Annotated in this window: 51 protein-coding genes; 31 read left to right on the top strand and 20 right to left on the bottom strand. The window is 46.5% G+C overall.

The features are described 5' to 3' along the window. Nucleotides 1-1,428 (top strand): DUF4157 domain-containing protein (locus NC994_RS23095; RefSeq protein WP_190431707.1); only part of this gene is annotated, 1,428 nt, incomplete at its 5' end. A 1,310-nt stretch (nucleotides 1,429-2,738) separates the two neighbouring features. Here the strand turns inward: NC994_RS23095 and NC994_RS23090 are convergent. From NC994_RS23090 to NC994_RS23080, 3 genes are all read right to left on the bottom strand, one after another. Beyond that, nucleotides 2,739-3,362, bottom strand: a complete 624-nt coding sequence (locus NC994_RS23090) for a hypothetical protein (protein WP_190431703.1) — start codon at nucleotides 3,360-3,362, stop codon at nucleotides 2,739-2,741. A gap of 122 nt (nucleotides 3,363-3,484) precedes the next feature. Beyond that, on the bottom strand, nucleotides 3,485-4,213 hold the full coding sequence (locus tag NC994_RS23085; RefSeq protein ID WP_190431702.1) for a cadmium resistance transporter: 729 nt from the start codon (nucleotides 4,211-4,213) through the stop codon (nucleotides 3,485-3,487). 233 nt (nucleotides 4,214-4,446) lie between these two features. Beyond that, a complete protein-coding gene (locus NC994_RS23080; RefSeq protein WP_190431700.1) occupies nucleotides 4,447-5,043 on the bottom strand; it encodes a DUF1003 domain-containing protein in 597 nt (198 codons plus the stop codon). 442 nt (nucleotides 5,044-5,485) lie between these two features. Between NC994_RS23080 and NC994_RS23075 the strand changes: the two genes are divergently transcribed. The 3 genes from NC994_RS23075 to NC994_RS23065 all read left to right on the top strand — a co-directional run bounded on the left by NC994_RS23075 (nucleotide 5,486) and on the right by NC994_RS23065 (nucleotide 8,870). Further along, on the top strand, nucleotides 5,486-6,097 hold the full coding sequence (locus NC994_RS23075) for a hypothetical protein (RefSeq protein ID WP_190431697.1): 612 nt from the start codon (nucleotides 5,486-5,488) through the stop codon (nucleotides 6,095-6,097). Between the two features lie 121 nt (nucleotides 6,098-6,218). Beyond that, the gene (locus NC994_RS23070) at nucleotides 6,219-6,491 is read left to right on the top strand and encodes a hypothetical protein (RefSeq protein ID WP_190410448.1); all 273 of its coding nucleotides are present in this window, start codon (nucleotides 6,219-6,221) and stop codon (nucleotides 6,489-6,491) included. Between the two features lie 618 nt (nucleotides 6,492-7,109). Then, the gene (locus tag NC994_RS23065; protein WP_190431694.1) at nucleotides 7,110-8,870 is read left to right on the top strand and encodes a phospholipid carrier-dependent glycosyltransferase; all 1,761 of its coding nucleotides are present in this window, start codon (nucleotides 7,110-7,112) and stop codon (nucleotides 8,868-8,870) included. Between the two features lie 3 nt (nucleotides 8,871-8,873). Here NC994_RS23065 and NC994_RS23060 read toward each other — a convergent pair whose 3' ends face one another. After that, nucleotides 8,874-9,485, bottom strand: coding sequence for a DUF3318 domain-containing protein (locus NC994_RS23060; RefSeq protein WP_190410450.1), 612 nt, complete (start codon nucleotides 9,483-9,485; stop codon nucleotides 8,874-8,876). A gap of 148 nt (nucleotides 9,486-9,633) precedes the next feature. Further along, on the bottom strand, nucleotides 9,634-11,361 hold the full coding sequence (locus NC994_RS23055) for a nucleoside transporter C-terminal domain-containing protein (RefSeq protein ID WP_190431713.1): 1,728 nt from the start codon (nucleotides 11,359-11,361) through the stop codon (nucleotides 9,634-9,636). A 284-nt stretch (nucleotides 11,362-11,645) separates the two neighbouring features. Between NC994_RS23055 and NC994_RS23050 the strand changes: the two genes are divergently transcribed. From NC994_RS23050 to NC994_RS23040, 3 genes are all read left to right on the top strand, one after another. Then, nucleotides 11,646-11,909 carry a hypothetical protein gene (locus NC994_RS23050; protein ID WP_190431685.1) on the top strand — a complete coding sequence of 88 codons (264 nt, stop codon included), beginning with the start codon at nucleotides 11,646-11,648 and terminating at the stop codon, nucleotides 11,907-11,909. A 258-nt stretch (nucleotides 11,910-12,167) separates the two neighbouring features. Next, nucleotides 12,168-12,689 carry a thermonuclease family protein gene (locus NC994_RS23045; RefSeq protein WP_206753509.1) on the top strand — a complete coding sequence of 174 codons (522 nt, stop codon included), beginning with the start codon at nucleotides 12,168-12,170 and terminating at the stop codon, nucleotides 12,687-12,689. Nucleotides 12,690-12,872: 183 nt separating this feature from the next. After that, nucleotides 12,873-13,649, top strand: coding sequence for a DUF1350 family protein (locus NC994_RS23040; RefSeq protein WP_190428694.1), 777 nt, complete (start codon nucleotides 12,873-12,875; stop codon nucleotides 13,647-13,649). Between the two features lie 267 nt (nucleotides 13,650-13,916). Here the strand turns inward: NC994_RS23040 and NC994_RS23035 are convergent, their stop codons facing one another. From NC994_RS23035 to NC994_RS23015, 5 genes are all read right to left on the bottom strand, one after another. Next, a complete protein-coding gene (locus NC994_RS23035; protein WP_190431681.1) occupies nucleotides 13,917-14,405 on the bottom strand; it encodes a hypothetical protein in 489 nt (162 codons plus the stop codon). Between the two features lie 60 nt (nucleotides 14,406-14,465). Further along, nucleotides 14,466-15,008, bottom strand: a complete 543-nt coding sequence (locus NC994_RS23030) for a Dps family protein (RefSeq protein WP_190410457.1) — start codon at nucleotides 15,006-15,008, stop codon at nucleotides 14,466-14,468. Between the two features lie 131 nt (nucleotides 15,009-15,139). Continuing rightward, nucleotides 15,140-15,808 (bottom strand): nucleotide exchange factor GrpE, encoded by a 669-nt coding sequence (grpE, locus tag NC994_RS23025; RefSeq protein WP_347276924.1) that lies wholly within the window; start codon nucleotides 15,806-15,808, stop codon nucleotides 15,140-15,142. Nucleotides 15,809-15,899: 91 nt separating this feature from the next. After that, on the bottom strand, nucleotides 15,900-16,451 hold the full coding sequence (gene dps / locus NC994_RS23020) for a DNA starvation/stationary phase protection protein Dps (RefSeq protein WP_190410458.1): 552 nt from the start codon (nucleotides 16,449-16,451) through the stop codon (nucleotides 15,900-15,902). A gap of 149 nt (nucleotides 16,452-16,600) precedes the next feature. Continuing rightward, nucleotides 16,601-16,864: a sulfiredoxin gene (locus NC994_RS23015; protein WP_190410890.1), complete on the bottom strand. Its 264-nt coding sequence runs from the start codon at nucleotides 16,862-16,864 to the stop codon at nucleotides 16,601-16,603. Nucleotides 16,865-17,163: 299 nt separating this feature from the next. On the opposite strand from NC994_RS23015, the gene NC994_RS23010 reads away from it, so the two are divergent. Continuing rightward, on the top strand, nucleotides 17,164-18,780 hold the full coding sequence (locus NC994_RS23010; RefSeq protein WP_242030491.1) for a SpoIID/LytB domain-containing protein: 1,617 nt from the start codon (nucleotides 17,164-17,166) through the stop codon (nucleotides 18,778-18,780). A 240-nt stretch (nucleotides 18,781-19,020) separates the two neighbouring features. Here the strand turns inward: NC994_RS23010 and NC994_RS23005 are convergent, their stop codons facing one another. Further along, entirely contained in the window at nucleotides 19,021-19,317 is a 297-nt protein-coding gene (locus NC994_RS23005; RefSeq protein ID WP_190410460.1) for a ferredoxin, read from the bottom strand. Nucleotides 19,318-19,750: 433 nt separating this feature from the next. Here NC994_RS23005 and NC994_RS23000 point away from each other — a divergent pair, with 433 nt between their 5' ends. Continuing rightward, the gene (locus NC994_RS23000) at nucleotides 19,751-20,740 is read left to right on the top strand and encodes a Gfo/Idh/MocA family oxidoreductase (protein ID WP_348225625.1); all 990 of its coding nucleotides are present in this window, start codon (nucleotides 19,751-19,753) and stop codon (nucleotides 20,738-20,740) included. Between the two features lie 126 nt (nucleotides 20,741-20,866). Here the strand turns inward: NC994_RS23000 and NC994_RS22995 are convergent, their stop codons facing one another. Beyond that, nucleotides 20,867-21,820, bottom strand: a complete 954-nt coding sequence (locus tag NC994_RS22995; protein ID WP_190431674.1) for a glycosyltransferase family 2 protein — start codon at nucleotides 21,818-21,820, stop codon at nucleotides 20,867-20,869. A 259-nt stretch (nucleotides 21,821-22,079) separates the two neighbouring features. Continuing rightward, complete coding sequence (locus NC994_RS22990; RefSeq protein WP_190410463.1) at nucleotides 22,080-23,393, bottom strand: pentapeptide repeat-containing protein; 1,314 nt, start codon at nucleotides 23,391-23,393, stop codon at nucleotides 22,080-22,082. Between the two features lie 209 nt (nucleotides 23,394-23,602). Here NC994_RS22990 and NC994_RS22985 point away from each other — a divergent pair, with 209 nt between their 5' ends. Both NC994_RS22985 and NC994_RS22980 read left to right on the top strand, forming a co-directional pair. Beyond that, nucleotides 23,603-23,809 (top strand): hypothetical protein, encoded by a 207-nt coding sequence (locus tag NC994_RS22985; protein WP_190410464.1) that lies wholly within the window; start codon nucleotides 23,603-23,605, stop codon nucleotides 23,807-23,809. After that, on the top strand, nucleotides 23,809-24,156 hold the full coding sequence (locus tag NC994_RS22980; RefSeq protein ID WP_190431672.1) for a type II toxin-antitoxin system PemK/MazF family toxin: 348 nt from the start codon (nucleotides 23,809-23,811) through the stop codon (nucleotides 24,154-24,156). Before NC994_RS22985 ends, NC994_RS22980 begins: the two co-directional genes overlap by 1 nt. Nucleotides 24,157-24,235: 79 nt before the next feature. Here NC994_RS22980 and crtH read toward each other — a convergent pair whose 3' ends face one another. Further along, nucleotides 24,236-25,759: a carotenoid isomerase gene (crtH, locus tag NC994_RS22975; protein ID WP_190431670.1), complete on the bottom strand. Its 1,524-nt coding sequence runs from the start codon at nucleotides 25,757-25,759 to the stop codon at nucleotides 24,236-24,238. A gap of 490 nt (nucleotides 25,760-26,249) precedes the next feature. On the opposite strand from crtH, the gene upp reads away from it, so the two are divergent. The 3 genes from upp to NC994_RS22960 all read left to right on the top strand — a co-directional run bounded on the left by upp (nucleotide 26,250) and on the right by NC994_RS22960 (nucleotide 27,851). Continuing rightward, nucleotides 26,250-26,900, top strand: coding sequence for a uracil phosphoribosyltransferase (gene upp, locus NC994_RS22970; protein ID WP_190431668.1), 651 nt, complete (start codon nucleotides 26,250-26,252; stop codon nucleotides 26,898-26,900). Nucleotides 26,901-27,092: 192 nt separating this feature from the next. Then, nucleotides 27,093-27,491: a hypothetical protein gene (locus NC994_RS22965; RefSeq protein ID WP_190431666.1), complete on the top strand. Its 399-nt coding sequence runs from the start codon at nucleotides 27,093-27,095 to the stop codon at nucleotides 27,489-27,491. A 78-nt stretch (nucleotides 27,492-27,569) separates the two neighbouring features. Continuing rightward, nucleotides 27,570-27,851, top strand: a complete 282-nt coding sequence (locus tag NC994_RS22960) for a YggT family protein (protein ID WP_190410467.1) — start codon at nucleotides 27,570-27,572, stop codon at nucleotides 27,849-27,851. 97 nt (nucleotides 27,852-27,948) lie between these two features. On the opposite strand, the gene NC994_RS22955 is transcribed toward NC994_RS22960, so the two are convergent. Then, nucleotides 27,949-28,383, bottom strand: coding sequence for a hypothetical protein (locus NC994_RS22955; RefSeq protein WP_190410892.1), 435 nt, complete (start codon nucleotides 28,381-28,383; stop codon nucleotides 27,949-27,951). A 206-nt stretch (nucleotides 28,384-28,589) separates the two neighbouring features. On the opposite strand from NC994_RS22955, the gene NC994_RS22950 reads away from it, so the two are divergent. Further along, nucleotides 28,590-29,228, top strand: coding sequence for a hypothetical protein (locus NC994_RS22950; RefSeq protein ID WP_190410468.1), 639 nt, complete (start codon nucleotides 28,590-28,592; stop codon nucleotides 29,226-29,228). Here NC994_RS22950 and NC994_RS22945 read toward each other — a convergent pair. After that, nucleotides 29,225-30,949 (bottom strand): glycosyltransferase family 39 protein, encoded by a 1,725-nt coding sequence (locus tag NC994_RS22945; protein ID WP_190431664.1) that lies wholly within the window; start codon nucleotides 30,947-30,949, stop codon nucleotides 29,225-29,227. The genes NC994_RS22950 and NC994_RS22945 overlap by 4 nt on opposite strands. Before the next feature lie 83 nt (nucleotides 30,950-31,032). Between NC994_RS22945 and NC994_RS22940 the strand changes: the two genes are divergently transcribed. From NC994_RS22940 to NC994_RS22930, 3 genes are all read left to right on the top strand, one after another. Then, nucleotides 31,033-32,025 (top strand): glycosyltransferase family 2 protein, encoded by a 993-nt coding sequence (locus tag NC994_RS22940; protein ID WP_190431662.1) that lies wholly within the window; start codon nucleotides 31,033-31,035, stop codon nucleotides 32,023-32,025. Nucleotides 32,026-32,183: 158 nt separating this feature from the next. Then, on the top strand, nucleotides 32,184-33,917 hold the full coding sequence (locus NC994_RS22935) for a 6-pyruvoyl-tetrahydropterin synthase-related protein (protein WP_190431660.1): 1,734 nt from the start codon (nucleotides 32,184-32,186) through the stop codon (nucleotides 33,915-33,917). A gap of 82 nt (nucleotides 33,918-33,999) precedes the next feature. Continuing rightward, nucleotides 34,000-34,710: a VTT domain-containing protein gene (locus tag NC994_RS22930; protein WP_190431658.1), complete on the top strand. Its 711-nt coding sequence runs from the start codon at nucleotides 34,000-34,002 to the stop codon at nucleotides 34,708-34,710. A gap of 134 nt (nucleotides 34,711-34,844) precedes the next feature. Here NC994_RS22930 and NC994_RS22925 read toward each other — a convergent pair whose 3' ends face one another. Both NC994_RS22925 and NC994_RS22920 read right to left on the bottom strand, forming a co-directional pair. Beyond that, the gene (locus NC994_RS22925; RefSeq protein ID WP_347276575.1) at nucleotides 34,845-36,413 is read right to left on the bottom strand and encodes an abortive infection protein; all 1,569 of its coding nucleotides are present in this window, start codon (nucleotides 36,411-36,413) and stop codon (nucleotides 34,845-34,847) included. A 533-nt stretch (nucleotides 36,414-36,946) separates the two neighbouring features. Next, nucleotides 36,947-37,636 carry a hypothetical protein gene (locus NC994_RS22920; protein WP_190410893.1) on the bottom strand — a complete coding sequence of 230 codons (690 nt, stop codon included), beginning with the start codon at nucleotides 37,634-37,636 and terminating at the stop codon, nucleotides 36,947-36,949. Nucleotides 37,637-38,294: 658 nt separating this feature from the next. Here NC994_RS22920 and NC994_RS22915 point away from each other — a divergent pair. Together NC994_RS22915 and fmt are read left to right on the top strand one after the other, a co-directional pair. Then, complete coding sequence (locus NC994_RS22915; RefSeq protein WP_190431656.1) at nucleotides 38,295-39,152, top strand: OmpA family protein; 858 nt, start codon at nucleotides 38,295-38,297, stop codon at nucleotides 39,150-39,152. Nucleotides 39,153-39,231: 79 nt separating this feature from the next. Beyond that, nucleotides 39,232-40,230 carry a methionyl-tRNA formyltransferase gene (fmt, locus tag NC994_RS22910; protein ID WP_190431654.1) on the top strand — a complete coding sequence of 333 codons (999 nt, stop codon included), beginning with the start codon at nucleotides 39,232-39,234 and terminating at the stop codon, nucleotides 40,228-40,230. A 189-nt stretch (nucleotides 40,231-40,419) separates the two neighbouring features. Here the strand turns inward: fmt and NC994_RS22905 are convergent, their stop codons facing one another. Next, nucleotides 40,420-40,995 (bottom strand): antibiotic biosynthesis monooxygenase, encoded by a 576-nt coding sequence (locus tag NC994_RS22905; RefSeq protein WP_190431708.1) that lies wholly within the window; start codon nucleotides 40,993-40,995, stop codon nucleotides 40,420-40,422. Between the two features lie 253 nt (nucleotides 40,996-41,248). Here NC994_RS22905 and NC994_RS22900 point away from each other — a divergent pair, with 253 nt between their 5' ends. From NC994_RS22900 to NC994_RS22890, 3 genes are all read left to right on the top strand, one after another. After that, nucleotides 41,249-41,512, top strand: coding sequence for a helix-turn-helix domain-containing protein (locus NC994_RS22900; RefSeq protein ID WP_190431652.1), 264 nt, complete (start codon nucleotides 41,249-41,251; stop codon nucleotides 41,510-41,512). Between the two features lie 313 nt (nucleotides 41,513-41,825). Further along, nucleotides 41,826-42,317, top strand: a complete 492-nt coding sequence (locus NC994_RS22895) for an IS630 family transposase (protein WP_190431650.1) — start codon at nucleotides 41,826-41,828, stop codon at nucleotides 42,315-42,317. Between the two features lie 78 nt (nucleotides 42,318-42,395). Further along, the gene (locus NC994_RS22890) at nucleotides 42,396-43,484 is read left to right on the top strand and encodes an IS701 family transposase (RefSeq protein ID WP_190431649.1); all 1,089 of its coding nucleotides are present in this window, start codon (nucleotides 42,396-42,398) and stop codon (nucleotides 43,482-43,484) included. Here NC994_RS22890 and NC994_RS22885 read toward each other — a convergent pair. After that, nucleotides 43,473-43,880 (bottom strand): hypothetical protein, encoded by a 408-nt coding sequence (locus NC994_RS22885; RefSeq protein WP_190431647.1) that lies wholly within the window; start codon nucleotides 43,878-43,880, stop codon nucleotides 43,473-43,475. The two genes, NC994_RS22890 and NC994_RS22885, sit on opposite strands and share 12 nt — an antisense overlap. 443 nt (nucleotides 43,881-44,323) lie before the next feature. Between NC994_RS22885 and NC994_RS22880 the strand changes: the two genes are divergently transcribed. The 8 genes from NC994_RS22880 (at nucleotide 44,324) to NC994_RS22845 (ending at nucleotide 50,836) form a co-directional block, all read left to right on the top strand. Next, on the top strand, nucleotides 44,324-44,455 hold the full coding sequence (locus NC994_RS22880) for a hypothetical protein (RefSeq protein ID WP_277878891.1): 132 nt from the start codon (nucleotides 44,324-44,326) through the stop codon (nucleotides 44,453-44,455). Beyond that, on the top strand, nucleotides 44,452-45,612 hold the full coding sequence (gene cofH / locus NC994_RS22875) for a 7,8-didemethyl-8-hydroxy-5-deazariboflavin synthase subunit CofH (protein WP_190431644.1): 1,161 nt from the start codon (nucleotides 44,452-44,454) through the stop codon (nucleotides 45,610-45,612). Before NC994_RS22880 ends, cofH begins: the two co-directional genes overlap by 4 nt. A gap of 132 nt (nucleotides 45,613-45,744) precedes the next feature. After that, on the top strand, nucleotides 45,745-47,439 hold the full coding sequence (locus NC994_RS22870) for a DUF3352 domain-containing protein (protein ID WP_190431641.1): 1,695 nt from the start codon (nucleotides 45,745-45,747) through the stop codon (nucleotides 47,437-47,439). Nucleotides 47,440-47,661: 222 nt separating this feature from the next. Then, nucleotides 47,662-48,735: a c-type cytochrome biogenesis protein CcsB gene (gene ccsB / locus NC994_RS22865; protein ID WP_190430387.1), complete on the top strand. Its 1,074-nt coding sequence runs from the start codon at nucleotides 47,662-47,664 to the stop codon at nucleotides 48,733-48,735. A 121-nt stretch (nucleotides 48,736-48,856) separates the two neighbouring features. Further along, a complete protein-coding gene (locus tag NC994_RS22860) occupies nucleotides 48,857-49,699 on the top strand; it encodes a KGK domain-containing protein (RefSeq protein ID WP_190431638.1) in 843 nt (280 codons plus the stop codon). Nucleotides 49,700-49,942: 243 nt separating this feature from the next. Continuing rightward, on the top strand, nucleotides 49,943-50,347 hold the full coding sequence (locus tag NC994_RS22855) for an IS630 transposase-related protein (protein ID WP_277881116.1): 405 nt from the start codon (nucleotides 49,943-49,945) through the stop codon (nucleotides 50,345-50,347). Nucleotides 50,348-50,487: 140 nt separating this feature from the next. After that, nucleotides 50,488-50,676 carry a hypothetical protein gene (locus NC994_RS22850; protein WP_347276922.1) on the top strand — a complete coding sequence of 63 codons (189 nt, stop codon included), beginning with the start codon at nucleotides 50,488-50,490 and terminating at the stop codon, nucleotides 50,674-50,676. After that, a complete protein-coding gene (locus tag NC994_RS22845; RefSeq protein ID WP_347276925.1) occupies nucleotides 50,630-50,836 on the top strand; it encodes a transposase in 207 nt (68 codons plus the stop codon). Before NC994_RS22850 ends, NC994_RS22845 begins: the two co-directional genes overlap by 47 nt. Nucleotides 50,837-50,887: the final 51 nt, after the last annotated feature.

The raw sequence follows: 50,887 nt of genomic DNA, 5'->3' as shown, positions 1-50,887 counted from the left end.
ATGTCTGCCTCACCGGATCTCGAAGCAACCATCCAACAGGCACGAGGAAGCGGACAGCCACTGGCGCAGAGTATTCGCGAACCGATGGAGCAGGCGTTTGGGGCTGACTTCAGTGGGGTGAAGATTCATACGGATGCTCAATCTAACCAGATGAATCGCTCAATCCAGGCAAAGGCATTTACGACTGGGCAAGATATTTTCTTCCGGGAGGGAGCGTACGAACCGGGAAGCCGGGGTGGGCAAGAGTTGATCGCCCATGAACTTACTCACGTTGTTCAGCAGAATGATAGTCAAGATGGCTGTTACCAGATAAACCGAACTGTTTATATTGGGAGTAGGGCAAAGTCAGTTCGCGATCAGGATATAAATGCCGAGGTTCAACAGCGCGGTCAAACATATGGTTGGAGCAAGGAAGAAACAAAGAAAGTAGCATCCGCATTAAAGTCGGAAAATGGAAACACACAAAAAGTATATCAGTACGACACATGGCTCGATGCCATAGAAGACAAACAATGGAAAGGAGATAAGAACGCAGAAGGCAGCGAAGTGCGTGAGCATACATTCCATTTTGGAAATACTTTGAAGAATGTTTTAGAAAGAATAAAGGATATTGTAGAGAACGGTTTTAATTCAGCATTTGCAGCTATGGAAGGTGGTTTCCTAACGTCTGCATGGAATACCTTGAGTGGAATAGGGGAGAACCTATCAGAAATTGCTCTGGGTCTTGCTCCAGGAGTGTACAGCATCCTTGCAGGACTAAAGAAGTTATTTGACTTAAAGAAAATTGGAAGGCTTTATAACGCATTAAAGGTTGCAGGCGCGCAAGAATTAGCAGGAAAGGTAGATCAAAAGGTAAATCGACGTTGGTGGGATACTCTGGTAGCTGGTATTCAAAAGATTACTAAGGGTGCGCTCAAAATAGCAGCATTGTTTACTGGCCCGCTTGCAGGTGGATTTATTGCCGCAGCAGATATTGGCGATGCCATCATGCAAATTGGGAAATACTTATACAGAGGAGGCAAGGCGATATATAAGAAGCTAAAAGGCACAAAGGGACAAAACCGAACTTTCAATGCACGCCGGTTACTCTTGCAGGGGTTAGCTGGAAAAGCCTGGGCTCTCGATGTTTTGATTGCAATGGATTGGAGAGGCAGCGGAGTGGTTGGGCGATTATCTGGATGGTATGAGAAACTTAATCCACTAACATCCAAAAATATGGCTAAAAATCCAGAATTACTAGCGTTCAATAACGCAATGAAATCTGCGGCTGAAAATGCGACAAGTAGTGCAAACAATCCAGAAGCGTTTAACTCGGCACGAATCGACTTTCAGTTAAGGCTAGATCAGTTATATGGAAAATCTGACGATAGTAATTTTAGAGCCGCAATTATAGAAAATGTTGCTTATCAACTTCGTTCATTTGCATAGCGCGAGCGCCCATTTCAGTAAACTGGTTTAATAGTGTAGCAATCTCAGTTTGGTTGAAAGCGATCGGGGATGAAAATAGGGGGTAGTGCCGTTTAGGAAAAGGCATAGAAAAAAGAGGGAGAGACAAGAGAGAAGTAGATGTGCTTGACTTGATTTCACCAATAGAGCTCTTGCGGAAAAAAGGAAAGTGTTTTAAATCAAGCAGGAGAAGCTAATATTATGAACATTTTAAATGTTGTACAAAAAAGCAATAGAGCTTTCTCGCTCTCACTCCAAACGGCTATACAGGTATCAAACCCGATACATTCTGGAAAATCGTAGAAGTGGTGCGAAACGCTAAGGATGGAAGCCGTGGAAGCCGTGCTACGTTATCAATACCCGACAAAATTCTGGTGACTTTACAGGATTGGCGAGAGTACAGAACGTATTTTTACATAGCTATTGATGGGATAATTCATGAAGCGACAGCCTATCGGACAGTGAAGCGAATTGAAGATATTTTGAGCAAAGCGGAAGAATTTCATTTACCTGGCTCTTCGCCAGTTGCAACAATCATCTTCAGAAATTGAAGTAATTATTGTGGATGTAACGGAAACAGAAGTTGAACAACCCCAAAAAACCAGAAAAGCTACTATAGCGGGAAACAAAAGTGCCATACATTGAAAACGCAATTTATAATTAATCAAACCAATAAATCCGTGATTTGTACGAAGTTTGCCAAAGGAAGTCAGCATGATTTCAGAATATTTAATAACAGTAGAGTCACGGTAATCGAAAGAATACAGGTTTTAGGCGACAAGGGATATCAGGGTATTGGGCTTTACCATACCAATAGCTATATTCCCCATAAAAAGTCGAAAAATAGTCAATTAACGAAGCAACAAAAGCACCAAAATAAAGAACAATATCGGCTAAGAGTTCGAGTGAAAAATGTGATTCTGCATCTCAAGGTTTTCCGAATTTTATCAAGTCGGTACCGGGACAGAAGAAAGCGGTTTGGCTTACGAGTCAACCTAATAGCTGGTCTCTATAATTATGAGTTGAAATTCGCTGCATCATCCTAATTTCGTAAGAGGTCTATTAGTCCTGAGTAATTCGTCCTGAGTCCATCTATGGCTCTTGACCCATAACTCTTAACCGATAATCAAAAGGCGATCGCCCTTAACGCGATCGCCTTTTTTTTATCCCTTGCTTACTAAACTTTCCCTGACTATAGAAAAAGCCTCTAGCGTCCAATCAAACGTGTACAGCCATAATCGAGAGTTGCAGGGTTACTTCCTGTTCGGATGATACTCAAACTCCAATGAGAACTAATCAATAATTTGTGGACTGGGAGTTTGGGCGTTGACATCGGCCTGAGACAAGTTAGGAATCGTCCAATTTGTCTCACCTGCTTTGAACACATGAGCAGGAGCCAGATTCAATTCAATTGCACCCGTTGCACGATTTGTTCTCACAATTGATTGAGTTCCGTCCACAAACTTGGCTCCAATGGGTTCGGTTAATGCTTGTGCTTGAGCATTGGGGCCGAGAACCACTTGAGTTCCCGCAGGTAGATAATATCCATCGCAATCCCAATCATCATCCGTTTCCTCACCCGCAGCCAGGTAATAGAGTTGTGTCGGAGACTTCTTCGGCTTGTTGGCATAGACAGCCACTGTGCCAGGGGTTTCGTTATGGCACTGCGCCCGCTTTCGAGCCGTTTCCATCACGTACTTCTGCTGTTGCAACTGGCTGAGCGTTTGCTGATAGGTTTCGGGCGTGTAACCCGCTTGATCTGGATTATCCTTGGCTTGTAGTAATTGATTGATGGCTTGCGTTACTTCCGCGTAATCCGTTCCTTTCGTGAAGTCTTTACCTGCCCATGAGGGAGGAGCAATCATGAGGTTGACCAGAAGCACGAGCGCGACGAGAGCAATTTTGATAAATTTCATGGAATTCTCCTTACTTTGAGATAACTGAACATTCCAACTAAAAATGTGATTCAAAAGTTGAAAACTATCTTAAGCCAGGTGTGCAAGAAAGAAATATCAGTTTAAAACCGCACACCGTTTGTCTACTTCAGAACTTTCAAAACTGGTGCTTGGGCTTGTAGCGTTTGATTAATTGTGGTTCCTAGTTTTAACAGGTAAAGACCACTAATTACGAGCGTCAGTACTGCCAATCCTGGATTTTCTAAAGTGCCGCTATCAAATAGAATTAACACCCCTAAGCTAATCAGAACAAAAGGGACTAGATGGTTGCCGTAACGAGTCAGATTATCTGCGATCGCAGGAATTTGGGTTAATTTGTAAGAGGCAAGACACCACACACCCACCAGCGAGAAAAATACTCCTAGAATGATGACTAGATTTTCCCAGGTGCAGCTTGCAAACAGCGGCATATAGATTCCAATGTTATCGCCGCCATTCGCAAAAGTTACCGCTGCTACGCTATACGCCTGGGGTGAGATGAAACTGCTAAACCAGGCTGGTTGAGCTGGCGTTTCGTCTGAGTCAGCATCATCTTCTGTATTAGAATTCACTAAGCGGCTGATGCCGATCGCAATCGGAACCAATCCTAACATTCCAATACAGGGACGCGGCAACAACAAACTGCCAAAGAAACTGGGAAGGCTGGCGAGAACGAGGGCGGCAAAGCCAAGATACTGTCCGGCAATGATGTGGCGTTTGCGAAAGAGGGCATTAACCTGGGAAAAGAACAGCATCAGAATCAAAATGTCATCCAGGTTAGTTGCTGTGAAGGCGGTAAAGCCGGTTGAAATTGCCGCGAAAAGTCCGTTCATGTTCAGTTCATGCTCCAAATTCTGTTGTGTCTATCCGAACTTTTGGCGCGACGCTGTAGCAATCCTGTTGGGATTGTGAGAGATGTTTTGAAGAGAATACGTCTCACAACGAAGCTCAAAACCTACGGATGACGAAAGGATTAATAAATAAGCCACGAGAATCGTAAAGGCATCATTTTTAGCATTTCTAGCTAGTCGTTGACCGTTAGTTTGAGCTAAATTATTGAAAATGTTTAGGAAGCCTGTTTTCTGGAGTGGCTATTGAGAACAGCCACCGTTGCAATCTTGTTGGAGTGATGCTCCAACTCATTCAAGTCTTGAGCCGGTACGAACACAACCTTGACTTCGCTCGCTGCTTGGTGTTGTTGCTTGATTAATACAGTTAGCTCGTCTAGTTTCTTGGCATAGTCAGCATCCAGCTTTTCGTGGATCAGTTCGAGGTTTTGAGCGGCTTGTAACGTGATCTGGTAGTTGTGATTCGCACTTTCCCGATCTTCTTCTGATTGGCGGTTCTGGCTCATCAAAACGACCGGAGCGGTATAAGCAGAGGCAAAGGAGAACACCAGGTTCAACATCATGAAGGGAGACTCATCCCAGTGAGGCAGTCCCGGTATCAGGTTGCAACCTACCCATCCAGCAAGAACGGTTGATTGTCCAATCAGAAACGCCCAAGAACCTACTTTAGTTGCCATTTTGTCTGCCACCTTTTGCCCAAACGTTAAGGGCTTCTTCATAGGTGGTTGAATCTTTGAAAATTGTGGTTGTTTCAGAACGACAGGGGCTTGTTGCGATTCGTTGATACCGGGTTGACTGGATTGAGTGGAGTTCATGCTGTTACCTCTTGCAACTTCAAATTCGTTTAATGCTTTGATGAGTGCGCTTAGGGGTTTTTTGTATTTGTGCTGCACTTGCTATAGTTTCACTGTATGGCGCTTAAAGTATAAGAGCAAATACTCTTTCTTGTTGAATTAATAAATTGAAGTGATTGACCTAGGCTAAGCGTTATGAATTCGACTTTTCCAACCCTGGTTGTTACCCAGAACAGCGTTGGTGCAAATTGCTGGTAATTTCAGTAATGCCAGTTCCTCAATCAATTGAGTTTATCGATTCAACAAAAAAGAGTGTTTGCTTTTATAAATTGTGATTACGTAGGATGAATTTATGCTTCTGCAATAGATTCTTGCCAAACTGGATCGCCAGTCTGGATAGCCAGTCTGGACAAAAGACACAAGAACATTGAGAAAGCCTTTCTGGTTGTCACAAGAGAAAAACATGAAGAATCTTTTCAAAATTGCGCTCGCCCTAGTGATATTTGTGGTGAACCTAGCGATCGCCCAACCCTCTCTGGCAGATCGACCCAAAGTATCCAAAAATCCTGACTATATTCAGGTGACAAAAACGCTGAACGGTTTATCAGCACTCCAGGAAAGCCAGGATATCCCTCCAGAAGTGCAACAGCGAATTGACGAATTGACCTTGCAAAAAGCCGCAATCGAGTCGGGTGTCACCTGGGGACAATGCAGGAACGAAACCGGGAACACCATCGGCATCTTTGGTCCCGCCTCTGAGGAATCGAAGACTGGCGATAACAATCTCTACTTTCTAGCAGACGGTGAGACAACTCCTGAAGGCTGGGATTGCCAGGGAATTTATTTACCGAGTGGTATTAACGTTGCAGGCATTGAGTCAACACCTGCCACTTATACAATTCTGGATGGTACCCGTTTAATCGCCCGCCGAAATCCTGATACCTCTGCGCTTGAGTTTAACGTTCCACCACTCAAGTCTTCCCAAGAGAATAAGCTGGCAGTTCCTAACGTATCGCAGGAATTTATTGAATCTCGCATTCCTAGTACGTTCACAGCCGTAGAAATTGACGATTAATGGGATGCGTACAAGTGGGTTGACGCAATGATTTAACAAATTGGCTTGCAAGCTCATTGAGTCAACTCACCGTACAAAAGAATGGAAAGTTATTGTTACTCACTCATTAGCATTTTGGATTATGGATTCTTTAATTGGGTCAGTAGATTCGCAGATTGTATTAGTAGTTGCAGCGATCGCCGTGTCCCTCTTGCTGGTTACGCTGCTGATTAGAATCTTAAAAGCTGGTTTCGGGTTGATTTTGACGATTTTGGTGCTGGTGGCGGGATTGCAGTACGTTTTTGGCATTACCCCCGGACAGTTGTGGGGTGAGATCGGGAATTTGCCCCAAGATGCGATCCAACTGGTGAAAAACCTCGATTGGAATTCTCTGATATCAAGCTTTAATAGCTGAAGGCAGCATTCAATCACTTCTAATTATTCATCTGACAAGAAAGTTTATTTGTTTTTATGAGGCAATCCTCATAAAGTGAAATTAACTTATTCGCCGTAAATCCCCCACGAAGTTGGAAGCGCCACCATACCGCTTGCGGTTGGTGGTGGGTAGTTCACGCATCAAAGGCTCGTGATATTGACGAAGATACCTATGAACCGTCCGATCGCTGGGTAATGCTCTTCAGTTTGGCTGTCTTACTCTTGGGGACAGGTATCATCTACTACGTTTTTACGGCTCCTGTGCAACTGATAGCCGGTGCTATGTTTGAGTAATGTTTTACTACGGCAATGATTTGCCAAGCGGATAGGAGAGGATGTCCTTTTCGAGTGTCTCTTCAGATTACTAAGCTGTCGTGCATTCAGACTGCGAGCAGAGCCTCCGGGACGCAGTCCCCTGAGAGCGAGAAAGCGTCGCCAATCGAGTTTATCCGCTCATGCAGCAACCTGATTGTGTACTACGTCAACAGATTAGCAACGTTTGTTCAATGGGATCTTACACGGCTTAACGCGAGTGCCATTTAAGCTAGGGATGATAGTTAGCGATTGCGCTTAACTAAGTATCATTCACCATTGACTAATGATTAATAACTGGCTGCTGCTTTTAGTGTGGATAGGAGTTGGGACTGGCTTGCGCTTGCTGAATTTGGCTGGCAAGTCGCCTTGGACGGATGAATTTTCGACGCTGGTTTTCAGCCTGGGCAATAGTTTTCGCGGCGTTCCCCTAGATCGAGCGATCGCACTCGATACTCTCCTGCAACCCCTGCAACCAAACCCAGCAGCAGGAATCAACGATGTCATTCATCACTTAGTCACTGAAAGTAACCATCCCCCGCTCTACTTTGTGCTAACTCACCTATGGTTGAAACTATTTCCACCGGATGGGGGATTGGTTTCGCTGTGGGGGGCGCGATCGCTTGCTGCCCTTTTCGGTGTTGTTTCTATCCCTGCAATGTACGCATTCGGCTGGTTTGCGTTTCGTTCTCGGTTAGTAGGGCACCTGGCGGCGGCGATGATGGCGATTTCGCCCTACGGCATCTTTCTAGCGCAGGAAGCCCGTCATTACACTTTGGCAATTTTGTGGGCGATCGCTTCCCTTTCCTGTCTGGTGGTTGCCGCACGACACCTGCAACGTCAGGCACCGCTGCCCGTTTGGCTGGTACTACTCTGGGTAGGGGTTAATACATTAGGAATTTCCAGTCATTATTTTTTCGTTTTAACTTTGGGTGCCCAAGCGCTGGCGTTGATTGTCCTTTTGTGGCAACAAAAACGGACTCAAAATAATTTTAAATTTCCCACTATCAAGTCCTCAATCCCATTGCTGGCAGTTGCGGCTGGGACACTAGCGGGGGGATTAGTGTGGGTGCCAGTATTCTTGCAGAACAGTTATGGGGGCAAGCTAACCGAATGGATTCAAGGCGATCGCGTCGGTTTTGCTTGGCTTAGCCCTATATTTCAAGCGATCGCGGCTTGGATTACGATGATCGTCCTACTTCCGGTAGAGTCACCCGATTTAGTCGTGGTGATTCTTTCTGGGGCTGTGATGATTGTTTTCTTTCTTTGGGCGCTACCCATCCTCTATCGAAGCTTGAAATTTCAGCGGCAAGAGGCGGATTTGACAACCCAACTCTTTGAGGGTTTTATTTGGAGTGCGATCGCGCTATTTTTTGTCTTTACCTACATCCTCGGAATTGATTTAACTCGCGGGGCAAGGTATAACTTCGTCTATTTTCCCGCTGTAATTGTTATCGTAGGAGCCAGTCTTGCCGTCTGCTGGAACGCTGTGAACGCTGAAGAAACTGCTTTAAAACAGTCAAGTCCAGTCAGCACCAATCCCGGCTCAAAAACCAAAGGTAAAATCAACCCTTTTATTAAAATATCTGGTCAAAAAGCTGTGGCGCTCATTTGGCTCATGGGACTTTTGAGCGGGCTAACAGTCGCCTGCAATTTGGGTTATCAGAAATACTATCGCCCCGATCTCTTAGTGCCACCGATTATAGAGTTGCAAGATTCCCCATCTTCATCTGTGCAAGTGCCAATTCTAATTGCCACAACTCACAAAACCCATGTACAAAATGGGGAAATGATGGGAATCGCGTGGGAACTCAAACAGCAAGCGGTACAGCCAAGGGAAATCCAATTTCTCCTAGCGCATCAAGACCAAAATCCTCAAACTTCAACAGCGGCGCTGCAAAAAACTTTGGCGACTTTACCGCGCCCTCTAGATGTTTTGCTGGTAAATTTCCACGCACCCATAGAGTTAGATAAATGTGTTACGAATGCCAATTTTCCTTCAGTGGATGGCTACGAAACCAAGCTTTATTACTGTCGAGATCGCTAAAGCTTAACTGCTTTTTTTGACGCTTTCTGGAACGCTCAGCGATGACAAACCCGCGATCGCTCTTAAATTTTGAGAGCGAATTAACTCTGTAAAATTTAAACTAGAGCGACCTTCGATTTTACCGACGGCTTCAATTGCGGATAACAATTGCTGGGCAGCTTCAGCTTCCGTGTAGCCCCGCCGAATTGCTACCTTAATTGCCGATTCATCCGCATCCAGTTCAGACTGAGAACTGCGAGTATTTCGCCAAATCTGAGTCGCTGCCAGTCCGCTCAATCCGCTAGCCACGACAACACCCACAGCATCTCCTTGGACAAGCTGCACGATTGCTCCGATTGCTCCAGCCGCCACCACACCTTGATAAAGGTCGGGTTTAAACCACTTGATCCCAGTCAGCCAAGCAACTGTGCGTAAAATCAGCAAATCTCGCTGCGGCTGAGACAAGCGACGCCATAAATCAAAATTGATATAAATCGGTCGATCTTGTGCCCAAGGCAGCGGAAATGGGCTATTAATCACCTGCTGTTGCTCCGGTTTGCTAACCACTTTTGTCAGCATTCGACCAGATGCAGGCATGACATCTAATAAGCGGCGAATTTCAGGCTCTGGATTCATCTTGGATGACTTGGGGCAACTATGGTAAAGACGCGATCGCTCCCCTCTACTCACTGAAAACTATTCTAAGGAATGTGGATGAAATAACTGGTAAAAGTAGGGATATGCCCCTACCCAGGAAGTTGAAATAAATCCACAATCCTCAGTTTTAGGGGGAGGGAGACGGAACGGCTGAAGCCGTAGGCTTGGGTTTAGGAGCTTGCTGAGTGGGCGGAGTGGTAGCTCTAGGCGTCGCCTTGGGTGTTGTTGTCGCTCTGGGTGTCGCCGGTGGTTTTGTGGCGGGCGCTTGCAGGCGAGTTGCGGGTGAGGGCGCTAGGGCTGGACTGACAGGTGTTGACGTTGGTTCGGGTGAAATCGTCGTAGCTGGTAAAGGCGTTATCGCTGGGTTAACGGGTGTTGACGTTGGTACAGGGGAAACTGTCGTACCGGGAGCAGGAGACACCGTTGGGCTAGCAGCCGGAGCGGTGATAGAAGCAGGAGTGCCCTGTACACCCAAAATACTGGGATCTCCAGTGTCAAATATGCCAGCTAGACAGGCAATCATCATTGTCGCCAGCGTGCCAGCAAATAGCGCTTTCCAACCGAGTTCGGAGATATCTTTGCGCCGCGAGGGAATGAGGGCAATGGTGCCACCCACAAAAATTCCGACCGAAGCTAGATGGGCAAATCCGGAGAGGGCATAACTGACAATTAACACCGTGCGATCGCTTACAGTTCCGGCTTGGGCGGCTTCTGCTAACGCTTGATAGGGAGGAATTGCAGTTTCGAGGAGTCGTCGCCCAATAATCACAGAAGCCGTCCAAGATTCGCTAAAAGGGACGCCGGTTAAGATTGTTAGGGGATAAAACAAGACTCCTTGAATATTTGCTAAAGTGACAACTTTGAATAAGTCACCGACTGCTCCGGGTAAACCGCCCAACCAACCAAAAAATTGATTCACTAAAGAAACTAAACCCAAGATTAAGATCAGCACGGCAGCGATCGCTACTGCCATCTTCACCCCATCTAAAGAGCCGACAATCGCCGCATCTAAGGGGCTAACTCGCTCAATGGGTTCTCCAGCGACTGTTTCCTGTTTGTACGTCCCTTCCTTCTCGACTTCCTCAAACTCATTTTGCTCATATTCCTTGGCTGTTTTCTCGCTAGGAATGCCGCCCAGCGTCAGCGGTGTTCCGGTTTCTGGCACTAAAATTTTTGAGATCACAAAACAGGCGGGGATAGCCATAATCGACGCCGATACTAAGTGTCCCAGAATGTTCGGAAAGACAGGTCTGAGGAAACTGACGTAAATTGCTAGGGTTGAAGAGGCAGCCGTACCAAAACAACACGCTAGAATCGCGCACAGTTCCGAACGGGTCATTTTTGGCAGATAAGGCTTAACGACAATCGCCGCCTCAATGCCCACAAAAATATTCGCGGCACCGCTGAGCGCTTCCGCTCCGCTCAGGCGCATCGTCCAATAAAATAATTTGGCAAATAGCTCGGTGATGACTTGAATGACGCCGATGTTGTAGAGGAGCGCCATCAGTCCGGAGAAAAAGATTACTGTTGGTAAGGCGCGAAAAGCAAAAATATAGCCAAGATTGATTGGTGGATCTTGACCGGGGATGGGGACAATATTTCTCCCAAAGACAAACCGCGCCCCAGTGTCAGCAGCGACAAACACCGCGTCTAGTAAGGTCGTAAACCGCTCCAGTGCGATTCGCGTGGGGGGAAACTTGAACACCAAAAAAGCCAAGACTAATTGCAACCCGATGCCCCAGATAATGACGCGCCAAGGGATAATTCGCTTGTGTTCGGAAAAGAGCCACGCGATCGCGCATAAACCAAAAAGGCCGAAAAAGGAGATAAGGTTGAGATAAAAAGGATGAGACATGGGCTGAATCCTTATTTCTTGAGAGAGTGCTTCCCAGTTTGCCGTCCCCTGCAAATGAGCGCGTTTTTCGGCTTTATCCCCGCCTGGAGAAGGATGACACGGGACACCCAAGACAATACCTGAAAATGAGGCGCTTCAGTACTACTACAGCTTTAAAATAAGCACAGAAGCCTGTATCTTATTCAAACTTAAGAATTCCTAAACACAAGGAAACAACTTAGCTAGAGCAGTCCCAGCTTGAAGAATGCTGCTCTTGGGCAGTTAACTACCCGCAAATTCAATACATGGAAGCTTTTGACTCAGTTCCTCCCAAATGGATCGAATCTGCTACTCACGCCCGCGAGTTTTGCTGTCCTAACTGTCGGGCTTCCTCCAGGGAAGCGCAACAGGTTTGGCTCAACCGGCGATCGCCCGTAATGACAGAAGATTATCGCCGAAAATGGCAGGAGTTTTATCAGTGCCAGTGCGGTAGTGTCTGGTGGGCATGGAGTAACGATCGCCCTCCCTCTGATTTATTAAAGCGCGAGCCTCCAACGATTGACGAGTGATGCTTTATAGAAGTAAAGCGCGACTCCCTACGGGATAGCTACTCTACCCTTCGGGAACCCCTTCGAGGAACGAGAACGCTACGCGAACGTTTCACGCATTTCCTCTGGTTGAGCGCCTTAGCGAAGCGAAGCCGTTAGGCTGATCGCACGATTGTGTCAGCCGTAGACAAAAGAGCGATTGCGCTACCGCGCAGCCTTCGGATCGCATATCGGAAACTTAGAAATTACGTCTTTTACAAGGCGTTCACAACAACTGCCATGAATCTATCAATGTTTGCAAAAATCCTGCCTGCTGCTGTGTTAACGATTGTCTTTGCCTCTTTGAGCGGCAATAGCTTAGCCCAAAACGCCTCATTTCAAGTAGTAAGTGCTAGAGATGGAGATGATGTAACGGTAAGCCAAGGCAGCAAACAGTTCAGAATTCGGCTAGCTTGTATTGATGCGCCTGAAAGAGAGCAGAAACCGTGGGGCGATCGATCGGCTAATCGCCTCAAGCAGCTTCTAGTCCCTGGTCAGAGCGTGCGGCTAAGGGTGGTGAATACAGACAAGTCGGGGCGAACTGTGGCGGAAGTTTACCGAGGCAATCAGTCGGTAAACCTTCAAATGGTGAAAGAAGGTCAAGCCGTTGTCTACCCGCAACATTTAAACAATTGCCCTGCTACCAAAAACCAATATCTGCAAGCACAGGCAGCAGCTAAAAAGCAACGTCTGGGTTTTTGGAATCAAGCTCAACCGATGATGCCGTGGGATTTCCGCCGCACTCAGGGTAGTCGCGGTTAGTAGAGCGGTAAGGAAGAGAACGAATATACTTTGAGCCTTCGCAAAAAGCGCTGGGTAAGCAAAGGCGATCGCATTCTCTTTTTGTCAGCGCGTTAGCGAAGTAAAGCCGTTAGGCTTATCGCTCCCCACCTCCGGCAAGCAAGCTTTAAGATGAAGAAGTATTAACAACGCGAATATCGCTTCATGGACTGGAAAGAAATATCCGGTAATTGGGTGTTAATTCCCCAACATCCTGTAGGAATTGTGCATTTTCTTGGGGGCGCATTTGTGGCGGCTGCACCCCACGTCACTTATCGCTGGTTATTAGAACAACTGGGGAATCAAGGGTATGCGGTGATTGCGACGCCGTTTGTGAATACGCTGGATCATAGCGCGATCGCAGGCAACGTCCTCCTGAGCTTCGATAGCGCCATCGAACAATTACGGGCAAAAGCGTTATTGCGGCGGCGATATCTCCCAATCTACGGACTTGGGCACAGCATGGGTTGCAAACTGCATTTACTCATTGGTAGTCTTTTTTCAGTGGAACGTGCGGGTAATATCCTGATTTCCTTTAATAACTACACCGCCAGCGAAGCCATCCCATTTGTGCAGCAGTTTAATTTCAGCCCAGCTTTTAATGTCGAGTTTACACCTTCGCCGGTAGAAACTAACAAGTTGATCGCTGATAAATACAGTATTCCGCGAAATTTACTGATTAAATTTTCTAACGATACGCTTGACCAATCAACTGGCTTAACTGAGGTTTTGCAAAAGCGATTTTCGGGGATGGTAGCAATGCAAATGTTACCAGGAAGTCATATTACACCGCTTGGTCAAGATGTCAATTGGCAAGCGGGAAAGGACTTCACACCGTTTGATGCTGTTGGTCAATGGGTGAAGCAAGAAATTTTATACAAAGAGCTGAATTTGTTGAAAAGAGAAATTCTCCGCTGGTTACAGCCTTTCTCTCCTACTTAACAATTACTTGAATATTTAGTAGCAGCAATGGTGTAACTGCTGCGTGTAGGCTAAACAAGGCAAGAAAGAAAGCTCGTGTTATAGCAGTCCTAAAGGATTTCTAAAGGCAAGATCCCCGGCTTCGAGAGAGAATTAGGGTATCTGACATTGCTGGCATCTCATCACTCAAATAGGATTGCTATTAGCAAAGCACAATAATAGATTGTGCTTTTCTTTCTTGATGAGCATCAACTAGCTGCGAAAGTCCTACTAATTTTATTGTTTACTTCAGCAACGCGGCGGCCCATCATCGTAGGAAATTAAATTATCTCCTGACTCAAGAATAAACTTAACTTGGTGGTCTGTAGCAACATGAAACCACCAACTGTGTTTAAGTTCCCCTCTTTTATACGGGCTGTCCCACTTACAAACAAATATTATGTTTTCCCCTCCCACAGGTAAGTGAACGGAGGAATTGCTTTTTTGGGAAAAGATTCTATTCTTTAATTTTTGAACTAGAGTGACCGAATCGTTTTGTTGTTTAGCAGCTTCGCCTTCAAAGGTAATAGTGAGCAGCGTTATCTTAGGGTAGCACTCAGTTGGAATGCAAACACCGCCTACATACTGTAAAGTTAAAATATTTTCCGAACCAGGGGAATTAGGCCATTCTTGAACACACCCATTTTGATTCTGATAAATTCGTGGTGGTGATGGTAGCAAATTAGCTACTTGTTTAGCTAATTTAATTGCTTCAGTAGGACTCAGTTCTGGCTGCATAAAAAAACTTGAGGAGGTAGAACTTAATCTACCTCCTCAGTGTCTACTTTGCCGAATGAATTACTTCATGTTGACGGGAACTTTCAAACCTTCTGCTGAGAGTCTGCCGTCTGGCTGAATGGATTCACCTTCGATGAAGGAACGCAACATCCAAGCCATTTGCTCATGTTGTTCCATCAAGCCGGTGAGGAAATCAGCGGTACCTTGATCGTGGAAGTTATCACCGCACTGATCGATGTGTTCGCGCAGGTTGCGGATAACCAGTTCGTGATCTGACACGAGGTTTTCTACCATGTGAAATGCGTTGGGAAGAGTACCCGGATCTTCTTTAATAGAAGCGTACTTCAGGAAGCCTTCCGCAGTTCCTACGGGATAACCACCCAAGGCGCGAACTCGCTCAGCGATCGCATCAATGCTTTCCGTCAACGCGGTGTAGTGTTCTTCCCATAGCTGGTGCAGGGAACGGAACTGAGGACCAACTACATCCCAGTGGTACTTTTTGGTTTTGATCAATAGCAGGTAGGCATCCGACAGATCTTTATTTAATAAATCCGTCACGCCTTGACGCTGCTCTTCTGTTAAACCTATGTTTAAAGGACGCATAATTGTTATGTTCTCCAGCGATAATCACTGTTACTAGTGCAACAAATCTATACAGGGGATTCATCAGCCAAAGGGGAGATTAGTCGAGCGCTTGATATTGCGTGGGTTTGAACGTAGTCAGATGGGTAGGCTCAAGCTTTGGAGATAGCACTGACTTTGACGCGGTGCAGCAGTTTCTCTCCTTGGCGGTAGCCGAGATTACTGACTTTCACAATTTCTCCAGGTTGAGCAGTTCCTTTAATGAGTTGATGGAACTGCGGATCGTAAGGGAGTTCTGCACCGACAGATGAGATCGCTTCCACTCCCCATTGAGAAAGCATCTGTTGCACAGGTCGGACTAATGGCAGCAATTTCACCGCTTCCATCTGGGGATTCTCTAAAGCTCTGGCGGCTGCGGTAGGCCAATACAACAAAAAAGATTCTAAAACTTGCAGACTCGACATCTGGAATTCCTGCATTAAAGTTTCTCGCTGCTGTTCTAAGAGCGATCGCAGCCGCTGATACTCTTGCTGTAAAGACGCCAACTCAGGCTCCCGATTTATCTGCTCTCCCAGCGCTGGCGGTTTCCTATCCCCAAAGGCGGTCAGTAACTCGCTTACTGACACTTTCAACGCTTGGGAGAGCTTGATCAGGGTTTCTACTCGCATCTGCGAAACTTGTCCTAGTCGCAGTCGCTTGACTTGTCGTTCCGAAACTCCAGCTTGCCGACTCAAAGCTTTATAACTAGAAATCCCCGCCAGTTGCATGAGTTGCTGCAACTGGCGGGCAAATTGCTGTACAGAATCTGGTTCGTTTACCACGTTTGCTTTTTCAGTTCACCCCGCAGGTGCGTTTTAATTATTGAAAGCTCCTAGGGGCACACAACTCGCTGTGCGCCCCTACTGTCAGTAATTAATGTTTACTGGCAACTGCTTGTCTTGTGCCAACAGAGGTTAGGGTTCCAGTTTGCAGATGCGCTTCTAAGAACCACAACCGCTTATCGATCGCGCGAGACACTTCTGTGTAAAGGTCTGCGGTATCAGCATCGCCTAAATCGGCTGAAGCATCAATATTTTGGCGCAGCGACTTGGCATAAGGTGCAAAGCGTTCCGCCAAAGCGATAATGTGGTCTTTGCCGTCGATGATATCGATCGGATACTCTGGCAAAATAGAGGCAGCTACCGCCATCCGAGCCGTTCCCATCGCCATCCCTCCTAGAGCGGTGACTCTTTCGGCAAACAGATCGGTGAATTCTTCCAACTCAGTAGCAACCTCATCAAAAAGTTGGTGTAACTGGTAGAAGTCCATCCCTTTAACATTCCAGTGCGCCTGCTTTACCTGAGTTTTTAGGTCAAGGGTGGTTGCTACGGTTTGGTTCAGAAGCTCGATTACCTTAGAGCGAGTTTCTGCGGCGATGTCAATGCTAGTCGGGTAGAGACGTTGATGATGATTGATACTACTCATATGCCTTGATCCTTTTAGATGGAAGTGTATAGAAAAGCACAGACTTTTGTAGATTATCTTTGCACGCTTAGGACAAGATAAACTGCGATCGAGGATACTAATTCGCAGTACAGGCTGAATTTTGAGCTGGAAAGCTTGTTTTTGAATACTCAAGCTAAATGCATTCTCAGAACAGAGCGCGGTGCGCGGCGAATCCGGCAAGAAATTGTTTCTTGACCTAAGCGCTGACAAGCTTCAAATCGATGACAGCCGGAAAAACCATAGTATTCTCCATCTACTTCCAGCACGTCGATGGGTTCTTGCTGACCGATTTCTTGAATGGATTCCATCAAAGCCGCTACTTTGGCTTGGTCAGTTTGTCGCGGCAGAGGACGATGAATCTTTTGCAGGGGTATTTCTTGCACCCTTACCATAGGACGAGTAGCTGTCTCCATCTGTTGTTTCTTCCTAAATCATACTCGGAATGACTTCGACTTGACAACTGGATACTTTAAATTAAGCTGAAGATTGTCGTTCATCCCCGATCTATTCGTCCTGGCGTCTATCACAATAGATGGAACAACTAGCTGCGTAGGTTGAGACAAAATATAGAGTCAGCTTTGAAGAAAAATCTTCTATCCTCAGATAGTCCATGCAAAAAAAGGGATGTACCTTGAGGCAGAATTTGGTAAAAACCAAATCGCAAAGTCGGAAATTCACTCGTCCGGCTGGGATGGGAAAACGTTTAGGTCACTGGTCCCGCACCATTTTGACGGTGTTTGGGCTGATAGGACTCACAGCGGCGTCTGGACCGGCACCCAGTAGCAATGATGTGGAACTGAAAGTGGGGGTTGTGCAGCGATTTGGTGAGGAACCCGACCAAATGACGTTGCAGGCAACATCGGGCGATCGCTTGATGTTGCGCTTTAATACAGGCGATCGCCAACAAACCCTGCAAACCACCAGTGCCAAGCTAGAAGTGACCATGCAACCTCTACCAGCACCTGCTTTAGAGGAACGGCTTGTCCTGGGCATTTATCGGAGTTTTGAGATGGCGGAAGACAGTGCCAAAGCGTGGCAAGCCAAGGGAATTGAGGTTGAGGTAGCGCAGCCGGAACGCTGGCAGGTGTGGGCAAAACGCGATGTTTATAAAACGCCTTTAGTGCGCCGCTGGCTGTTGCAGAACCTTCAAGCTCAAGGCGATCGCGCTGCGTATTTGGAGACGGAAGTGGTGCAGAAAGTGCCCAAAGCGTCTCTCGTGGTGAATGGTTTTCGGTACGATCGCGACCAGATAGAGATTATCCCTGGCAAAAACCCGATCCAGGTGACAAAAGGCAAAAACTCGAAAAATAGCGTTCTCTACGCTGGCTCGTTGCGGCTGCAACCCAACGCTTACGGCACTTACACCCTGGTCAATCAAGTACCCTTAGAAATTTATCTGCGGGGCGTCGTACCGCACGAACTGGATGGCGGTGCCCCCTATGCGGCGGCGGAAGCGCAGGCAATCATTGCTCGGACTTATGCACTGCGGAACTTACGGCGGTTTACAGTGGATGGGTACGAACTGTGTGCAGACACCCACTGCCAAGTTTACAAGGGTCTCACCGGCACTGTACCGACGACAGACAAAGCGATCGCGGCGACGAAAGGTCAAGTGCTAACTTACCAGAATGAACTGGTGGATGCCCTTTATTCCAGTACCAGCGGTGGCATCAGTGCGCCCTTTAATGATGTCTGGAATGGCCCAGATCGCCCGTATCTCCAAGCCGTGGTAGATTCATCTGGGACAATTTGGAACCCGCAGTTGTCTTTGGCTCAAGAACAAAATTTCCAGCGGTTTATCAGCCTGAAACAAGGATTTCACGAAACTGGCGGCAATTGGTTTCGCTGGAGTAAAGCCAGCAGTATCGCTCAGATTACCCAAGATTTGCAGCTTTATCTCAAGCGGACAAAGACTCCCCATACTCCCTTTAAAGCAATTAAGCAATTGCGGGTAGCAGAGCGATCGCCCTCCGGACGGATTATCCGACTGGCAGTGCAAACCGACACTGGCGTGGTTGAAATTCTCAAAGATGATATCCGCAGTGCCTTTCGACCACCCCGCAGCACCCTTTTCTACCTACAACCTATCTATGGCGCAGACAAAACCCTAAAAGGTTATGCCTTTACTGGGGGCGGATTGGGGCATGGCGTAGGCATGAGTCAAACCGGCGCATTCAATTTAGCGAAAGCGGGTTGGTCAAGTCAGCAGATTCTCAACTTCTACTATCCTGGTGCCCAAATTCAGCCTCTTAACCAGTCCATTACCTTCGGCCCGGATCAAAATACAAAAGCGTTGCCCAACTCCTGAAAACAATCAAGCAGGGACACTGGAAGAGTGTCCCTGCTAAAAAGCTTAGAAGTTGTCAGTTATTTGGCGGCGGGTTTAATCCAGATATCTGTAAATAGTCCATCCTATCGATCAACCCGCCCATACAAGTCAGTTGCTGGTTTGAAAAGACGCCAATAATAGCGCGTCTTTTACTGATATCCGTTGTACGTTGTTTTTTCTTGTCTGCGATCGCTGACAACCAACCACTGACTGGTTTTCTTAATAGAGTTCTTCTTCTTGGTGGGTCATGATGGTGCAATCCGACTTGGGATAAGCCACGCAAGTCAGGACATAGCCAGCTTCAATCTGATCGTCATCCAGGAAAGACTGGTCAGATTGATCGATATCACCCTCAGTCACTTTGCCAGCGCAGGTTGAACAAGCACCAGCGCGACAGGAGTAGGGCAGATCGAGACCTTGATCTTCTGCGGCGTCAAGAATATAGACGTCGCCTTCAACTTCAATCGTGGTGTCCAGCCCTTCGGCTTCGTTAATTAACCTTACTTTATAAGCCATGTAGCGTTCCTCTCAAGTAGTCGAAATGGCAGTAGTAATTCAGAGTAGAGCGACCTTCCTCGCTAGACTAAGCTCAGGTAAAGGTTTGCTTACTAGGTTCACTTCCTCTTTAGATACTACGGGAAAAACCAGAGCCTTCAACACGAGATCAATAGATGGTGTGAATGGTATTCGTAATAAACTTTTAAGATTCAATCCTAATTACTTATACTTATCAATGGAATGGTAGACCAGTGATACGATGTTTAGCTGACAATTCCTCGAGAACATCGAGATACCTTCTCCGGGGTAAATATATTAGCTGTAATTATAGAAAGAATTAATAACAACAATTAATCTTTAAATTCAGACAGATGAACTGAAAAATTTAGAGATTAATCACCGGATGATTTTTTACTGTTAGCAACAACACATTTTTAAAATGCCAACATCAGTGTCTCATCCTGCGTGGTCTGGCAAGCTCCCAATCGGTGTCGGGCTGGTGGGAACTGGATATGCAGCTAAACTCCGGGCGCAAACATTTCAATCCCAAGATAGAACCCAGCTAGTAGCCGTTGCCGGACATACCCCAGACAGCATAAAGGAATTTAGTCAAACCTACTCTTGCCAAGCCGTTTCATCTTGGGAAGATTTAGTGGGGCGCGAGGATATCGATTTGATCGTCATCTGCACGGTGAACCAGCAGCATGGAGCGATCGCGCGTGCCGCACTTGCAGCAGGCAAACACGTCATTGTCGAGTATCCCCTCTGCTTAGACGTTGCCGAGGCAGAAGCACTCATTGCCTTAGCACGCGATCGCAACCAACTCCTGCACATCGAGCATATAGAAATTCTGGGCGGTTTGCATCAAGCACTGCGGCAATCCTTACCCGAAATTGGAGAAGTCTTTTACGCCCGTTACAGCACCATCAATCCCCAGCACCCAGCACCCCAGCGCTGGACTTATCACCCAGAATTGTTTGGTTTTCCTCTGTGCGGTGCCCTCTCTCGCATCCATCGCCTAACTGATTTGTTTGGAACTGTTGCTACCGTTAGCTGTCAAGCACGGTATTGGGGCGAGGGGGCGTTCTACCAATCCTGTTTTTGCACAGCCCAGCTAAAGTTTACTAGCGGCGTGGTTGCAGAGGTGATTTATGGAAAAGGGGAAAATCTCTGGCAACCATCCCGAAGTTTTGAGGTTCACGGAGAACAGGGGGGATTAATTTTCGATGGAGATGAAGGCAAGCTAATCAAAGAGAACGAGACAACACCGATTGAAGTGGGAGGGCGTCGGGGTTTATTTGCCAAAGACACCAGCATGGTTTTAGACCACTTGATTGAAGGCACGCCGCTGTATGTTACCCCAGAGGCTAGCTTATACGCCCTCAAAGTTGCCGATGCCGCCCGTCGTTCAGCAGAAACTAGGCAGACAGTTTTAGTTTAAGCGCTGTTAGGGTAGTCAATTAACTTTGTGTTAAGGCACTTGGCAACGCCAGCTCAACTTGAAGCGGATCTCTGCCAGATTTTATGAAAATATTGATGTTATTAGCTTTAAAAAAGTTTCTAATTTCTACTTGCGACTCGCTACATTTTTGAAACCGGCGACTTCCGCTAAAGTGTACAGGGGTCTGCCTTTGACTTCTTCATAGATGCGCCCGACATATTCCCCCAAAATACCGATACTAACTAGTTGCACAGCACCGAGGAAGAAAATTGCAACCAGAATCAATGTAAATCCAGTAAGGGGTGAATTCGGGACAAAAATGCGCCAATACAGAACTAATATCGCCATCACCAGAGCGATCGCTGCCGCGAATAAGCCGACATAAGTAGATAGCCGCAGCGGTACTTTTGAGAAGGAGACTAATCCATTCACTGCCAAGGACAAAGATTTACTGAAAGTGTACTGCACCTCGCCAGCAAAGCGGGGGTGACGCTCGAAGTAGACGGCGGTTTGGGGAAAGCCGACCCAAGAACGCAGTCCCCGGATATAACGATTGCGCTCAGGCATCGAATTAAGGATATCTGCGACTTGTCGATCCATTAGACAGAAATCGCCTGTATCGGTAGGGATGTCTACATTTGCCAGACGCTTGAGAAGACGATAAAACACATAGGCGGTGAAGCGCTTGAACCAGCCTTCTTTGTGGCGTTTGATGCGCTGAGCATAGACGACTTGATAGCCTTGTTGCCATTTTTCCACCATGTCTGGAATTAATTCTGGGGGATCTTGTAAGTCGGCATCAAGGATAACAATTGCTTCACCCCGAACAAAATTAAGACCTGCGGTGACAGCAATCTGATGACCGAAATTGCGGGCAAGGCTCAGATAGCAAACTCGCGGATCTTTTTCATGCAATTCGCGCAGCATTTGCAAAGAGCGATCGCGACTGCCATCGTTGACTAAAATTAGCTCCGTTGGGGCATCTAGCCGCTCCATCACCGCACTCATCCGCCGATAAAGTTCGGGGATGCTTTTCTCTTCGTTATAGATGGGAATGATGAAGGAATATTTGGGGTTCATAATTAGCTGTTAACGATTCGCCAATAACTTTTAGTGAATCGCTGTCATTGGTCAAGTGTCATTACTTATTCGCTCTTCGTCAATCGCAAAGGACTGATGACTAAGTAGGATAACTGAATTTAATCCTGTCATTTTGTCGTTTGGATTGAGGGACAAAACCATACATTGATAAGGTTTGATGAGTAACGCTTAGTCGCCCTACTCATCCGGCAAATAATTAAGTCCCTCTATTTAATGACTAATCGCTAACAGCTACGAATTATCGTTCCAATTTGTTAGGAATGCCTTCGCAACCACCGGGAATTGTGGCTCTGGTTTTTTCGCCACCCCAAGCACAACAATATTGGCGCAGTTCTTCCGAGAGTCCCTCAACGTCGGTGAAGTCGGCATTTTCTACTACAGCGCCCGTATAAGCACCTGTTTTGTAGTTAGCGTAGGGAGGTTGAGTATGAGTGCGAGGGGTCGCAGTTTCCCCCGGACCATAGAACAAGCGGGTGGCTTTGAAATCGGCACCGGCAAGATTCGCTTCATACAAGATGGTGCGAGAGAAATTAGCCTTGACTAAATCGCAATTGCTTAAGTTAGCACCAACAAGATTGGCTTCGCTTAAGTCTGTGCGGCGCAAGTCGGTGCCAGACAAATCTGCCTTCGCTAACATGACTCCTAAGTCGATAACGCGCACGCCGTTGACGCGGTCTTCTGCATAGCCTCCCAGTCCGTCAAAGATAGCTCGACCTAGGCGGCGATCGCGTTCTAGGGGAGTTAGCAATTTAGAACTGGACAAGAACCGCAGAATTTTGGCTTTCCCGCTGGCGTCTACACTGCTCAAGATAGCGGCGGTACGCCCTTCGGCTAGTAACCGCTCTTGAGGCCAATCTTCGAGCAATCCTTCTTCATCTAATACTAGGTCGGAGATGCCCTGAAAATAAGTATCGATCGTCTGCTGCTGAGTAATCAGGTTTTGCTGAATGGTCAGGGAGTTTTGCTGAATGGTCAAGTCTCTGGAAATAATGTACTGTCGCCACGCCACGTATACGGCGATGACGGCAATGAAAATTTGCCCTACAGCTCCTGTCCATTCTGCCAGGGAACCGAGTTCATCCCATTTTTGCTGGTTCAACCACTTGCCGATGTTTTGGTTGATACCAGAAAACTTGAGCAAGCTGATGAGCGATAAGATTGTTCCGACGATGGCGACGATGACAGCTCGCTGTTTTGGCGGTAGCATCTCATCCAGCACGGGTTCCAAACCAAGCCATAGCATCCGCAGCGATACGACTAGCCCGACGATCGCTCCTGATATCCCGATCCAGAAGTTATTAATCGCTAACCCTAGGATGACTAAGGCGATCGCTATCAGGACGATGGGCGTTCCTTGCGGAACAACTGGATTCTTTTTGGACAGCACCAGCGATCGCGGCATGGTAGCCAAATGTTGCTCGTATTGGTTCCGTCCGGACGGTGTCAGCGATTGCATCTGCGACGGGCTGTTCACAGCAGGTCTGTTACCATTGCCACTATCTTGAGCGTTTGACGGTGAATTGGACTGGGAAGGATTAGGCTCTGTCGTCATTGTGTTAATTCGTCAAGCAGGCGCAGTAAACCCATGCTTTATGGTAGCGGCTGTGGCAGTCAACAAGATTTTATCTAATAGAGCAGGCAAGTGTTAAGGGCAAATGGCGCTGAATGCGATCGCTCTGTTTCCTCTTTTTCCTGTAGTTCGAGAAAGGCGCGATCGCTATCATAAAACAAGCAACTCAACAGAAACCAGGAGAATAATCCATGAATACCCAATTAGTTGAATCCCTAGTCCAAGTTATTTTATCTCTGCCACCGGATGAGCGATCTCTACTTGAAGAAAAACTATTTAGCAATATACCCTACCCTTCAACCCTTGAATTAGCGCACCTTGTACAAAGCGGAGGAGCTTTTGATTTTCTCCACAATGAACCTGATATTTACACCCTCGAGGATGGAGAAGCAATCTAGTGAGACTTAAAAAAGGAGATATTGTCCTAGTTAATTTTCCCTTTACAGACTTAAGTACAACAAAATTACGTCCTGCGTTAGTGCTGACGGCAAGTTCTGCAATAGATGAAGTGACTCTTTGCTTCATTTCCTCTCAAAATGCCACCAGCTTAAGTCTTGAAGAATTTGCTCTCAATATTTCAGACGCAGAATTTTCCTGCACGGGATTGCTAGTTTCTTCTAAAGTTAGGGTAACTCGAATTGCTACCCTTGAACGTAGATTAATCATCAGACGCTTAGGAGAGTTGGGTATTCTGCAAATGCAACAATTGAACGAAGTGATGATTCGGGCATTTCAAATAATGTAACTTGTGCAATCAGCAGCCAGAAATCCGCTGTTTTCTTTCCTCTGCTCCCTAGGGAGTCGTCTGGGGTTCGATAAAACCCTTACAACCCCAAATCTACCGCCACGCGATGGGCACAAGCAAAACCAGAAAATGCCACCGCATTTAAACCCTGCCCTGGAAACGTACTGTCTCCCACACAATAAAGTCCCGAAATCGCAGTTCGATTGAATGGCATTCCCAATAGTCCTAATAACTTGTTTCTAGGAATTGGGCCATACGTACCATCTGCACGACCTAAAAAGCGCCGATGCGTGCGGGGCGTCCCGACTTCCAGATAATCTAACCCTGCATCTAAACCGGGGAAAATCTTCTCTAGCCGCTCAATGATTCGTCCTGCTGCCTCTTCCTTTTTCTGTTCATATTCGCTAGAAGAAAGTCCCTGCCAATTTTCAATCCAATCAGGGGTAAAGGCGTGCAGAATATGATGACCTTCTGGTGCTAAATCCGGATCGAGTAACGTAGGAATCGACAAAAAGATCGTGCCTTGCGCCGCTTCCATCTTCTGCCAATCTTCTAGCAAAATGTGGTGACAATCAGTACCAAGCGGCAGCACATCTGCCTTAACGCCTAAGTGCAAACTTAAGAAACCCGGCGATTTCTGATAACGATTTTGCCACTTCTTCTCAGCCGCTGGCATTTCTTCCGCTGGCAGTAACTTCTCGAAAGTATCCCAGCGCGTTGCATTGGAAATAATCCGCTTGGCTCCATAGACTTTTCCATTTGCCAACTCGACGCCTACCGCTCGACCTTCTTGGGTAATAATTTTCGTCACCTTGGCTTTGTACTGAATCTGTCCCCCAGCTTTTTCCAGTCCCTCCACCAGTTTTTGGGCGATTTGTCCTACACCCCCTTTAGGATAGTTAATGCCGCCGTAGTGCCGGTCTGAGAACACCATCCCTGCATTAATCATCGGTGTCCGGTCAGCGGGGACAACTGACCAGCAGTAGCACTCCATGTCGATAAACTTCAGTAGCTGCGGGTCTTTGATGTATCGCCTTGCAATATCACCAGCATTTTGAGGCAAATACTTTACCAAGCCGAGACAGGCTAAGGGATGCTGAAAAAATGCCCGTGTCAGATACCGGGGTTCTTCCAACGACAGCAATTCCATCGCATTCAGGCAGTTGAAAACTTTCCAGCATTCGTCGTAGAAGCGTCGAATCCCTTCCCGTTCGTGGGGGAAGTAGGCAGTGAGTTCTTGCAAAAACTTCTCATAATTGCGATGAACTTTTAGATCCAAACCGGCGGGAAGATGGTAGTGAATCTGGACGGAATCGGGGATGGTTTCCAGACTGACATTCACAGCATCTAGAGCGCGGGTGAGCAGATTGGTGGTGCCCTGAGTCCCAAACCCAAAAATCATCGACGCCCCTACGTCAAACCGATATCCCTGCCGCTCAAAGTATCCGGCACTGCCACCTGGAATTAAGTAGCTTTCCAGTACGAGAACTTGAGCGCCTTTCGCTGCCAGTTGGGTGGCTGTCACCAGCCCTCCAATTCCAGAGCCAATCACGATGGCATCAAACGTTTGTGCAGTTGGAGATTTAACGGTAGTTGAAGGCATGAGGCAGCAGTAAGGGAAAATTTTACTCATTTCAATCCCTATTAGGGATTAACACAAAAATGCCCCGCTGCCAACAACTCAACCAATAACTCAAGCCCTTTGGTGTCTAATTTATCTCACCAGACTCATATGAGCGACTGCATGAGCTAAAGGCTGCTTTTATTGGGCTTGTGTCTTGCCTCTTAAAAAAAATGGGGACTAGCTTGCTACTGCTAACCAGCCCCACCTGCCGATCCTTAATGAGAGGAGAACACTGAAAATAAATATAGCCTTGTTGAAAATATATGTCAATACTATTGCAAGTTATTTTCAATAGAAAAAACCAAGTTAGTTGGAATTGTGGGCTTTTCGTTACCCCACAAATGCTTTTGGCGTGGGGTTTGGTGACAAAGAAACCGAACCCAGAATCAATCTGGGTTTCCAGACATCCCAGGAGGTTCTATGATAGGTCAGGTCTTTGAGCTGGCATCTGACTGCCAAAATCGCAATTATGACTCTCCAACTGCGTGTCTATGTTCCTCCCCATCCACTGATTAAACATTGGCTGGCTGTTGCTCGTGATGCTGCGACGCCATCGGTGCTGTTTAAAAGCGCGATGACGGAACTGGGGCGCTGGCTGACTTATGAGGCAACTAGAGAATGGTTGCCGACGATAGAAACAACCGTACAGACGCCCCTGGCTGAATGTCCGGCTACATTTATCAATCCAGAGGTGCCACTGGTTGTGGTGCCGATTTTACGGGCAGGATTGGGGTTATTAGATGGGGCGCAGACGTTGCTGCCTTTGGCGTCGATTTACCATATCGGTTTGGTGCGGGATGAGAAAACCCTGGAAGTTAGCTGTTATCTGAATAAATTGCCGGAACGGCTTGACCCTCAAACGCGGGTTTTAATTTGCGATCCGATGCTGGCGACGGGTGGAACCATGATGAGGGCGATCGCAGAACTGACACAGCGAGGCGTTGACCCAGCTTTAATGCGGATTATTTCGGTTGTAGCAGCGCCACCCGCCCTGCAACAGCTTTCTGTCGCGTATCCGGGCTTGGTTGTCTATACGGCAATGATTGATGAGGGTTTGAACAGCCACGGGTATATTGTACCGGGGCTGGGAGATGCAGGCGATCGCACGTTTGGCACCTGATGCGGTATCCAAAGCGGTATCCAACGCACGATCCAAAAGATGAGCAATCAAAGATGAAATCTGTGTTCAGATTTCTTACTTAGGACGACTGACAACTGAACAGATGACTCCTTAGACTGGTAGGCATCGAGGTCAGCAAAAAGTTAACCTGAAAACAGTTGCAACAAGAAAAAAAACAACGGTAATTTTAAGATGAGTCAGCGCGATAGTTTTGGCAGTGGATTTCTGGCTGGAACGATAGTTGGCGGTCTAGTCGGTGGAATTGTCGGAGCGCTGGTTGCTTCTGGACGCGCGTCCGAAACTAACGACACACCTGACGCCTCTCTGCTCAATCCTGGCTCGTCAGAAGCGAAGTTGAGCAAGGGGAAAAAGCGTCAGCTAAAGGATTCAGAGAGTATTGAATTTGCACGGCGAGGCTTAGAGGATAAAATTGCTCAGTTAAATGCAGCAATTGATGAAGTCCGGACTCAGCTAGGCACTGTAAATGGCAAAAGTACAGAACTAGAGCGGGAGCGATTTTCTTCCTCAGATACAGCACGAATTTCTGAAAGGGGTCGTTCCCTAGGAACATCGCTTAATCAAGATTCCTAAGTTTCAATCCGGTAAATCCGTTAAACTGTCTTCAAGTTTCAAGCGTTCACCAATTTTAACAAGGAACCTTCAACACCGATGAATTCTTCAGCTGAATTACTGATCAATACGATCTCCACCTTTCTGAACATGTATATGTTCATATTGATTGTACGGATTCTTTTAACTTGGTTTCCGACAGTCAATTGGATGAACCAGATAGCTTCTACCTTGAGTCCAATTACAGACCCTTACCTCAACCTTTTTCGCTCGATTATTCCGCCGTTGGGTGGTCTGGATATCTCCCCGATTTTAGCGATTTTTGTGCTGCAAATTCTGGCTGGATTGTTCTCCAGCATTCAATTCACTCCGGGTTTTTAGGGTCAAAGGATTTTAGATTTGGATTTTGGAGTGAATCATATAATCTAAAATCCTTGCAATCAGATGTTAACGGCGGATTTGTTAGCGTGCGGACTTGTTAACGGCGGACTGTACCGTTAAATCCAGCGGCTTTGAATTGCTTGAGCTGCAAGGGTGTCGGTTGATTTGCAGCAACCGAGATCCTGAGTTCAAAATCGCTGACTCCAGGCGGCACTTCTTCGATCGAACCGAGGCGCGTTCGGTTTTGCATTACCGAGTCGCCATTTGCGTCGTAAATGCGACCAAAAATATCGGCGTTGTAGACATATTTATCAGAGTCATTTTGAGCTTTGCCGGTAACAATGTAGCAACTCGCAGCTCTGGAAGCGCCGGTACTCATAACCGCCCCATCTGCTAACTCAGATGGGCAGTCATGGTAGGAAAGTTCAGACAGTTTAATCTGTGTCAATGCCAAAGCCGGAGGAGTAAACAGCAAGTTCACAACTCCGATAAGGCAAGAGATGAAAAAAATAGACACAGCTCGAAATCGCATAAACCGTACCATGACTTCAGGTTTTTTGGGAACTTCACCCCTCAGCTTAGCGCGAATCTAGTCAAACAGGAGCTTCGGGATATCTTGACAATTCTGCGATAATAGGGGATCGCCCTTAATGAGCGCTCTAAGTCTGGGCATTCCCACTCAGAATCACCGAGATAGCTCTGCTGTGTGGCGATCCATTCCAAAGTAAGGAATTGATTGTGACCCGATCTGAGATTGAAGCGGCACTGCAAGCAGCATTTAGTCTATGTGAGGAGGCTGTATATCCTCTCAGCGATATGCAGAAGCAAATTCTGCTGCAAGTTCTTGTCAAGGAACTGCTGGGTGCCCAAGGGGAGAACCCGGCGAGTGGTGATGAAAATGCCGATGGTGCGAATCCATTGGAGGAACTGACAGCAGAACAAGTCAAAGCTTTACTGCAATTTGTCAAGGAACAAGAAAGACAAAATCGCTCTTGGAAGATTACCTTACTCAATGACTGGTTAAATAATCAAGATTCGGGAGCGATGCAATTTTTACGCGATCGCTATGGCTTTGGGTGGCTCTATCGCATTCAGCCGGTTCATCTGGCTGAGTATTATGAGCGGGAGGGCAAGCAAGGGTTAAAGCTGAAAGTAGGCGATCGCATTGAGGTTTCTAATGGTCTGTGGGAGTGGGTGCAAGAAAACGGCCCCTGTAGTCGCGAATGGTTTCCCTGCACGGTGGTTGGGGTTTACGAGACCACAGAGAGCGGGGTCTCTCATACTAACTGCATTATCCGGTTTGAGAATGGCAGCGAGTATGAGATTCAAGGCATTTACGAATGGAATCGTTTTAACTGGCAATGGCCTAAAAATTAGAGATTCCGATTCTTGTAAAGATTGACCGCAAACTCATCCAGAATCGTGGTTCCCGATAGCTGCTGCGTTTGCGCCAACTGGTAACGAGATTGCAAAACTCGCTGGATTTCCTGCTGAATTTGCTGTTTTTCAGCCTCCGTTTTGGGAGCCTTATTCACAGGACGGGCGCTCTCTAACCAGAGAATCCGAGGATATTGCGCTGCTTGTCCGCTTGTCAGAACTTTTTCTAAAGCAGGTGCAAGGTCGGCAGGATGCTGTGCTAATAGCTGAACCGGGGCAGTGGGAGGAAGATAATAAGCCAAACGCAGAATGTGACCCCAAGCGCGGGAGTTCATCACGATTAAAGTTGGCGTTGTAGGTTCCTGTTGAATCAAATCTGCTATCTGATGGAACATCGAGCGGTTTCTCGTGCTGAAGTCCCCGATGCTGATGCCCAGATACAACAGCAGCAAACCTGCTACCGCTACTCCGCGCCAGCGTCCCGCCGCCCGTTCCAGCCATAAAGCAATTAATAGCAAGCATCCAGGCAAAACAAAAATCAGTGCCCTTCCACCGCCAAAGCCAATCGTGTATTTGCCAGCGAGAATATCCACTGCAAATGCAATGCACAGGGGCAAAATTCCCAGTGACAAAGCCATGAATAAGGTACGACGCTTTGCTTGCCGCCAGAGGCTAAAGGTACACCCGGCTAGTAACAAAATTATCAGGCACCCTGCCACAATCGCGAGGGTCGCTTCTGCGGGAGTTTTGACGACATCTCCCACCCAGTCTCCCAGTAACAAGTGACTGCTCAAGGTTTGGGTAACATCTGCGAAATGATTTCCCTTGGAAAACTGATTGCCCACTTCACCCAGACGCCCCTGCTTCCGAGTTCCCCAAACAAACCAAGGCATCCACAGCAATACACCCGCCCCCAAACGCAATCCGTGCTGCCACCACCGCCGCCGGTCAAAGATGAGGACAAAGATGCCTAGGGTCATCACCCAGTAGACAAAAAGATACTGCGTCAGCAGTCCAGCAGCGACTGAAACAATCAGAATCGCACTCCAGAGAATCGATGAGCGGTTGCTGGGATGATGGGATGATGGCGTGGCGTCTGGTTCAATTTCCCACTCGGAGGCTCGGACACTCTCTGTTGCTCCTTTTGTCTCCACCAGATGCAGCATTGCCCAGGTGCTGAGAATCGTCCATAAAATCAGCGGGCCATACATCCGGGCATTTAAAGAGTGGAATAAATAGAAAGGATTTGTACCGAGTAAGGCGGCAAAAATCAGTCCGCCGCGATGTCCCATCACAAAACGTCCTAATCCGTAAGCGCCGCCAATTGCACCTACACTCAGCAATGCGCCCAGACCTCGTAAGGCAGCTTCGCTATTGCCAAATAGCTGTAGCCAGAAGTACAGGCTGAAATAAGAAAGCGGCGGATGGACATCGCCCAAGATACCTTTATAGACATCTTTGATCGTTCCTACGACATCACCGGCTCGTGGGATCAATAAAGCGCTGTAGTCCCGCAGGTTGACGGGTTGCGCTCCCGGAGCTTGATAGTCAACGCCGTGACCGCTGGCGAGGATCAGGGATAAAACTTCGTCGTACCAAAATTCTCGGCTACCTAGATAGATAATTCTTAACAAAACAGCGATCGCGATCGCGCCCAGGAGCAACATCTCCAGCGACAACCAGCGCCGCGATGATTTAGGAACTGTGAAGCTTCGGCTCATAATATTGACAAAATTAGAATTTAGGTTAGAGTGCAGTCAAGTTAGGTGAAACTTGACATATATTAGCTTGTCTTTGTTTTTCTATGTCCTTAGATATTGACCCAGTAGAACTCTCTGTGGTAGTGCCGCTTTACAACGAGGAGGACAATATTGACCACTTGTTTGAGCGACTTCTATCGGTGATGGAAACCGTGAATACAACCTACGAGATTGTTTGCGTCAATGATGGCAGTAAGGACAATACCCTGAAGTGTCTAATTGAGCATCATCATCGTAACCCAGCGATCAAAGTCGTCAACTTGTCCCGCAACTTTGGTAAAGAAGTCGCCCTTAGTGCCGGACTCGACTATGCTGTGGGTGCTGCCGTAGTCCCGATTGATGCCGACTTGCAAGATCCGCCAGAGTTAATTAAGGAACTGGTAGACAAATGGCGCGAAGGCTATGATGTCGTTTATGCAACTAGGCGATCGCGTGATGAAGGTTGGCTGAAAAACTCTACAGCCAAAGCTTTCTATCAGATAATTGGCAAGATGAGTCGCGTCCCCATCCCCCGCAATACCGGGGACTTTCGGTTGCTCGATCGGCGTGTGGTAGAAGCCATCAAGCTACTGCCAGAACGAACCCGGTTTATGAAAGGACTCTTTGCTTGGGTGGGTTTTAAGCAAACCTCTGTTTTATTCGATCGTCCCCTACGCTATAAAGGAACCACAACGTGGAACTATTGGCGTCTGTGGAACTTTGCCCTTGATGGGATTACTTCCTTTAGTTTTCTTCCTTTAAAAGTGTGGAGTTACGTGGGCGTTACGATATCTTTCGTGTCATTTATTTACGCTAGCTTCTTATTCTTTCGCACTCTAATTTTTGGGATCGATCTTCCGGGTTATGCTTCCATCATGGTGGCGGTGTTATTTCTGGGAGGCATCCAGTTAATAACACTGGGGATCATTGGCGAGTATCTTGGTCGGGTCTACGAAGAAGTCAAAGGACGCCCGCTTTATTTGGTGCGTGAAGCTTATGGTTTCAACATCAAGCAACAACAAATGGATGAGAAGGTTCATCGCTCCCTCAAGGAATAGAAAACACTTGAGATAGGTTTTTCGCCCTGAATCGCTCTGTTGAAGTAAAAATTATGGTAGTGGTATAGAAGTAGTGATGAATCCACTTTCACCCCCTACCGCACAAGGCTTTGAGTATTGAATATCACTACCTGTTTACCACTACCAAAATTATTACTATGTCTTCCAATTCATCTGAGTCACAATCAATCCTCTCAAATCGTCCGATTCAATTTTTCCCTTATTTAGCTGAGGTAGGATTAATTGTCCTTTTATTGGTAGCCACTGTAGTTATCAATTTAAGGATGATCCGCGATGGACTGAATGGATATGGAGATCTTCTATGGCACATCACCTGGATTCAACATTTCTCCAAACAAATTTTTGAAGGGATATGGTATCCCCGCTGGCTAGCTGGTACTAACTTTGGTTATGGTAGCCCAACTTTTGTATTTTACCCGCCTCTCGTCTATTACATAGGCTCATTCTTCAAACTAATTGGATTAAATATTGAGCAGACAATGACTGCTCTTTTCTCATCGGGACTGTTTGGAGCAGGTTTGAGTTTTTATATCTATGGTCGAAATAAATGGGGACGAATTCCTGCTTTTATAGGGGGTTTATCTTACATGACTATTCCTGCAATAGCAGACCTGATTAACGGGGGAGGACTTGCTTCGTTGTTTGCAATGGCATTAATCCCCCTAGGAATGTATTTGACTGACCAGGCGCTTGTACGACCAAAATGGAGAGCTGCCCTGGCTATCTTTTGGTCAACAATAGCATTAACTCATGTGCCAAGCTTATTGTTTTGTACAATAGCATGGCTATTTTATACATTATTTTTTCTTCTTAAGCGACCCTGGAAGGCTGTGATAACAACAATTGCCTCTGCTGGCATTGGTTTTGGAATGGTATCTTTCTACTTATTGCCAGCTATTCTAGAACAACGTTTCGTCAACATTGAATACATGAGAGGCATTGATGGGGGAAGATTTCAGGCAAGTATATTTAAATTTTTGGATGGCGGATTATCTAATATTTTTATTCAGGAGTTATTAGCAATGGTTGTTTTGACCATTGTTTCGACGCTCATCTGTTTAAAAGGCTTTCGTAAGAATGCAGCAATTATTAAAGAGACTTGGCTTTGGCTAGCTTTTCTGATTATTTTGGTATTTTTAATGAGTGAATGGTCTTGGCCAATCTGGAAATCCAGTAATATACTACAAATGCTTCAGACTCCTAGGAGACTAGGGGCGCTGTTTTTCTTTGGAGAAGCAACCTTATGTGGTCTAACGTTAAGTCAAAAATTTCAACTGCGTCAACGCTTAAAAATATTCCCATTAATAATTATTACTATAGTTATTATTGCTAATTTCAAATTTGGTTATCAGCTATTTCGTGCCTTACCAGCCCTTCATAATCCGGGTAGAGGGAAGGTTGAAAATCTTGAAAGACTCAAAATAGCACTCTACGAGCCTTACACGAATAAATTAATTGATGTTCCAGAGTACCGTCCGTCCATAAAAAATAGTAACAAACTTCCTTTAGTACCTAGAATTGACCAACCTCCCGTCTCTGTAATGAGTGGCAAAGCTGCAATTCAGCTTAATCAGTGGGACAGCTACAACCGAATGTTCAATGTAACAGCAGAAGACACCTCATCTGTCCGAATAAGAACCTATTACTATCCGGCTTGGCATTTATATATAAACCAAAAGCCTTATCCAATCGATGTATCTGATGATGGAACAATGAAATTCACAGTAGAGCCTGGTTTCTATGCAGTAGCGCTACGTTATCAATGGACTCAATATTTCACACTGGGGATAATCCTTAGCATTTTTAGTTCCGTTGCTTTGGTCTTGTTTTGGATTAAGAGTCCCAAAAATTCAGGATCGGGTCAGCAATGAACAGTAATTTCTTAGCATATACCCTGATTTAGACAATTCTACGAAATAGAAAAAGGTCTTGAGAGGTTAGAAGTATTGCTTTGTGTTGAACGCTAAAAGTGGCATTTTCCTATTAACTATCGTCTGCATTGTAGTAACAGGACTCGCAGTATATTTTTTAGGAGGCATCGATCCAGCTCAACTCCAAACATGGCTGAACAAAGCTGGCATCTGGGCACCAATTATTTATATTGTTTTCTACACCGTGGCGACACTGTTAATCTTGCCTTCAACAGCACTAAATCTCACCAGTGGCGCAATTTTTGGCCCTTGGTTGGGGACGCTTTGGACGAGTATTGCCGCCGTGATTGCGGCTGTAGTGGCTTTTGCCTTTACGCGCACGGTGGGGCGTGAATTTGTCGTTCAAAAGTTGGGTGGACGCTTGCAAGCGATTGATGCGGAGATGATTCAGGGTGGCTTATTCTATATGTTTGCCATCCGCCTACAGCCCGTGATTCCTTACGGCTTAGTTAATTTTGCCGCTGGTTTGACTTCAATTCGCTTTCGGGATTATCTACTAGGAACCATTCTCGGAACCATCCCCGGAGTGTTGCCATTTGTAATGTTAGGAAGTTACGGCTTACGGGCGCTAAAAACGGGTGATTTCTTGCCCTTAATTGGTGCCTTGCTATTAATCGCGATGTTGGTTGGGGGCGCGACTTGGTATCGTCGTCGCCGTAGCGATCCTCGAAAAGCTTTAGAAGAGATAGAACGGAAGCGCCTTCAAAATCCTCTAGATAAAACAGACGAGTAGCGATCGCATTCAGATTAACCTCCTCTTCTCACTCTTCCTCTGCGCCCTCTGCGCCTAAAGCGCTAACGCGCATCCGCGCCGCTACGCGAACGCTAAGGCGGTTTGTAAACAAATCTCTTACTAATCAGAAACCTTCAATTCGTGCGGTGCCCTAAAAGTGCCGTAGGGGCACGAGGCACAATATCTGGATTAAATCCCCCCACTTGGTTCGTCCGAATTACCCACAAAGCGGCTCCATTATTTAACAAAATCGTGGCAATTTCATCATGCGCCCGTCGAGGTAACATGGTTCGCCAAGTTGTTGCTGCCTTCAAGACAGTGGTAAGGGTGCCGTCCGCTGTCCTGGTTCCTGCTAAATTCTCAGCGTTTTCTTGCCAATCGGAACGAATAATCCCTAGGGGTGCTAATTGCTTTTCAAGCGATCGCCCTAATTTCACGAGTTGCTGAAATCGTAAGGTTTGGGTGTCGCTGGGATGACGCCGCAACCACTCTTGAATGCGAGGATTCGACGCCACCTGTTTCTCTACCTGCTTAATTGTCACAAAAAGCGCTTGGTTAGCATCTTGTACGCAAGAAGTTGAGGGTGTCACTACTGAACTACCCGTTCCATCTCCAATCCGGTAGCGTGCCATCATGATATCCAACTGGCGCATAAATTCTTTCATGGGTGACAGTTGGATGCCATCAAAATCATAATCTTGCGTCACAGCATCTAGCTTGACGATCGCATCGGATACAGGTCGATTTCCCACCCAACCCCGCTGTAAATCTCCCATGTAAGTAGACCATTTCATTGTCCCAGCAATAATGCCATCAGGGTTATGGGCGTAAACTTGCCGATACTCGATGTCAAAGCGTAACTCATCCGTGAAGCGATCGCGCACGACTGTCGCAATGCCATAAGCAAAATGTCCCGTAACTACGCCCAGCGGTTCGGGTTCGGGTTTTTTACCCCCAATTCCACCATATGTATGAAGGACAATTGCCTTATCTCCCTCGCGCCATTTCGATACCGCCTCGTTAAATTGTTGACTTTTTGGATCGAGTAAAACTATCTTGGCGGTTCCTTTTTGACCTTCAGTACCTTTCCAAAGTTCTTTTTTCAGATAGGAATTAGCAGATTTCCGATTTATCCGCACTTCATCTGGTTGCAAACGCATCAAGGCGCGGGGTTCAATTGCCTGGGTAACAAAGATTTCCTCAGCATTTTTTGCCCCATAAATGTACCAGCCCACTGGATTGAGGGGAGACTTTTCAATTCCTCGATTTGTTGACCGAGAAATTCCATTGCGGTCAGATGGCACTTGAGGAATCCGAATGGTTTCTAAAGGTCCATCAAATTGTTTTGTTTTTTTATTAAAGTGACGTACAACAAAACGATCCGAAGAAGACGTTGCGCTAACGCTATCTGCTTCCTCTCTTTTAATAATTGTCACTAAAGCATAAATCCGACCCGTGACTTGTACGGGTTCTTGGGCAATCTTCAGCGAGGGGCGTTCTTTTTGGTGATTGGTGACAACTACAGGGTTTTTGAGTTCCACGACGACATCATCTTGAGGTCGCGCCCCAGCCAAGGATTCTAAGGGATCGACATTTTGCCAATTGTTTAATCGGTCAGGATGCAAATTCCCCGTTTTTTTACTATCTTCAGTTGCCTGAATAAATTTGACATCTTGCGTTACAGCCTGGACAAATCTTTGCACTTCTGCGTCCCGGCTCCATTCTAAATTTACAATTTTTCCTACTAGATTCTGATGCGCCGAATCAGCATTATAAACTTCAAAAAGCACCGATTTTCTAAGCTGTCTCTGCTCTTTCGGTAGTAATATTAGGCGTCCTGTCCACACGCTGACGGGTTGATAAACACTCGATGAGATAGGATAATTAACCGGATAAGAATTTGGTTGATTTAATTGATTTTTGAGGTAAATTTCATAATTTGATATATTGTTTTTGTAAGCAGAATTTTTTAATGTATAATAAATAAAAAATCCCGAACCCAAAAGCAAAAAAGTCAGGCTAACGAGAACTCTTAAAAAGACTCGTTTAAATCGTTTAGACTTAATCAAAGATTTAATCAAAATTTAATTTAAAAATATATAAATATTGGCAACTCTAAGCTAGATTTATCAGAAAAAAAGAAGGATGAAGTTTAAAATTCCGGCTGACAGTATGAGTAAAAAACTTTTTCTGTCACCTTCAATCTTTTTCATCCTTCATCCTTGATTTTGTTCCTTTAGAAATGAGCCTGTGGCCCTGCCCAAGAATGGGTAATCGTTTGACCAAAAATGAGGGGTTGATCCTCAATTGCGGCTACGGTTTGACCCTTCAAATCAACAGCCCACAAAGGCCACTCTTCCTCGCCCAATTCGCCTGCTCGAAACAGCACTTGGTCGGGATTAGTTTGACTCCAGCCTAACAACACCGCGTTGGTGTAATCATCGCGGTCAGGAGAGAGAGTCGTAGTACGATTCTGCTGACGATCCCAAACAACGGCATAGTCAGAAGCATCGGACGTACTAAATAAACCTTCAAATTGCCGTGCTAAGACGCGATCGCCTTTCGCCGACCACGAAATGGGGATCAAGATGGCGATGATCCCCGGCATATCCGCTTCTTCGTTACTGACAAAGGGATTGTCAGCCAAAGGAGAAGACGCCGAGATCGTTCGTAAATCCCCTGTCCTCAAATTTTCTACAAACATGACGCTGGAAATGCGGCATTGGTACAACTCCGGTTGCACCTGCAACTGAATCCGGCTGTAAGCAGCATACTGACCATCAGGAGACACTAAAGAGGGACTGCGATAGTAACGTACCCCAGTGCCGCCGTTGGCGGTAACTTCTGCATGAGTAGTCATTACCCAATTCCACGGGACGGGATGAGGGCTATCGAGGGGGTCGATTTGCACTACTGCTTGAGTCATGTCGGGAGCAGCTTCAGATAATTCCTTTCGGGCTTGCGGATATTGCATGGTAGAGGGACCTGCGATTGTAGACGCAGCCGTGCCAGCTAAGGCAAATGAGCTAGGAGCCATCAGCAGCGCAGCCGCAATAAGCGGAAGGTATGGTTGATTAGAGCACCATCCTGAGCGGAAGAGGCGAATGAACATTGATTGGGGGTGGGGTTGCTAAACGGCGTTTCTTGTGTGAGGAGCAACGCCCAAGGAACGGTGCAGCGTCCCTATATCTATATGTATATCCACAAAACCTGTCAAAAAAAACAAAAGATGTAAAAAAATTTATCATATCTCAATGAATCCGGCTTGATGGGTGAAACACCTTATCGCTCTTGTTATGATATTTTTCCACAAGACGGTCGAAAAGCGATTAAAAATTAATCTAAGGCAAGAAATTTTCTTGGGGGCAGGTTGACTGATTTCTACATACTTGCCTAGACAGTGACTGAGGGCTACCTAATAACATCACAACGGCACTCCAGGGTTATATCCCAAAAGTATTCCCAAATGTCTCTTCGCGCAAGTTAATAATGCGATCGCCCATTTTTATTGCCTCGGACAACGAAAAAAGCTTAATCGCATTATCGAGTGTTAATCTGTTGTCTGGATAAAAATAGGAAAACGGGTGACAAAACAAGAAGCACCATTTGCCGATAACACTTCTCCTCGCCAATCTACAGGCATTGGGAGGTTTTTACTGGTTTTACTCTGGCGAGTGCTGTTGCTGGGGGTGGGAGGTGGCTTGGCGTGGCTGTTCGGTCTCGTCCTCGCGGGAGTCTTTCCCGACCTGACGCCAGAGGTGCCCCTAGTTGTGAAAGTGCTGCGCCGCGCCAAACTAGAGACATCCACCGCCTCCTCTACTTTTAAGCCGTCCCCTGCTGTCACCAGCGCCAGTCCGCCAGTAGAACTGAGTGCGGAACAAAGACGGCAACTGGAAGCAGAGCTGCAACAGTTACAGGCGCAATTGCAAGCACTGCGCGATCGCACGACTAAACTGGAAACCCAAGTCGGTCGCCAGAGTTCCAGCGAACCCCTCGCCGCACGTCTACAAGAAATCTCCCAGCAACTTCAAGGCGATCGCGTTCCCAATTCCAATCAAGTCACTACCGCTTCTAGGGTTTCTCTACCATCGGATGCTTTGAAAGTCACCCTACCTAGCGACTTATTATTTAAAGACAGCGATAGTGTTCTGCTACCACAGGCACCCGTAATTTTAGACAATGTCATCGCCGATTTACGGAACTACCCAGGTGCCACAATTCAAATTGCTGCTCACACCGATGACAATGGTGAAGCCACAGACAATCAAGCGCTATCGTTCCGACGCGCCCAAGCTGCTGAGCAGTATTTATTCACTGCTTTGGAGAAAAAATATCGCATGATTGTTGTTGGTTACGGCGAATCTTTTTCCTTAGTAGAAAATAATAGCGATACCAACCGACAACGAAACCGCCGCATCGAAATTGCGATTATTAACCCTTAGTTTTTACTTTTTTGCTAATGGTTAAGAGAAAAATGGCTTTTCAATCAAGACCAATTACCAATTACCGTTCCCTAAGGAAATGAAAGTCATATTTTTTGGCACCCCACAATTTGCCGTCCCTACTTTAGAACGGTTACTCGGTAATCCAGAATTTGAAGTTTTAGGCGTTGTGACGCAGCCGGATAAACGTCGGGGACGGGGCAACCAAATGATGCCTTCTCCCGTTAAATCAGTCGCCTTGGCGCATCAGCTACCTGTTTGGCAACCGCACCGGATTAAAAAAGACGAGGAAACGCTCGCTCAGCTAAAACAGACAAATGCAGATGTTTTTGTCGTGGTGGCATACGGACAAATTTTGTCCCAACAAATTCTAGATATGCCCAAATTGGGTTGCATCAACGTACACGGCTCGATATTACCCAAGTATCGGGGTGCTGCTCCCATCCAGTGGTGCCTCTATCATGGCGAGACAGAAACGGGGATCGCAACGATGCTAATGGATGCGGGGATGGATACGGGGGCAGTGCTGCTAAAAGCTAATACGCCGATTGGACTGTTGGATAATGCTCAAGATTTGGCGCAAAAGCTTTCCGAGATTGGGGCAGATTTATTAGTAGAAACCCTCCTGAAGCTGGAACGCCAGGAAATTGAACCAATCCCCCAAGATGAATCGCAGGCGACTTATGCGCCGCTGATTAAAAAACCGGATTATTGTCTTGATTGGTCGAAAAGCGCGATCGCATTACATAACCAAGTCAGAGGATTTTTCCCGGATTGTGTGGCAACATTTCGGGGGAATCCTCTCAAAATCAGCGCCACTGCCCCTCTAGGAGCGGCTTACTGGCAAATCGTCCCAGAATTAAAGGCGCTATCGGATTGGTCTTCCTTGTCCTCTGGTTCGGCACATCCAGGCGAGGTGGTGAGCATTGCCAAAGGATTTGGCCCAATTGTTCAAACTGGCGATGGACTGTTGCTATTGCGAGAAATACAGATGGCTGGAAAACGCCCTCAGTCTGGTTGGGACTTTGCGAATGGAACTCGCTTAACAGTGGGGGAGAGATTGGATTTTGAGGTTTGAGTTGGAGAAGACTGGCAGCGATAGCGAAGCGCTGACTTGTCAGTTCGCATCTAAATTTTGAATTCCTCGTAGTCCATCTTCGTTGATGTAGCGCTGCAACTGACCGCTGGTAATCCCGCTTCGCTCAAACTCATCAAGCTAAACTGATTGTCCCGGTCGCCGCAGCGATCGCAACAAATTCATCTCATCTTATGGAATGGGATACAACCATTTGCGAAATAGTTGTGTTAAACGCGGCATGACCAGGTAGGTAAGCAAAACAACAGCGATCCCTGTGCTAATCAGTTGCTTGAGCAATACAGGCAACTCAGACAGTAGCGGTGCCAGCATAGGATTCAGGATAGAGAGAGTGAGAAATACTCCCAACCACGTCACCAGTACCATTTTGTAGCGAGGGGGTCGAGCCTGCATTGGCTTACTTGGGAGAGTAAACCACGTTTCTAACCCTGTTAGAGTTTGAATCGTTTCAGGCTTTTCAATCAATGACTGCAATCGCTCAAGCCATTCCCGCCGAATATCCGATTCAATCCATGTTTTGAGGTTACTGTATCGATCGAATCTGACAATTGCCACATATTCAGGGTGAGCTTGATCGCAGGGTCGAATCACATTTACGCCTAAATGTCCTTTAAATTTGTGGGCAGCCGTCGCAATACCATGCAACCATTCCTCATACCCCTGTTCGCGTCCTGGTCGAACCATGTGGGAAATGATGGCAGTTACCTGTTGGGTTTCTTCTTCCGTACCAATCGCCAACGGTTCCATCATTAAATTTGACCTCAAAGTGGCTTTAGTGCAGACAGAGGAGTGAATATTTAATAAGCGATCGCCGATTTTAAAGCAGAACGCAAACTTGTATCAAGATGAAGAATGTGAGTCATGGGATAAATCTCAAGTTGTGAAATAAAGTTTTAGTGGAGACAAGCACTTGTATAGCGCCGCATTACGCAATGGCTTATACCAATTTCATTAAATACTACTACACTTAATCTGAAAAGTTAAGGAGAATAGATTGACCATGTTAGGAGTCGTCAAAATTGACATAGTAGAATCGAAAGAAACTTTAAAAGCTCTTTTATTGAAAGCCGAGAAGGTAGAAGAGAAAGAAAAACTACAAGCTTTATACTGGTTGAAAACAAAAACAGTAGACAGTGTGTCAGCAATAGCTGTGTTCTTAGGGAGGCATCGCACAACAGTACAAAGATGGTTGACTAGCTATCGCCAGGGAGGATTAGAGGAACTATTAACAGAAAAAAAAGTACAAGAAGACCGAGACTCATGACACATGAGATAGTAGAAAAGCTAGAAGTAGAACTCCAAGACCCCGAAGGATTTGAGAGTTATCAAGAAGTCCAAAAATAGCTGTCAAGCTGTTGCGACTTACAAGTATCTTATCGGACAGTACATCAATGGGTACGCTATCGACTCCAAGGAAAATTAAAAGTGCCACGTCCCGTAAGTATCAAACAAAAAGAAGGAGTAGTAGAAGAGTTTAAAAAAAACTGCCTGAACTAATCAAAGCACGTATGAGCCAGAGTGCAAGCTTTTTTTGCCAGTGGTCAACTATTCGTTACTGGTGTCAAGACGAAAGCCGGATGGGTCTGCATACTGTTCAAAGAAGGAAATTAACGGGCAAAGGAATTAAGCCTAAGGGAACAGTTCAATGGGATTTTCTCTATTTGTGGCTTTACGGGTTAGTTGAGCCGACAACAGGTACAAGCTTTTTTTATGAGTTTACTCATCTAGATACCGTTTGTTTTGGGAAATTTCTCGATTTATTTGCTCAAACTTACCCGTCAGATTTACATATTATTCAAATTGATAATGGTGGATTTCACCAGTCTTTAACTTTAAGTATACCTGAGAATATGATTTTACTGTTTCAACCGCCCTATAGCCCAGAAGTTAATCCGATTGAAAGGTTGTGGGAGTATCTCAAAGAGCAACTCACATGGAAAACTTTTGACAACTTACAAGGCTTGAGAGATTCTGTACAAAAAATTTTGAGCCAATTAAGTAACCAAGTCATTGCTTCTTTGACAGGATGGCAATTTATTTTAGAAGCTTTATCTGTAGCAGGCATTTAGGAATTTGATATAAGCCCTCTTTTGTTATTAGGGGGAGAGGATAATCAGGAAGGAAACCAAAAATAGTAAGTAACAGCAATGGTTACGCCACGTAGAGAAGCAGTAAATACAGTTGGCTTCATCGATAACTATTGTCAACACTATTATTCGATATTTGAGGATGTCAGGCATTTTGAAGCATTCAAGTATTTACACTTAGGGATGCTATCAGAAATCCCCCAAAAATCCTTGCCAAAAATAGCGAAAACAGTAGGGTTAAAATCTAGTCAATCATTACATTATTTTTTGAGAGATGCACAGTGGGATACAAAAAAATTAAGAGAAATGAGGCTGTGGTTAACAAAGATATTGATTGGGGAAAGAGAAATAATTTTATGTATGGACGAAACCGGGGATAAAAAAAAGGGCAAAGCTACAGAATATGTAACTCGTCAATATATTGGGAATTTAGGTAAAACCGAAAATGGAATAGTGTCAGTAAACGCCTATGGGGTAGTAGATGGAATTACTTATCCATTGCTCTTTCAAATATTTAAACCAAAAAACCGCCTGAAACCAGGAGATAAATATAAAACCAAACCCAAAATAGCAATAGATATGATTCAAGAGTTGAAAGAATGGAGATTTAAAATCAAGTTAGTTTTAGCAGATAGCCTCTACGGAGAAAGTGGAGATGTAATTAGCTGCATAGAGAAGTTACAAATGATGTTTATCGTCGCAATTCGCTCCAATCATGGAGTGTTGATGCCGCCCGGCAGCCGAAAACGTTATAACCGATGGAAAGCTTATCAGCAAAGGCTTTTGCACCGCCCAACCGGAACTCGTTACCTGAGAGAAATTATTTTTGGCAAACGTCACCGCCGGAGATATTACCAAATTAGTAAGACGAATACTCCCGACCCAACCGGAGAGGAAAGTTGGTACATTATGACCAATTTCTCAATTGATTTGTCACCGAATATAGCTCAGTTATATAGTTTACGAAACTGGATTGAATATGGTTTTAAGCAAGTTAAAAATGAACTAGGCTGGGCGGATTTTCGATTGACTGACTATGAAAGTATTGAACGGTGGTGGGAAATCGTTTTTAGCGCCTATCTTTTAGTCAGCATTCAGGCTGCCTCATTTCAATTTTTACCCCAATCAAGCCCACATCTACATCATTAGTGCCAGACTCAAGCGACTCCAATATTTCTCAACATAGTCAACATCCTGATTGGGAGTCTGGTACGACCGTCTGCAAGCAAAATAAAAACTTACCCATACAGCCCAAGTTGCAATCAAGGGAACGACGTATAATCCTCTATAGCCGAAAAGCGCTTGGAAAGGTGCGGTAACAAGGGGAAAAGTAAACGGAAAGGTGATGAAGTACTGACCAAATCTGTTATAGACAAACGGTTCTTGAAACGGGTATAATCCACTTTGCCAAAGATTCCGAACCCAGTCTTCTACAGGTAAGTTCAGGTCAAAGCGAAACTGCCCGCTGCTAAATTGTTTCGCTAACAAAGCTTTAAGCCCAGCATCTCCACTAAAAAAGACATCATTTGGGAGTTGCGATTGCAAAAACAATGAAAATAAAACGCTCGCCAGAATAACGAGTAAGGAAAATCTATATTGGTTTATTTTAGCTTTTCTATCAGAATCGCTATGATTGAATGTAACGTTTCTCCATGTTTTTAACATATACTTTCTCATTTTCTATTCCCTCAATTTACTAGCATTAATATTGAAGACAATATTCACAACAGGCTCACATTGAGGTAGAGATTCCTTCCACAATTTTTACCAACCAACCCTTTACTTGGGTATTGCAAAAATCAGCTATTTACGTGAAATCAGGAAATCCCAAAAATAGGTTCGCCTTTCTCCAGCCGATTTGCTACCGCGCTCATGGGTGTCCAATTATAAATAATTTCTATTTCATACCATTAAATTGCTCGGTGTTTCGCTAATTTTGGTCATTCTAGAGAACAACCTAGAGGCTTGGTGAAAACTTAAGCACAATTTTGAGTTTAGAGCGAATTTCGCTACCCGATGAACCCGTGAAACTGACTGCTGGCGCTACTAGCGAACTCCCAGAAAAAACATTTACTGCCAAAATTGAGAAGAGTGACCTACTTTACCGGGAAGTGCTGTGACGACTAAAACTGTTGATGCCATTCTTGAGGGTGCCCTGGCAGGTGGCGATTTGTCACAAGAAGAGGGAGTTGTACTATTAAAGCAAACCGATCCAGATGTCCAGTCAGCGATTCGGGAAACATCTGACAAGCTGCGACTCAGGCAAGCGGGTGAGGCTGTCACCTACGTAATCAATCGCAATATTAACTTCACCAATATCTGCGAACAGCACTGTAGTTTCTGCGCCTTTCGCCGGGATGAAGACGAAGAAGGCGCATTTTGGTTAGAGAGTCCCCAAATTTTGGAAAAAGCGGCTGATGGAGTCCGGCGGGGGGCGACGGAGATTTGTATGCAGGGGGGACTCCATATTGGGGCAAAAATTAATGGTGCTTCTTTGCCTTATTACCTGCAACTGGTGAAGACAATCAAAGAGGAATTTCCCCAACTGCACCTACACGCCTTCTCCCCCCAGGAAGTGCAATTTATTGCTAGGGAAGATGGTCTTAGCTACGAGTCGGTGATTGCGGCGCTGCGAGATGCCGGTGTTGGCTCAATGCCAGGGACGGCGGCGGAAGTTTTGAACGATGAAGTGCGGCGCGTCCTTTGTCCGGAAAAGCTGGATACCGCAACTTGGCTGGAAATTGTGGGAACAGCACACAAGTTGGGAATGCCAACCACTAGTACCATGCTTTCGGGTCATATTGAGACACCAGAACAGCGGATACAGCATTTAGACAAGTTGCGATCGCTCCAACAAACTGCTGTTACCCAAGGATATCCTGCCCGGATTAGTGAATTTATCCTATTACCTTTCGTTGGACAAGAAGCCCCCAAACCCCTGCGTCGTCGGGTGGGGCGAGATCAACCAATTCTAGAAGACGCCCTGTTGCTGACTGCTGTGGCGCGAATTTTCTTAGGAAATTGGATTCCCAACCATCAACCCAGCTGGGTGAAACTCGGTCTTGCAGGTGCGGTGGAAGCCCTGAAATGGGGCTGCAATGACATCGGCGGCACCTTAATGGAGGAGCATATTACAACAATGGCTGGGGCAGTGGGTGGCACCTGCATGGAAGTGGAAACTTTGCAGGAAGCGATTCGTTCATTAGGGCGTCCTTACCAACAACGGGATACACTCTACAGAGTGCTAAAGAGGGACACGGTTGCTGTTCTCTCCTGAGCGGGCAGTTAATATTTGGCTCGACTCAGATCCGGGCGTCAGCGTTGCACAGCATTGGCATCCGAATCAGTCGGTTGTTGCTCAAGATAGCTCGCCCGAATGCGAAAGCTCCTACGACTCTTGACTTGGTTTATGCCTCAGAAAAATCAACGTTCCCTTCTGACTGTGGCAGCTGCCGTGTTGCTGATTGCTGGCGGCGCAGTAACTTACTGGCTGCTGATGCAGCGGAATCTATTTCAGGCTGATGTCCCGGTGGGTGCCGAGATGGTTCCCCAGGATACCTTGCTCGCCGTGTCAGTCTCGACTGATGAAAAGCAATGGCAGCAACTGCGGCAATATGGCACTCCCGCTAGCCAATCCGCATTTGGCAAACAACTCGCCGAACTGGAAAAAAATCTCCTCACTGCTAACGGCTACAACTACCAGCAAGATATCAAGCCTTGGGTGGGTAAAGAAGTCACGATCGCTTTTTTGTCACAGCAGTTACCCCAGAATCCCAATGCTGTCCCGGTTGGTCAACAATCGGTGGTGATGGTATTGCCGATTGAAAATCCTCTGCAAGCAAAGCAAGCGCTAGAAAAATATAGAAACCCGACCTCTAGCAAGTTTGTTGAACGCATTTACAAAGGCATCAAGATTCGAGAAACCCAAGGCAGTCCCGCCCAGAAATTCTCAACGACGCTGCTAGAGCGTTCCTTAATTGTTAGCACCGATCCGAAAGGGACGGAGCGCGTCATTGACGCTTATAAAGGCGGGGCCTCCCTAGCGGATACTCCAGGCTACACAGAGGCTTTGGGAAAGATTAAAGCGGGTGCGCCGTTTGCCAAAGTGTATTTTAATGTGCCCGTGGCAACAGCAATGGCAGCCACCTATTCGGCGCGATCGCTTTCTCCCCAAAATCTTGCCTCGGTTCAACAAAGGCAGGGAGTCGGCGCGACGGTGACACTGGAACCAGAGGGACTTCTGTTTAAAGGAGTGTCTTGGCTGAAGCCGAATAGCGAGACAAAGTATGTGGTGGAAAACAACGCCAAAAGTATGCATCGGCGTCTCCCCGGCAATACTTTGATTGTGACCACTGGTGGCAATTTGCAGCAGTTGTGGCAAGATTACGTCCAGGGTGCCCAAGCGAATCCGCTGATCCGGGTTAGCCCAGAACAGATGAAGGCCGAGATTCGGTCTAAATTGGGTCAAGATTTAGAGCAAGATTTGCTGCCTTGGATGAAAGGCGAGTTTTCTCTAGCTTTAATTCCCACACCTCCAGGAACTCCCTCGATTTTAGGTGCTGGCGTGGCGTTCCTGGTGCACACAAGCGATCGCCCTAGAGCTGAAAAATCTCTCAAGCAGCTGGATGAGGTGATGGCACAGCAATATAAGTTTCAGGTAGAAGAAACGACGCTCAACGGTCAACCCATCATCAATTGGACATCGCAACTCGGTGGCTTAGCCGCCACTCACGGCTGGTTAGATGGTAATGTTGCTTTCCTGACATTAGGGGCACCTGTTGCTAGTACCCTCGTCCCCAAACCCCAAGCGACTTTGGCGGACAGCCAGTTATTCAAACAAGCGATTCCTCAGCAGCTCAATGACAAGAACGGTCTATTTTTTATTGATGTTGACCGTACCATTAACGCTGGGAATCTGTCCCTCTCGCAAGTCGATCCAAATCAAAAAATCTTTACAAACGCGATACGCTCCATTGGCGTCACGGGTGGCATCAGTAGCGATCGCAGTAGCCGCTTTGATATCTTCGTCAACATGAAGAAAGTTGGAGATCCCAGTCCTTCGCCGAAAGCCAGTCTCTCTCCCAGTCCTAGCCTTTCTCCTTAAAGTTTCGGTTTTCAATCTCAAGGTTCGCCAAGGTTCGCGCCAAGGTTCGCAAAGCTCAATAATTCCTTGGCGTACCTTGGCAGGATGACAGCGTTAAAAAAAATAACAATTAGTTGTCTAAACCTGGGTGATTCTACCAAGCCTCAGAGCGACCAGAACCGATAGGATCAAAGTGGCGCTTGTGTGAGCGACTTAGATAACAATTGCTGGAAAGAATACAAGATGAACCTGGTTGCACTCCAGAATGGGTTAGATAATATCTCCTTCGCCGTCCTGTTTGCGACGATGTTGATGTACTGGATAGGAGCAGCTTTCAATGGCATCCCCTATCTGTGGGCTTTATCGACGGCAGGGATGGCGATCGCAAACCTCTGCATTGCCGCTCTACTGGGCGCACGATGGCTGGACGCGGGCTACTTCCCTTTGAGCAATCTCTATGAATCCCTCTTCTTCCTAGCTTGGGGGATTACCACGATCCATCTGATTGCTGAAAACATGAGCAAAAGCCGCTTAGTAGGCGTCGCCACGTCACCCATTGCAATGGGGATCGCCGCTTTTGCCGCCTTGACGTTGCCATCTACGATGCAGTCGTCAGAGCCTTTAGTGCCGGCACTAAAATCCAACTGGCTGATGATGCACGTCAGCGTCATGATGCTCAGTTATGCCGCGCTGATGGTGGGATCGCTGCTTGCGATCGCTTTCTTGGTGGTAAGTGGCGGTCAGAATGTCGAACTCCGAGGCAGTTCTGTCGGAACCGGCGGATTTCGCAGTAAAAATGACCCGGCACGCCCCTACCGTCTGCAACGCGCCAGCGATTTCGTGCCCCAGCCACAAGGAGCAACCAGCGAGTCATCTTCTGCTGTGGAGCGTATTTTTGAAAGCAATGGCAGCACCAAAACAGCCGTTCTCGATTTAGTGACCTCCCAGCCTTCCCAAGAAGGGGTATCTGAATTACCAACCCTTTCGCCCCAGCGCCTGAGCCTTGCCGAAACCTTAGATAACATCAGCTACCGCATCATCGGTTTGGGATTTCCCCTCCTGACGATTGGAATTATTGCCGGTGCTGTCTGGGCAAATGAAGCTTGGGGTTCTTACTGGAGTTGGGACCCCAAAGAAACTTGGGCACTGATTACCTGGTTGGTATTTGCCGCTTATCTCCATGCCCGCATCACCAAAGGCTGGCAAGGAAGACGACCGGCAATTTTGGCGGCGACAGGCTTTGTTGTCGTCTGGATTTGCTATCTTGGGGTCAATTTACTAGGAAAAGGACTCCACAGCTACGGTTGGTTCTTTTGATCTTTTAGTCAATTTGCGAACGGCTTTTAACAATTCGCTATTCGCCATTAGCAATGACTGATGACCAATGACCAATAAGGAATAACTCTTTAAACTATCAATTCAACCGGGGGAGATGGTTGTGGATAATCAGTTCGACTCGCTAGCCAAAGGTGAAGTTCTCTCTGTGGATGAGTCTTCCCAAATTTTAATTGGGCACCGCACATTCAGAGTCGGTGAATTCGCAGATGCAATCAGAACGCAGTTGGAATATGGTTTAGGTGGATGGACAGAAGAAAAGGATGGCTGGTTTAGCGACCAAGGCATTCCTTGCGAAGTGCTGAAATTCGGCTCCAACGGCTGGCAAAAGGGGAAAGTCAGATTTAGCTTGGAATTTTGCCCGGAAGATCCGCAGACGCAGCAGTCATCAACCATTGAAGACAGTGAGCCACAAAGGGCACCGATCCCAGCCACCTTGGATGAGGAAGTGTTAGTTGGAGCCGAAGCACCGTTAATCTATGAGGAAGAGTTAATTCTCATAGAAGTGCCAGAATCCGCTTTGGAAGAACTGGAAATGGCACCAGAAGCAGCCTTTGGTGCGGACGATCTGGATCTCACTGGAGAATCAGCCTTTGGTGCGGATGATTTGGAAATGGCACCAGAATCAGCCTTTGGTACGGATGATTTGGAAATGGCACCAGAAGCAGCCTTTGGTGGGGATGATTTGGCAATAGCACCAGAATCAGCCTTCGCCGTGGACGAACTGGATCTCACCGGAGAATCAGCCTTTGGTGCGGACGAACTGGATCTCACCGGAGAATCAGGTTTCGGTGCGAACGATCTGGATCTCACCGGAGAATCAGGTTTCGGTGCGAACGATCTGGAATTTCCAGAATTGTCTGAAAAGGAAGAGAACCCATCAGACTCGCTACTCGATGATGTCTGGCAAGACATGAATGAAGCTAGCTGGCGTAACAATCAGTAGGGAAGCGGAAATTGGGCGAGTAATCATCGCTCACAAGCTAACTAATATCTGACTCACGAAGAAGGGGTGCTGTTATGTGACAGCACCCCTTCGTTCTCTTTCAAAAAAGAATCATCAAAGAAGCGATCGCATTTTTATCGCATTGTTTAACACTCTCAGGACTTACGCAGACACACTAGATATAGTGGTAGAGGAGATATAGCTGCATGCAGAGAGGTGAGGACGTAAGCTGGAGAAGTCCTGATGCATCTTTCCCCGGCTATGGCTAGACCTTACAGCAATGACTTTCGGCAAAAAGTGATGCAGGCCATCGAGTTGGATGGACTCAACAAAAGTGAGGCCAGCCAACTGTTCAACATTAGTCGCAACACAATTAACTTGTGGTGTCAGCGCCAAGCCCAGACGGGGGAGGTCAAACCGAAAGCCAGACCCGTGACGCAACAAAGACTCAAGATCAAGGATTTGGAGAAGTTTGGCGAGTTTATCCAACAGCATGGCGATAAAACCCAGAGTCAACTGGCCCAACTGTGGGACAGCGAGGTAAGCCAACCGACGATATCCAGAGCCATCGCCAAGATTAAGCACAGCCGTAAAAAAAAACCTACGGCTATGTCCAAACAGACGAAGCCAAACGAGCAGCATTTTTAGCCCAACTGGGCGACCCTAACGCACCCCATCTGGTCTATGTCGATGAATCCGGCATGGATGAGCGGGACAATTATGGCTAAGGCTACGCGCCAGTCGGACAACGCTTCTATGCCCTCAAGTCGGGTCGGCGGCAGGGACGAGTGAATATGATTGCGGGCTATCGTGATGGTGAAGTGATTGCCCCCTTCACCATTGAAGGCGCGTGCAATCGCACCGTGTTTGAAGTTTGGCTAGAGACCTGCTTGATTCCCCAACTTCGTCCCGGACAGTGGGTGATTATCGATAACGCCACGTTTCCAGAAAGGCGGTCGTGTTGCCCAACTGATTGAAGCGGCAGAGTGCCGCGTCCTTTATCTACCGCCCTACTCACCAGACTTCAATCGGATTGAGAAATGCTGGGCATGGCTCAGGAGTCGCATTAGAAAACTAGACCTCCTGCACGAATCGGAAGATAGTGTGCCAGTTTGGGCTCGCAGGCGGCACAATTAGAGTGAAACCGCATCGAAGCCTCAGGAGTGCTATGCCGTATCCAGACTTACA

This window comes from Trichocoleus sp. AS-A1, assembly GCF_039962015.1.
GTDB lineage: Bacteria > Cyanobacteriota > Cyanobacteriia > Cyanobacteriales > FACHB-T130 > FACHB-T130.
Note: the sequence above shows the minus strand (reverse complement) of the source record. Positions and strands in the feature narration are given on the sequence as shown.

Bases quoted from the DNA above. Each gene is read 5' to 3' on its own strand.
- NC994_RS23090 (WP_190431703.1), bottom strand. From the start codon at position 3,362: ATGAAATTTATCAAAATTGCTCTCGTCGCGCTCGTGCTTCTGGTCAAC.
- NC994_RS23085 (WP_190431702.1), bottom strand. From the start codon at position 4,213: ATGAACGGACTTTTCGCGGCAATTTCAACCGGCTTTACCGCCTTCACA.
- NC994_RS23080 (WP_190431700.1), bottom strand. From the start codon at position 5,043: ATGAACTCCACTCAATCCAGTCAACCCGGTATCAACGAATCGCAACAA.
- NC994_RS23075 (WP_190431697.1), top strand. From the start codon at position 5,486: ATGAAGAATCTTTTCAAAATTGCGCTCGCCCTAGTGATATTTGTGGTG.
- NC994_RS23070 (WP_190410448.1), top strand. From the start codon at position 6,219: ATGGATTCTTTAATTGGGTCAGTAGATTCGCAGATTGTATTAGTAGTT.
- NC994_RS23065 (WP_190431694.1), top strand. From the start codon at position 7,110: ATGATTAATAACTGGCTGCTGCTTTTAGTGTGGATAGGAGTTGGGACT.
- NC994_RS23060 (WP_190410450.1), bottom strand. From the start codon at position 9,485: ATGAATCCAGAGCCTGAAATTCGCCGCTTATTAGATGTCATGCCTGCA.
- NC994_RS23055 (WP_190431713.1), bottom strand. From the start codon at position 11,361: ATGTCTCATCCTTTTTATCTCAACCTTATCTCCTTTTTCGGCCTTTTT.
- NC994_RS23050 (WP_190431685.1), top strand. From the start codon at position 11,646: ATGGAAGCTTTTGACTCAGTTCCTCCCAAATGGATCGAATCTGCTACT.
- NC994_RS23045 (WP_206753509.1), top strand. From the start codon at position 12,168: ATGAATCTATCAATGTTTGCAAAAATCCTGCCTGCTGCTGTGTTAACG.
- NC994_RS23040 (WP_190428694.1), top strand. From the start codon at position 12,873: ATGGACTGGAAAGAAATATCCGGTAATTGGGTGTTAATTCCCCAACAT.
- NC994_RS23035 (WP_190431681.1), bottom strand. From the start codon at position 14,405: ATGCAGCCAGAACTGAGTCCTACTGAAGCAATTAAATTAGCTAAACAA.
- NC994_RS23030 (WP_190410457.1), bottom strand. From the start codon at position 15,008: ATGCGTCCTTTAAACATAGGTTTAACAGAAGAGCAGCGTCAAGGCGTG.
- dps (WP_190410458.1), bottom strand. From the start codon at position 16,451: ATGAGTAGTATCAATCATCATCAACGTCTCTACCCGACTAGCATTGAC.
- NC994_RS23015 (WP_190410890.1), bottom strand. From the start codon at position 16,864: ATGGTAAGGGTGCAAGAAATACCCCTGCAAAAGATTCATCGTCCTCTG.
- NC994_RS23010 (WP_242030491.1), top strand. From the start codon at position 17,164: ATGGGAAAACGTTTAGGTCACTGGTCCCGCACCATTTTGACGGTGTTT.
- NC994_RS23005 (WP_190410460.1), bottom strand. From the start codon at position 19,317: ATGGCTTATAAAGTAAGGTTAATTAACGAAGCCGAAGGGCTGGACACC.
- NC994_RS22995 (WP_190431674.1), bottom strand. From the start codon at position 21,820: ATGAACCCCAAATATTCCTTCATCATTCCCATCTATAACGAAGAGAAA.
- NC994_RS22990 (WP_190410463.1), bottom strand. From the start codon at position 23,393: ATGACGACAGAGCCTAATCCTTCCCAGTCCAATTCACCGTCAAACGCT.
- NC994_RS22985 (WP_190410464.1), top strand. From the start codon at position 23,603: ATGAATACCCAATTAGTTGAATCCCTAGTCCAAGTTATTTTATCTCTG.
- crtH (WP_190431670.1), bottom strand. From the start codon at position 25,759: ATGCCTTCAACTACCGTTAAATCTCCAACTGCACAAACGTTTGATGCC.
- upp (WP_190431668.1), top strand. From the start codon at position 26,250: ATGACTCTCCAACTGCGTGTCTATGTTCCTCCCCATCCACTGATTAAA.
- NC994_RS22965 (WP_190431666.1), top strand. From the start codon at position 27,093: ATGAGTCAGCGCGATAGTTTTGGCAGTGGATTTCTGGCTGGAACGATA.
- NC994_RS22960 (WP_190410467.1), top strand. From the start codon at position 27,570: ATGAATTCTTCAGCTGAATTACTGATCAATACGATCTCCACCTTTCTG.
- NC994_RS22955 (WP_190410892.1), bottom strand. From the start codon at position 28,383: ATGCGATTTCGAGCTGTGTCTATTTTTTTCATCTCTTGCCTTATCGGA.
- NC994_RS22945 (WP_190431664.1), bottom strand. From the start codon at position 30,949: ATGAGCCGAAGCTTCACAGTTCCTAAATCATCGCGGCGCTGGTTGTCG.
- NC994_RS22940 (WP_190431662.1), top strand. From the start codon at position 31,033: ATGTCCTTAGATATTGACCCAGTAGAACTCTCTGTGGTAGTGCCGCTT.
- NC994_RS22935 (WP_190431660.1), top strand. From the start codon at position 32,184: ATGTCTTCCAATTCATCTGAGTCACAATCAATCCTCTCAAATCGTCCG.
- NC994_RS22920 (WP_190410893.1), bottom strand. From the start codon at position 37,636: ATGACTCAAGCAGTAGTGCAAATCGACCCCCTCGATAGCCCTCATCCC.
- fmt (WP_190431654.1), top strand. From the start codon at position 39,232: ATGAAAGTCATATTTTTTGGCACCCCACAATTTGCCGTCCCTACTTTA.
- NC994_RS22905 (WP_190431708.1), bottom strand. From the start codon at position 40,995: ATGGAACCGTTGGCGATTGGTACGGAAGAAGAAACCCAACAGGTAACT.
- NC994_RS22900 (WP_190431652.1), top strand. From the start codon at position 41,249: ATGTTAGGAGTCGTCAAAATTGACATAGTAGAATCGAAAGAAACTTTA.
- NC994_RS22895 (WP_190431650.1), top strand. From the start codon at position 41,826: ATGGGTCTGCATACTGTTCAAAGAAGGAAATTAACGGGCAAAGGAATT.
- NC994_RS22890 (WP_190431649.1), top strand. From the start codon at position 42,396: ATGGTTACGCCACGTAGAGAAGCAGTAAATACAGTTGGCTTCATCGAT.
- NC994_RS22870 (WP_190431641.1), top strand. From the start codon at position 45,745: ATGCCTCAGAAAAATCAACGTTCCCTTCTGACTGTGGCAGCTGCCGTG.
- ccsB (WP_190430387.1), top strand. From the start codon at position 47,662: ATGAACCTGGTTGCACTCCAGAATGGGTTAGATAATATCTCCTTCGCC.
- NC994_RS22855 (WP_277881116.1), top strand. From the start codon at position 49,943: ATGCATCTTTCCCCGGCTATGGCTAGACCTTACAGCAATGACTTTCGG.